The organism is Roseibium suaedae (assembly GCF_900142725.1).
Classification (GTDB): Bacteria; Pseudomonadota; Alphaproteobacteria; order Rhizobiales; family Stappiaceae; genus Roseibium; species Roseibium suaedae.
Map to the genome: position 1 here is coordinate 519,044 of NZ_FRBW01000003.1, position 57,478 is coordinate 576,521.

50 protein-coding genes (1 of these 50 only partly in view) are annotated in these 57,478 nt (G+C 61.5%); 23 read left to right on the forward strand and 27 right to left on the reverse strand.

Annotated features, from left to right (window positions below; all coding sequences use genetic code 11):
* The 4 genes from BUA94_RS15765 to rsmA all read left to right on the forward strand — a co-directional run.
* A protein-coding gene (locus BUA94_RS15765) for an LPS-assembly protein LptD (protein ID WP_208980115.1) crosses the window boundary here: on the forward strand, positions 1-77 show its 3' portion. 2,332 nt of this gene lie to the left of the window's left edge; 77 of the gene's 2,409 nt are visible here — the last part of the coding sequence; the start codon falls outside the window, past its left edge; it ends in the stop codon at positions 75-77.
* Between the two features lie 245 nt (positions 78-322).
* Positions 323-1,255: a SurA N-terminal domain-containing protein gene (locus BUA94_RS15770; RefSeq protein ID WP_084082083.1), complete on the forward strand. Its 933-nt coding sequence runs from the start codon at positions 323-325 to the stop codon at positions 1,253-1,255.
* A gap of 2 nt (positions 1,256-1,257) precedes the next feature.
* Positions 1,258-2,277 carry a 4-hydroxythreonine-4-phosphate dehydrogenase PdxA gene (gene pdxA, locus BUA94_RS15775; protein ID WP_073014264.1) on the forward strand — a complete coding sequence of 340 codons (1,020 nt, stop codon included), beginning with the start codon at positions 1,258-1,260 and terminating at the stop codon, positions 2,275-2,277.
* Positions 2,277-3,131 carry a 16S rRNA (adenine(1518)-N(6)/adenine(1519)-N(6))-dimethyltransferase RsmA gene (rsmA, locus tag BUA94_RS15780; protein ID WP_073014265.1) on the forward strand — a complete coding sequence of 285 codons (855 nt, stop codon included), beginning with the start codon at positions 2,277-2,279 and terminating at the stop codon, positions 3,129-3,131. The genes pdxA and rsmA overlap by 1 nt, the downstream gene beginning before the upstream one ends.
* A 471-nt stretch (positions 3,132-3,602) precedes the next feature.
* Here rsmA and BUA94_RS15785 read toward each other — a convergent pair whose 3' ends face one another.
* The 3 genes from BUA94_RS15785 to BUA94_RS15795 form a co-directional block, all read right to left on the reverse strand.
* Entirely contained in the window at positions 3,603-5,390 is a 1,788-nt protein-coding gene (locus BUA94_RS15785) for an ABC transporter ATP-binding protein (protein ID WP_073014266.1), read from the reverse strand.
* A gap of 114 nt (positions 5,391-5,504) precedes the next feature.
* Complete coding sequence (gene aspS, locus BUA94_RS15790) at positions 5,505-7,286, reverse strand: aspartate--tRNA ligase (protein ID WP_073014267.1); 1,782 nt, start codon at positions 7,284-7,286, stop codon at positions 5,505-5,507.
* A 463-nt stretch (positions 7,287-7,749) separates the two neighbouring features.
* Positions 7,750-8,367 (reverse strand): ParA family protein, encoded by a 618-nt coding sequence (locus BUA94_RS15795; protein WP_073014268.1) that lies wholly within the window; start codon positions 8,365-8,367, stop codon positions 7,750-7,752.
* A 226-nt stretch (positions 8,368-8,593) separates the two neighbouring features.
* On the opposite strand from BUA94_RS15795, the gene rnd reads away from it, so the two are divergent.
* A complete protein-coding gene (rnd, locus tag BUA94_RS15800) occupies positions 8,594-9,769 on the forward strand; it encodes a ribonuclease D (protein ID WP_073014419.1) in 1,176 nt (391 codons plus the stop codon).
* Between the two features lie 810 nt (positions 9,770-10,579).
* Here rnd and BUA94_RS15805 read toward each other — a convergent pair.
* From BUA94_RS15805 to BUA94_RS23845, 4 genes are all read right to left on the reverse strand, one after another.
* Positions 10,580-12,106 (reverse strand): Ppx/GppA phosphatase family protein, encoded by a 1,527-nt coding sequence (locus BUA94_RS15805; RefSeq protein ID WP_073014269.1) that lies wholly within the window; start codon positions 12,104-12,106, stop codon positions 10,580-10,582.
* A complete protein-coding gene (locus BUA94_RS15810) occupies positions 12,106-14,229 on the reverse strand; it encodes an RNA degradosome polyphosphate kinase (RefSeq protein ID WP_139251179.1) in 2,124 nt (707 codons plus the stop codon). The genes BUA94_RS15805 and BUA94_RS15810 overlap by 1 nt, the downstream gene beginning before the upstream one ends.
* Before the next feature lie 206 nt (positions 14,230-14,435).
* The gene (locus BUA94_RS23840) at positions 14,436-15,110 is read right to left on the reverse strand and encodes an HdaA/DnaA family protein (protein ID WP_073014271.1); all 675 of its coding nucleotides are present in this window, start codon (positions 15,108-15,110) and stop codon (positions 14,436-14,438) included.
* 9 nt (positions 15,111-15,119) lie between these two features.
* The gene (locus BUA94_RS23845) at positions 15,120-16,205 is read right to left on the reverse strand and encodes an AI-2E family transporter (protein ID WP_073014420.1); all 1,086 of its coding nucleotides are present in this window, start codon (positions 16,203-16,205) and stop codon (positions 15,120-15,122) included.
* A 295-nt stretch (positions 16,206-16,500) separates the two neighbouring features.
* Between BUA94_RS23845 and purM the strand changes: the two genes are divergently transcribed.
* Positions 16,501-17,583: a phosphoribosylformylglycinamidine cyclo-ligase gene (gene purM, locus BUA94_RS15825; RefSeq protein WP_073014272.1), complete on the forward strand. Its 1,083-nt coding sequence runs from the start codon at positions 16,501-16,503 to the stop codon at positions 17,581-17,583.
* Positions 17,580-18,236 carry a phosphoribosylglycinamide formyltransferase gene (gene purN, locus BUA94_RS15830; RefSeq protein WP_073014273.1) on the forward strand — a complete coding sequence of 219 codons (657 nt, stop codon included), beginning with the start codon at positions 17,580-17,582 and terminating at the stop codon, positions 18,234-18,236. The genes purM and purN overlap by 4 nt, the downstream gene beginning before the upstream one ends.
* 7 nt (positions 18,237-18,243) lie before the next feature.
* On the opposite strand, the gene BUA94_RS15835 is transcribed toward purN, so the two are convergent.
* A complete protein-coding gene (locus BUA94_RS15835) occupies positions 18,244-19,155 on the reverse strand; it encodes a LysR family transcriptional regulator (protein ID WP_073014274.1) in 912 nt (303 codons plus the stop codon).
* Between the two features lie 235 nt (positions 19,156-19,390).
* Here BUA94_RS15835 and BUA94_RS15840 point away from each other — a divergent pair, with 235 nt between their 5' ends.
* From BUA94_RS15840 to BUA94_RS15855, 4 genes are read left to right on the forward strand one after another with little or no spacing between them, the layout of a single operon-like run.
* The gene (locus BUA94_RS15840; protein ID WP_073014275.1) at positions 19,391-20,674 is read left to right on the forward strand and encodes a TRAP transporter large permease; all 1,284 of its coding nucleotides are present in this window, start codon (positions 19,391-19,393) and stop codon (positions 20,672-20,674) included.
* Between the two features lie 20 nt (positions 20,675-20,694).
* Positions 20,695-21,666, forward strand: coding sequence for a TRAP transporter substrate-binding protein (locus BUA94_RS15845; RefSeq protein ID WP_073014276.1), 972 nt, complete (start codon positions 20,695-20,697; stop codon positions 21,664-21,666).
* Positions 21,667-21,689: 23 nt separating this feature from the next.
* The gene (locus BUA94_RS15850; protein WP_073014277.1) at positions 21,690-22,208 is read left to right on the forward strand and encodes a TRAP transporter small permease; all 519 of its coding nucleotides are present in this window, start codon (positions 21,690-21,692) and stop codon (positions 22,206-22,208) included.
* Positions 22,209-22,224: 16 nt separating this feature from the next.
* The gene (locus tag BUA94_RS15855; RefSeq protein ID WP_073014278.1) at positions 22,225-23,427 is read left to right on the forward strand and encodes a M20 aminoacylase family protein; all 1,203 of its coding nucleotides are present in this window, start codon (positions 22,225-22,227) and stop codon (positions 23,425-23,427) included.
* Positions 23,428-23,672: 245 nt separating this feature from the next.
* On the opposite strand, the gene BUA94_RS15860 is transcribed toward BUA94_RS15855, so the two are convergent.
* From BUA94_RS15860 to BUA94_RS15895, 8 genes are all read right to left on the reverse strand, one after another.
* Positions 23,673-25,397: an ABC transporter substrate-binding protein gene (locus BUA94_RS15860; RefSeq protein WP_073014279.1), complete on the reverse strand. Its 1,725-nt coding sequence runs from the start codon at positions 25,395-25,397 to the stop codon at positions 23,673-23,675.
* A 71-nt stretch (positions 25,398-25,468) separates the two neighbouring features.
* Positions 25,469-25,753 carry a DUF2160 domain-containing protein gene (locus BUA94_RS15865; RefSeq protein ID WP_073014280.1) on the reverse strand — a complete coding sequence of 95 codons (285 nt, stop codon included), beginning with the start codon at positions 25,751-25,753 and terminating at the stop codon, positions 25,469-25,471.
* A 1-nt stretch (position 25,754) separates the two neighbouring features.
* Positions 25,755-26,636 carry a carbohydrate ABC transporter permease gene (locus BUA94_RS15870; protein WP_084082064.1) on the reverse strand — a complete coding sequence of 294 codons (882 nt, stop codon included), beginning with the start codon at positions 26,634-26,636 and terminating at the stop codon, positions 25,755-25,757.
* Between the two features lie 10 nt (positions 26,637-26,646).
* On the reverse strand, positions 26,647-27,516 hold the full coding sequence (locus tag BUA94_RS15875; RefSeq protein WP_073014281.1) for a carbohydrate ABC transporter permease: 870 nt from the start codon (positions 27,514-27,516) through the stop codon (positions 26,647-26,649).
* A 3-nt stretch (positions 27,517-27,519) separates the two neighbouring features.
* On the reverse strand, positions 27,520-28,590 hold the full coding sequence (locus tag BUA94_RS15880; RefSeq protein ID WP_073014282.1) for an ABC transporter ATP-binding protein: 1,071 nt from the start codon (positions 28,588-28,590) through the stop codon (positions 27,520-27,522).
* A gap of 11 nt (positions 28,591-28,601) precedes the next feature.
* The gene (locus BUA94_RS15885) at positions 28,602-29,684 is read right to left on the reverse strand and encodes an ABC transporter ATP-binding protein (RefSeq protein ID WP_073014283.1); all 1,083 of its coding nucleotides are present in this window, start codon (positions 29,682-29,684) and stop codon (positions 28,602-28,604) included.
* Positions 29,685-29,783: 99 nt separating this feature from the next.
* Positions 29,784-31,550 carry a thiamine pyrophosphate-binding protein gene (locus BUA94_RS15890; protein ID WP_073014284.1) on the reverse strand — a complete coding sequence of 589 codons (1,767 nt, stop codon included), beginning with the start codon at positions 31,548-31,550 and terminating at the stop codon, positions 29,784-29,786.
* A gap of 63 nt (positions 31,551-31,613) precedes the next feature.
* Entirely contained in the window at positions 31,614-33,116 is a 1,503-nt protein-coding gene (locus BUA94_RS15895; protein WP_073014285.1) for an FGGY-family carbohydrate kinase, read from the reverse strand.
* 240 nt (positions 33,117-33,356) lie between these two features.
* On the opposite strand from BUA94_RS15895, the gene BUA94_RS15900 reads away from it, so the two are divergent.
* The gene (locus BUA94_RS15900; RefSeq protein WP_073014286.1) at positions 33,357-35,075 is read left to right on the forward strand and encodes a glycerol-3-phosphate dehydrogenase/oxidase; all 1,719 of its coding nucleotides are present in this window, start codon (positions 33,357-33,359) and stop codon (positions 35,073-35,075) included.
* A gap of 22 nt (positions 35,076-35,097) precedes the next feature.
* Positions 35,098-35,874: a GntR family transcriptional regulator gene (locus BUA94_RS15905; RefSeq protein WP_175558064.1), complete on the forward strand. Its 777-nt coding sequence runs from the start codon at positions 35,098-35,100 to the stop codon at positions 35,872-35,874.
* Between the two features lie 62 nt (positions 35,875-35,936).
* Here the strand turns inward: BUA94_RS15905 and gmk are convergent, their stop codons facing one another.
* From gmk to fabD, 7 genes are all read right to left on the reverse strand, one after another.
* Positions 35,937-36,644: a guanylate kinase gene (gmk, locus tag BUA94_RS15910; protein WP_073014288.1), complete on the reverse strand. Its 708-nt coding sequence runs from the start codon at positions 36,642-36,644 to the stop codon at positions 35,937-35,939.
* A gap of 5 nt (positions 36,645-36,649) precedes the next feature.
* The gene (locus BUA94_RS15915) at positions 36,650-37,543 is read right to left on the reverse strand and encodes a YicC/YloC family endoribonuclease (protein WP_073014289.1); all 894 of its coding nucleotides are present in this window, start codon (positions 37,541-37,543) and stop codon (positions 36,650-36,652) included.
* Between the two features lie 66 nt (positions 37,544-37,609).
* Positions 37,610-38,779, reverse strand: a complete 1,170-nt coding sequence (gene mltG / locus BUA94_RS15920; protein ID WP_073014290.1) for an endolytic transglycosylase MltG — start codon at positions 38,777-38,779, stop codon at positions 37,610-37,612.
* A gap of 134 nt (positions 38,780-38,913) precedes the next feature.
* Positions 38,914-40,176, reverse strand: coding sequence for a beta-ketoacyl-ACP synthase II (fabF, locus tag BUA94_RS15925; protein WP_073014291.1), 1,263 nt, complete (start codon positions 40,174-40,176; stop codon positions 38,914-38,916).
* A 78-nt stretch (positions 40,177-40,254) separates the two neighbouring features.
* Positions 40,255-40,491 (reverse strand): acyl carrier protein, encoded by a 237-nt coding sequence (locus BUA94_RS15930; RefSeq protein WP_073014292.1) that lies wholly within the window; start codon positions 40,489-40,491, stop codon positions 40,255-40,257.
* 288 nt (positions 40,492-40,779) lie between these two features.
* On the reverse strand, positions 40,780-41,517 hold the full coding sequence (gene fabG, locus BUA94_RS15935; protein WP_073014293.1) for a 3-oxoacyl-[acyl-carrier-protein] reductase: 738 nt from the start codon (positions 41,515-41,517) through the stop codon (positions 40,780-40,782).
* A gap of 58 nt (positions 41,518-41,575) precedes the next feature.
* Positions 41,576-42,520, reverse strand: coding sequence for an ACP S-malonyltransferase (gene fabD / locus BUA94_RS15940; protein ID WP_073014294.1), 945 nt, complete (start codon positions 42,518-42,520; stop codon positions 41,576-41,578).
* A gap of 372 nt (positions 42,521-42,892) precedes the next feature.
* On the opposite strand from fabD, the gene BUA94_RS15945 reads away from it, so the two are divergent.
* The 10 genes from BUA94_RS15945 to BUA94_RS15990 all read left to right on the forward strand — a co-directional run bounded on the left by BUA94_RS15945 (position 42,893) and on the right by BUA94_RS15990 (position 52,356).
* Positions 42,893-43,993: a serine hydrolase domain-containing protein gene (locus BUA94_RS15945; RefSeq protein ID WP_208980116.1), complete on the forward strand. Its 1,101-nt coding sequence runs from the start codon at positions 42,893-42,895 to the stop codon at positions 43,991-43,993.
* A 252-nt stretch (positions 43,994-44,245) separates the two neighbouring features.
* A complete protein-coding gene (rpsF, locus tag BUA94_RS15950) occupies positions 44,246-44,710 on the forward strand; it encodes a 30S ribosomal protein S6 (protein ID WP_073014295.1) in 465 nt (154 codons plus the stop codon).
* Positions 44,711-44,716: 6 nt separating this feature from the next.
* Positions 44,717-44,965, forward strand: coding sequence for a 30S ribosomal protein S18 (rpsR, locus tag BUA94_RS15955; protein WP_073014296.1), 249 nt, complete (start codon positions 44,717-44,719; stop codon positions 44,963-44,965).
* Between the two features lie 135 nt (positions 44,966-45,100).
* Positions 45,101-45,676: a 50S ribosomal protein L9 gene (gene rplI, locus BUA94_RS15960; RefSeq protein ID WP_073014297.1), complete on the forward strand. Its 576-nt coding sequence runs from the start codon at positions 45,101-45,103 to the stop codon at positions 45,674-45,676.
* A 464-nt stretch (positions 45,677-46,140) separates the two neighbouring features.
* Positions 46,141-47,625 carry a replicative DNA helicase gene (locus tag BUA94_RS15965; RefSeq protein ID WP_073014298.1) on the forward strand — a complete coding sequence of 495 codons (1,485 nt, stop codon included), beginning with the start codon at positions 46,141-46,143 and terminating at the stop codon, positions 47,623-47,625.
* 162 nt (positions 47,626-47,787) lie between these two features.
* The gene (locus BUA94_RS15970; RefSeq protein WP_073014299.1) at positions 47,788-47,979 is read left to right on the forward strand and encodes a hypothetical protein; all 192 of its coding nucleotides are present in this window, start codon (positions 47,788-47,790) and stop codon (positions 47,977-47,979) included.
* A 21-nt stretch (positions 47,980-48,000) separates the two neighbouring features.
* Complete coding sequence (gene radA, locus BUA94_RS15975) at positions 48,001-49,410, forward strand: DNA repair protein RadA (RefSeq protein WP_073014300.1); 1,410 nt, start codon at positions 48,001-48,003, stop codon at positions 49,408-49,410.
* Between the two features lie 66 nt (positions 49,411-49,476).
* Positions 49,477-50,091 (forward strand): CvpA family protein, encoded by a 615-nt coding sequence (locus tag BUA94_RS15980; protein ID WP_073014301.1) that lies wholly within the window; start codon positions 49,477-49,479, stop codon positions 50,089-50,091.
* A 51-nt stretch (positions 50,092-50,142) separates the two neighbouring features.
* On the forward strand, positions 50,143-51,615 hold the full coding sequence (gene purF / locus BUA94_RS15985; RefSeq protein WP_073014302.1) for an amidophosphoribosyltransferase: 1,473 nt from the start codon (positions 50,143-50,145) through the stop codon (positions 51,613-51,615).
* A 12-nt stretch (positions 51,616-51,627) separates the two neighbouring features.
* Positions 51,628-52,356, forward strand: a complete 729-nt coding sequence (locus BUA94_RS15990; protein WP_073014303.1) for an SDR family NAD(P)-dependent oxidoreductase — start codon at positions 51,628-51,630, stop codon at positions 52,354-52,356.
* Between the two features lie 225 nt (positions 52,357-52,581).
* On the opposite strand, the gene BUA94_RS15995 is transcribed toward BUA94_RS15990, so the two are convergent.
* The 4 genes from BUA94_RS15995 to BUA94_RS16010 all read right to left on the reverse strand — a co-directional run bounded on the left by BUA94_RS15995 (position 52,582) and on the right by BUA94_RS16010 (position 57,020).
* Positions 52,582-53,364: an inositol monophosphatase family protein gene (locus BUA94_RS15995; protein WP_073014304.1), complete on the reverse strand. Its 783-nt coding sequence runs from the start codon at positions 53,362-53,364 to the stop codon at positions 52,582-52,584.
* Positions 53,365-53,510: 146 nt separating this feature from the next.
* Positions 53,511-54,938, reverse strand: coding sequence for a ribosome biogenesis GTPase Der (der, locus tag BUA94_RS16000; protein WP_073014305.1), 1,428 nt, complete (start codon positions 54,936-54,938; stop codon positions 53,511-53,513).
* Positions 54,939-54,978: 40 nt separating this feature from the next.
* A complete protein-coding gene (locus BUA94_RS16005; RefSeq protein ID WP_208980117.1) occupies positions 54,979-56,331 on the reverse strand; it encodes an outer membrane protein assembly factor BamB family protein in 1,353 nt (450 codons plus the stop codon).
* On the reverse strand, positions 56,328-57,020 hold the full coding sequence (locus BUA94_RS16010; RefSeq protein WP_073014306.1) for a tetratricopeptide repeat protein: 693 nt from the start codon (positions 57,018-57,020) through the stop codon (positions 56,328-56,330). Before BUA94_RS16010 ends, BUA94_RS16005 begins: the two co-directional genes overlap by 4 nt.
* Positions 57,021-57,478 lie beyond the last annotated feature (458 nt).

The window sequence follows — 57,478 nt, forward strand, 5'->3', positions numbered from 1 at the left end:
TCGACCGGATGTTCTACCTGCGCCTTGGCCTGAGAACCATTGGCAGCACGCAGGTCTCGTCCGGCTCTCTGGATTGATGGCACTTTCGAACCGGAGACCGCTGTCGGCCTCCGGTTTTCGCAGGTTGAGGAGACCTGATGCCATCATTCCGCCGCAGCAATGGCCTTTCTGGGCGGCTCGCGGCCGGAAGAATTCGCCCCCGGACGCCCGCACCCTTTGAAATTGCTTGCTGGTTGTGCAAAATCAGGGAAACGAAATTTGAAATGCCGGTACGGCAGTCCCGTCCCCGCATGTATTTCAGGATTGATTGGAAAAGGTCTCGATGCGCATCACCCTTTCGACCCTCAGTCTGGCTCTGGCACTGGCTGTCGCCACTCCCTTGGCTGGTCCCGTCGCCACGGCAAGTGCCGCGACCATTGAGGTCGTCGTCAACGACAAGGCCATCACAACCTACGAGATCCAGCAGCGCGCCCGACTGATCACCCTGACCCAGCGCAAGAGCGGCGCGGTTGCCCAGAAGCTGGCAAAGGAAGAACTGGTCAACGATGTGCTTCAGCTCACTGAAGCAAACCGCGTCGGCGTACGTGTGTCACAGGCCGAAGTGGATGGCGCCTTTGCCAACATCGCCCGAAGCGTCAAGCTCACCCCTTCCCAGCTTGCGCAGGCCCTGGGCCAGAGCGGCGTGAAGGCAGATACCCTGAAGGAGCGCCTGCGCGCACAGCTCGCCTGGGTCCAGACCGTCCGCCGGCGTTTCCAGGCCGATGTTCACATCAACGAAAGCGATGTCATCGCGGCCCTGCGCAAGTCCGACAAGGCAGAAAAAGCCACGAGCATGGAATATGACCTGCGCCAGGTCATCGTGGTCGTACCGTCCAAGTCTTCGGGCAGCTTCAAATCCAAGCGCAAGAACGAGAGCGACCAGATCCGCAAGGCCTTCAATGGCTGCGACACTGCCGGACCTGTCCTGGCGAAATACAGCGAAGTTGTCATGAAGCCTGTCGGCCGCCGTCTGGAGACCGAGTTGCCAGGCAACCTGAAGGACGACATCGAAAAGACCGAACCGGGCCGGCTGACCAAACCGCAACAGACCGGCAAGGGCTATGAAATGATTGCCGTCTGCTCCAAGCGCGAACTTCAGTCGGACATTGCCGCCCGCACGGAAGTCGAGAACGAACTGCGCGCCAAGGAAGGCGAAGCCATGTCCCGCCGCTACCTGATGGAACTGCGCAGCCGGGCCACCATTATCGAACGCTGATCATGGCCCGCGACAAGATCTCCCTCGCCGTGACCTGCGGCGAGCCTGCGGGCATTGGCCCGGACATTACCCTGCTCGCATGGAGCGCCCGCAAGGCCCTTGGTCTGCCGTCCTTCTATCTGAGGGCGGATCCCGGTTTCATCGCCCGCCGCGCCAAACGGCTCGGTCTCGATGTTCCGATCCAGGCCGTTGAGCCTGAGGATGCCGCGTCCGTCTTCGCCAAGAGCCTTCCGATTGTACCAACAGGCTCGGGCCTGGAAGACACGCCGGGCGTCGAGGCGCCCGCCTCGGCCGCCAGCGTGATCACCTCCATCGAAGCCTGTGTCGAGGATTGTGCCAAGGGCAGAGCCAGCGCGGTCGTGACCAACCCGATCAACAAGGCAGCGCTCTATGGTGCAGGCTTCACCTATCCGGGTCACACGGAATTTCTCGGCCATCTTGCCACACGCCACTGGCCGGGAGCGAGTGCTACGCCGGTGATGATGATTGCCGGCCCCAGCCTGATGGTCGTTCCGGTCACCATTCACATCGCAATCGCCGAAGTGCCTGCCGCGCTGACACAGGACCTGATCCTCGAGACGGCACGGATCACCGCAGCCGATCTGAAGACCCGCTTCGGCATCCCCTCGCCGCGTCTGGCCTTTTGCGGGCTGAACCCGCATGCGGGCGAGAATGGCGCCATGGGCCAGGAAGAACTGACGGTCATCACGCCCGCGCTTGAAATCCTGCGCGCCGAAGGCATTGACGCCATTGGTCCGCTGCCCGCCGACACCATGTTCCACCCGCGTGCGCGGGAGAGCTATGATGTGGCGCTCGGCATGTATCATGATCAGGTTCTGGTTCCGGCAAAGACCATCGGCTTTGACGATGCGGTGAATGTCACCCTCGGCCTGCCTTTCGTTCGCACCTCGCCGGACCATGGCACTGCCTATGGCCTTGCCGGCACGGGCAAGGCCCGCCCAGACAGTTTTGCAGCCGCCCTGCGCATGGCCGCAGCCCTAGCCAATCCCGGAGCGCTCTGATGGCTCAGATCGATGACCTGCCGCCTCTCAGAGACGTGATCGCCCAGCATGGATTGGATGCGAAGAAGTCCCTTGGCCAGAACTTCCTGCTCGACCTCAACCTGACGTCCCGCATTGCCCGGGCTGCTGCTCCCCTCGAGGACTGCACGGTTCTGGAGGTCGGTCCCGGTCCCGGCGGGCTCACCCGCGCGCTTCTTGCAGCCGGTGCCAAGCGCGTCGTGGCGATCGAGAAGGACACGCGCTGCCTGCCGGCCCTGGCAGAAGTCTCTGCCCATTATGACGGACGGCTGGAGGTGATCGAAGGCGATGCGCTGAAGATCGATCCGGTGAAGATTGCGGGCGGCGACAGGATCAAGATCGTCGCCAACCTGCCCTATAATGTCGGCACCCAGCTTCTGCTCAACTGGATCACCACGCCGCAGTGGCCGCCCTTCTGGGATTCACTGACGCTGATGTTCCAGAAGGAAGTCGGTGAGCGCATCGTTGCCCGCCCCGGCTCCAAGGCCTATGGGCGGCTTGGCGTTCTGGCAGGCTGGCGCACGGAAGCCAGCATGCTCTTTGACCTCAACCCCAAGGCCTTCACACCGCCTCCGAAGGTCACATCGACGGTCGTGCATCTGTTGCCGCGCAAGGAGCCGGAACCCTGCTCCCAGAAGGCGCTGGAGCGCGTGACCGCAGCCGCCTTCGGCCAGCGCCGCAAGATGCTGCGCGCCAGCCTCAAGTCCCTTGGTGGCCCGACCGAAGCCGTGATCGAGGAGGCAGGCCTCCTGCCGACCGCCCGCGCCGAAGAGATCGACATTTCCGGCTTTGTCAGACTGGCAAACGGTTTTGAAGCTGCGCAAAAGCGCGGGTGAGGCAAGAAACTGGCCGATTGATGTCGGGACTATAGGGACGCCGGAAAAACCCGTCGCGGACCTACAGATACTTCTGCAATTCCGTCCTTGAAGGACTTGATCCTACAAACCGTTCGCTCACCTTTCCTCTTTGAGAGGCGATGCATTTCAGAGGCGGAACGGCATGGATGCCATGGTCCAGCCATGGCAGGACGGCGATGGAGGGAACGTCTCAAGAGACAGGGAATGCCTGTCCAGTTTCCATGTTATCCCCCCTGTTCGTCACCCCGGACGCAGCGCAGCGAAGATCCGGGGCCTACTCATTTGCAGAGCGTTCATGTCAGGGAAGAAACCGGGCTTTGCCTGGATCGATCGGTCAATGTGGCAACGGGTGCTCAATCTCAAATAGAACCCGTTGTATGCCAGACCTCGAGTAGGCCCCGGGTCTCGCTTCACTCGCCCGGGGTGACATGCAGAAGGACACCTTCGCCCTCACACCTTCGCCTGATCCGGTTCCCGGAACTGCAGGTCACACAGACGGCGGTAGATGCCATCAGCGGCGTAGAGTGACGCGTGCGTGCCGCTTTCGGCAAGACGGCCACGGTCCATGACATGGATTTCGCCTGCGTCACGCACGGTGGCCAGTCGGTGGGCGATCACAAGCGTCGTGCGGCCCTGCATCAGCCGGGTCAAGGCTGACTGGACCTTCGCCTCGGATTCCGCATCCAGTGCCGATGTCGCCTCGTCCAGAAGCAGGATCGGAGCATTGCGGAGCATGGCACGGGCAATGGCGATGCGCTGGCGCTGGCCGCCGGAGAGCCGGCCTCCTCCCTCACCCGTCATCGCATCGTAGCCGCCAGGCTGGGCGATGATGAACTCGTGGGCGTTGGCGTCACGGGAAGCTTGAAGGATTTCCTCTTCGCTCGCCTCGGGGCGTCCAAGAGCAATGTTCTCCCGGATAGTCATGTCGAACAGGATCGTATCCTGGGTGACCATGGCGATGTTCCGGCGCAGCGAGGCGACCGTTACCTTGGAAATGTCCTGGCCGTCGATCTCGATGGTACCGGACTGGGGATCGTAGAACCGTTCGACCAGCGAGAAGAGTGTCGACTTGCCCGCTCCCGAGGAGCCGACAAGCGCAGTCATCTTGCCAGCCTGCGCCGTGAGCGTCAGGCCATGAAGGGCGGGCCGCTCACCATAGGCAAAATGCACGTCCGTGTAGCGCACCTCCCCGCGGCTGACGATCAAATCGACCGCACCCGGCGCATCGCGCAAGGCCGGGACATCGTCGATCAGATCATACATGAGCTTCACACCGACGAGACCGTTGTTCAGGTTCACATGCAGACGCGCCAGCCGCTTGGCCGGATCATAGGCAAGCAGAAGTGCCGTGATGAAGGCAAAGAAGGCACCGGGATCCTGTCCCCGGTTCACCACCGAATAGCCGCCATAGAGAATGACCAGCGCGATGGCGAAGCCGCCGAGAGTTTCCATCAGCGGGGAGGTGCGCGCCGTCAGGGCAGCAATCTTGTTGGACTGCTTCTCCACATCGGCGATCGCCGTGTCCATCTCGTGCTGCATGCGCGGCTCGATGCCAAAGGCCTTGACGATCCGCACCCCCAGCGCCGTTTCCTGCACAACAGAGAGAATGCGCGAGGTCGAGACAAACTGGGACTTGGCGTGTTTGCGCACGCGCTTGACCAGCAGCGTCACCCCGAAGACGGCGGGCGGCATGATGGTCAGGGACAGCAAGGACAGGAGCGGATCCTGGACAATCATCACCGACACCAGACCGATGATGGTCAGGATGTCCCGGCCAACGGTCACGACAAGCATGTCAATGACAGAACGGGCAGCGCCCGTGTTGTGCTGGATGCGCGTGCTCAGTTCCCCGAGCGGAGTGCGGTCGAAATAGGACAGGTCCTGTTCCAGAACTCGCGAGAAAAGCCGCCTTTGGCAATCGGCAACAATGGCGTTGCCGATGCGGCTCAGAACCACGGTCTGACCGTAGGTCGCAATGCCCTTGACGGTGAAGATCACCATCACGATGGCAGCGACCGAATAGATCATCCAGGGATCGCGGTTGATGAAGACCTGATTGATCACGTCTTTCATGATCCAGGCGCTGGCAGCGGTGGAGCCGGCCACAAGACCCATGAAGACGAAGGCGATCACATAGCGCCGGAAATAGGCCCTGGCATTCTCGAGGAAGAGACGGCGGATCAACTGGAACGACCCGTCAGGATCGGTAACAAACGCCCATTTGCGAGGGTTGAGCACGTCGGCGCCCTTTCATGCGGAAGGGCCGGTTACCCGGCCCCTCACTGATGACATCACGATTGTCGGCCAAGAAACCGCTCCGAATGTCGGGACACACGGAGCGCTTTGCAAGCCTCAGTTGGCCGGCATGTTCAGGCGCAGGTGCAATTCGCGCAGCTGAGCCTGGGTCGGCGGGGTCGGAGCGCCCATCAGAAGGTCCTGCGCCTGCTGGTTCATCGGGAACAGCGAGATTTCGCGCAGGTTCTTGGCGCCGACCAGCAGCATGATGATGCGGTCCACACCGGCAGCCATGCCGCCATGGGGCGGAGCGCCGTACTGGAACGCACGGTAGAGACCGCCGAAACGCTCTTCCACGTCCTGGGCACTCAGACCGACCTTTTCGAAGGCCTTGACCATCAGGTCCGGAGACTGGTTACGGATCGAGCCGGAGGCGATTTCGAAGCCGTTACAGACCATGTCGTACTGGAAGGCCTTGATCGTCAGCGGATCCTGGTTTTCCAGCGCGTCCATGCCGCCCTGGGGCATGGAGAACGGGTTGTGAGCGAAGTCGAGCTTCTTCTCGTCCTCGTTCCATTCGTAGAACGGGAAGTCCACGATCCAGCACAGCTCGAACCGGTCGCGGTCGACCAGATCCAGGTCTTCACCGGCGCGGGTGCGGGCTTCGCCTGCGAACTTGTAGAACTTGGACGGATCACCGGCGACAAAGAAGGCGGCATCGCCGTCTTCCAGACCCAGCTGCTGACGCAGGGCCTCGGTGCGCTCTTCACCAATGTTCTTGGCGATCGGGCCTGCGCCCTCCAGCTTGTCACCTTCCTTGCGCCAGAAGATGTAGCCGAGACCCGGCTGGCCCTGACCCTGAGCCCAGGAGTTCATGCGGTCGCAGAAGGCGCGGGAGCCGCCGGTCTTGGCCGGAATGGCCCAGACCTGGTTCTTGTCTTCTTCCAGCATGCGGGCAAAGATCTTGAAGCCCGAGCCTTTGAAATGTTCGGAGACTTCCTGCATCACGATCGGGTTGCGCAGGTCCGGCTTGTCGGAGCCATACATGCGGATCGAGTCATCATAAGCGATGCGGCGGAATTCCTGGGTCACCGGCTTGCCTTCGGCAAACTCTTCGAACAGGCCGCGGATCACCGGCTCCATGGTGGTCCAGACGTCTTCCTGGGTGACGAAGCTCATTTCCAGGTCGAGCTGGTAGAATTCGCCCGGCAGACGGTCTGCACGCGGGTCTTCATCGCGGAAGCACGGAGCGATCTGGAAGTAGCGGTCGAAACCGGCCATCATCAGAAGCTGCTTGTACTGCTGCGGGGCCTGCGGCAGGGCATAGAAGGTGCCTGCGTGAATGCGGCTCGGGACCAGGAAGTCGCGCGCGCCTTCCGGAGAAGAGGCGGTCAGGATCGGCGTCGAATATTCGGTGAAGCCGGTCTTGGTCATCTCGCGGCGCATGGCGGCGATCACCTGGGTGCGCTTGACGATGTTCTTGTGCAGCGTTTCGCGGCGCAGGTCCAGGAAGCGGTAGGTCAGGCGGATGTCTTCCGGATATTCCTGCTCACCGAAGACCGGCAGCGGCAATTCCTTGGACGCGCCGAGAATCTCGATGTCACGGATGAACAGCTCGATCTCGCCGGTCGGCAGGTTGCTGTTCACGGTCTCAGCCGTACGGGCCTTCACTTCGCCGTCGATGCGGATGCACCACTCGGAACGGACCGTTTCGGCCAGCTTGAAGGCGGCGCTGTCCGGATCGACCACGCACTGGGTCATGCCGTAATGGTCGCGAAGGTCGATGAACAGCAGGCCACCGTGATCGCGGACGCGATGAACCCAGCCGGACAGGCGAACGGTTTCGCCGACATGGGTGGCGCGCAGATCGCCGCACGTGTGGCTACGGTAGCGGTGCATGGTGTCCTCGATAGTTTTATGCCAACAGAATAGGGTCGCCGCCTGCGCACAGCAGGCCGCGTTGGCTGGAAAAGCCACGTCGGCAGGCCAAAGTCAAGGGATTGGGCCGTGGCAAAGCGCCTTATCGACCGGTAGAGACAGCAGAACGCGACAGAACGGAGCAAAAGAAGGAGGGACAGGGATCTGTACAATTTCCCAATCGGTTCACTGCCTCGCGTCTCGCCTTCCACTCCGGTTCCAACAGAACCTCATTGCGTTGCAAAGCTATTCCCACTCAAACCGTCACCCCGGCCAAGCGCAGCGCGAGCCGGGGCCCACTCGCGGAGCTTCTTGCTGAAGCGGTAACATCAGGGACAACCGCACTCTCTCTGCGAATGAGTGGGCCCCGGCTCTCCGGCTGCGCCTGCGGCCGGGGTGACGTCACAGGTTTAAGTCCAGAGCCCGGTGCCGGAGACCTCCCGGCTCAATCCAGGGCTTGCAGCAGCGGGGTCCACTGGCTGCGAATCTCGCGCACGCTTGCCTCCCGACGGTCAAAGATGCTCGCGCCCTGCTCAGCTTCGCGCGGATAATGGATCCGGTCGGCGATCCGGCACAAAACCGGATAGCCTGCCTCCGACAGGCGCGCCTCCAGGCTGTTCAGCGTACTGGCCGAGCGGTTGACCCGGTTGGCGACCACCAGAATACAGGCCTTGCCCTTGCGGATCCGCTTCAGCTCTTCAAGCTTGGTCAGGAACTTCAGGCTGGCATCCAGGTCGAACACGGAAGGCAGCACCGGCACCACCACATGGTCGGCCTCGCCCACCAGATCCTTCATCCGCTCCCCACGCAGACCGCCGGGCGCGTCGACAATCAGATAGTCCAGTTCCTGCGCGGGAGCTGTTGTTTCCTTGCTCCAGTCGAGACGCTGGATAGCAGGCAGACTGCCGTCCCGCCGCTTGAGCCAGGACAGGGAAGACTTCTGACGGTCCGCATCCGCAAGCCCGGTGTCTTCGCCCCGGCCGGCAAAATAGGCCGCCAGAGACGTGGCAATAGTCGTCTTGCCTGCACCGCCCTTGGAATTCACCACCAGAATCGTTTTCATCCTCACCTCTTCCTTGCAGATCCAGCCAGCCCCAGCAGGGCCACCGCCTTGAGATCGAGCCCGCCATCGGGCGTTCGACCTGCGATCTGTGACCGATTCCTGTGACCGTCAGACCACAATAGATCAGGAAAGGGCCAATCAGGGAGTAATCCGGCTTAATTCCTGTGGCCGAAAGCGAGTATTTCGTGACGACAAAAAGGCCAGACTGCGGTATAGGATGTCCACCATGCATCTAATTACAAATACTCAAGATCTTGCCGAGGCCTGTGAACGCCTCTCCGCCCACGACTATGTTACGGTCGACACCGAGTTTCTTCGGGAAACGACTTTCTGGCCGAAGCTCTGTGTTATCCAGATGGCTGGTCCGGACGATGCCGTGATCGTTGACGCTCTTGCCGACGGGCTGGACCTTTCTCCGTTCTTCGCGCTGATGCGCGACGAAAAGGTGACCAAGGTGTTCCACGCCGCCCGGCAGGACATCGAGATCGTCTTCCATCTCGGCGGCCTGATCCCCTCGCCCCTGTTCGACACCCAGGTGGCGGCAATGGTCTGCGGCTTTGGCGATTCCATCTCCTATGACCAGCTCGTCTACAAGGTCACCGGCGCTCATATCGACAAGTCTTCGCGCTTCACCGACTGGGCCCGCCGTCCGCTGACCCAGAAGCAGCTCGACTATGCGCTGGCGGATGTGACCCATCTGCGCGACGTCTACCGCTTCCTGAAGGCGAACCTGGCCGAGCAGAACCGCAGCCACTGGGTTCAGGACGAGATGCAGGTCCTGACCTCCGAGGGCACCTATCACACGGAACCCCAGAACGCCTGGCAGCGCCTGAAGATGCGTGTGCGCAAGCCGGTGGAACTGGCCGTGCTGATGGAAGTCGCCGCCTGGCGCGAGACCGAGGCCCAGGGCCGCGACGTGCCGCGCAGCCGGGTTCTGAAAGACGACGCCATTTACGAGATTGCTGCCCAGCAGCCGCAGAATGTCGAAGCGCTTGGCCGCCTCAGAACCATTCCGCGCGGCTTCGAGCGATCCAAGCCGGCCGAGGAGATCCTCAAGGCCGTGCGCAAGGCGATGGCCATCCCGAAGGAAAAGCTGCCGAAGCTGCCGAAAGGCCGTCAGGCACCGGACGGATCAGCGGCGGCCGTCGACCTTCTGAAAGTGCTGTTGAAGCTCGTCAGCGAAGCCCATGGCGTTGCCTCCAAGGTCATTGCCACGGTGGAAGATCTGGAACGGATTGCTGCGGACGACCGGGCAGATGTGCCTGCCCTTGAAGGCTGGCGCCGGGAACTCTTCGGCGAAACGGCCCTGCGGCTGAAGCGCGGCGAAGTCGCCCTCGCCTTCCGCAACCGCCAGATCGTCGCCATTGACCAGGATCATCAGGACGCCCAGGCGGCTGAGTGAGACCTTCAGGTCTGCAAGCATGAAGAAGCGCCCCTTGGGCGCTTTTTTTGTTTCTGACACCGTCATACCGGGCTTGACCTGGAAGCCACAGCACTCGCCCGAGGCTCAGCCTGCCCCCTCTCCCTCAGGGAGAGGGCTGGGGTGAGGGAAACACCGGTCAAAGAGCCCTTCGGCATGCGGACGGGTAGCCCCTCACCCGGACCTTCGGTCCGACCTCTCCCAGAGGGAGAGGTGCCTTTGCCGCAAGGCTCAGCTCTTGAAAATTGACTCCCGACTTGAGAGGGCTGACTTGGTCCGCCTTCCCAACAGGCACGGATCATTCCAATTTGCCGGAAACCACAGCGCTCGCCCGAGGCACAGCCTGCCCCCTCTCCCTCTGGGAGAGGGCTGGGGTGAGGGAAACACCGGTCAAAGAGCCCTCTGCAAGAGGAAAGGCTGGCCCTCACCTGGACCTTCGGCCCGACCTCTCCCTGAGGAAAAGATGCCTTTGCCGCAAGGCTCAGCTCTTGCCGCTATGCCATTCCACGACCTGATCCCAAGGTTTTGCGGTACAAGCCGAACAATTGGATAGGCCCTTATTGGCACATCCTCCCAGCGGTCACCCCGGCCGCAGGCGAAGCCGGAGAGCTGGGGCCTACTCATTGGCAGAGCGACGGTTGTGGCGAGGGCGCAGGTCACATCTGGCCAGGCAAGAGGCTTGGGAACCCGGACACATCCAGCGCCCCTCGGCAAATGTCTCTTAGTGCTGGGGAGCTGCGACTAGGCCCCGGATCTCGCTACGCTTGACCGGGGAGACCACCGACAAATCCCTCACGCAGGCAGAACCGCGATCATGCCTTTGGTGCCGAGGAGTTTTGCCAGCTGGGCGAAGCGCTTGCGGACCCGTTCGCCGTCCAGCGGCGCAAGGCTCGCGGGGATGCGCAGGAGCACGACTTCTTCGTCGGCCAGAACCGAGGTCCTGGGCAGGATCCCGGCGATCGAGGCACTGAGGACCGAGGCGACCCGGAGGGCGGCGCCCAGGATCCTTGCCCGTTCGCGCAGGCGCTCCGTCGACAGGCTGCGGATGGCAGGTGACAGACCGCCGTCCCCCAGCCCCTGGTGACGGTAGAAGACCGCCGCGGCCAGATAGGCCCGGCCCGGATGATCGACGCCAACAAAGGTGGCATTGGCGATGATGTTGAGGCTCTGCTCGCCCCGGTAATCGGGATGGGCACGCCAGCCGAGATCCGACAGAAGACAGGCCGCATGGCGCAGGCGCCGCTCGCCTTCCGTCTCGTCGATCTTCAGCTCCTTGAAGATGCCGTCGGTCCAGGCGATCAGCTCTTCGGCATGTTCGGGAGAGCGGGCGCGAAGAACGGCCAGTTCACGGGCCGCTTCCACCACCGGATCCTGATCCTGGATCTCCTGGGGCAAGTTCTCGTGCAGCAGGCCTTCGCGCACACCAGCGGCCGACAGAACCACCTTGTCCGCCTTCATGCCGCGCAGCACGGCTTCCATGACCACTGCCCCGAAGGGGAGCAGCGGACGGCGCTGCTTGGAGACGACATTGGCAAATTCCAGGCTGTCGACCCCGTGCTCCATGAGCAGCTTGCAGAAGTCCGCAGCTTCAGCGGCCGACATCTCGTAATTGTGCATGACATGCATCGGATAGCCCTTCATGGCCATATGCATGCGCGCCAGAGACCGCCAGGTGCCGCCGACCGCGTAGAAATTGCGTTCCCCCGGGTTGAGCTCCGGCCAGACGTATTTCGACAGGCTGTCTTCGGCAATCTTCTGCGCCTTGACAATGTCTCCCTCGGATTCTTCCTGAAGCCTCAAGCCACCAAGCGGGAAGGTCTGGCCGCCATAAGGCGCGGCGCCATCCACCTTCACCAGTTCCAGACTGCCGCCGCCCATGTCACCGACGATGCCGCAGGGCTTCCACACGCCGGCAATCACGCCAAGCGCCGAATAATAGGCCTCTTCCCCGCCATCGAGAATGCGGACCGGCACGCCCAGGATGGACTCCACCTCCTGCACGAACTGCGGACCATTGGAAGCATCACGCGCCGCCGCCGTCGCGATCACATAGAGGCTCTCGATGCCAATATGCTCGCAGAGCGACCGGAACCGCTTCAGGGCTGCAAGAGCCATGGCAACCGAGGCTTCCGCCAGCTTGCCGGTGGACGCGACACCGCGCCCGAGCCCCGCCAGCACCTTCTCGTTGAACAGCGTGGTCGGTGTGCGCGAGCGGCGCTCATAGACCACGAGACGGACAGAGTTGGACCCGATGTCGATAACGGCAATCGGACCGGAACCATTCAGGCGACCACGTGCGGGAGGAAGCTTACCTGCCATCAGGCCGATCCCGGTCGCTGGACGAAGGGCCGCGGACGGCTGCTCTTGAGGGATTTGCCACGACCGGACAGAGAGGGATTTGTCATGAAATACTGATGGGCGTTGAAGGGCTCTTCATTGGCAGCCGGCGTGACGCGCTGATGGCTGCCGTCGGACAGGATCCGCCAGCTCTGCTGGTTGTCCTTGAGGTTCGCGACCATGATCTGGTCCAGCACCTGCTCATGCACGGTCGGCGTCAACAGCGGCACCAGCACCTCGACCCGGCGGTCGATGTTGCGCGGCATCATGTCGGCCGACCCGATGTAGATATGGGCTTCCGGCGAAGGCAGGCCATGGCCATTGCCGAAGCAGAAGATGCGGCTGTGTTCCAGGAACCGGCCAACGATGGACTTCACCCGGATATTCTCCGAAAGGCCCGGAATGCCCGGACGCAGACAGCAGATGCCGCGGATGATCAGGTCCACCTGCACGCCTGCCTGGCTGGCCCGGTAGAGGCTGTCGATGATCTGCTTGTCGACCAGCGAGTTCATCTTCATCCAGATCTGTGCCGGGCGGCCTGCCTTGGCATGGGCGATCTCGGCTTCCGTCAGCTCCAGCATGCGCGAGCGCAGGTTCACCGGAGACACTGCCAGCTGCTTCAATTCACCCGGCTGGGCATAGCCGGTGATGTAGTTGAAGATGCGCGCGGCTTCCTGGGCAATGCCCGGGTCATCGGTGAAGAAGGAGAGATCCTCATAGATCCGGGCAGTGATCGGGTGATAGTTACCCGTGCCGATGTGGCAATAGGTCTTCAGTTCCCCATGCTCGCGGCGCACCACCATGGACAGCTTGGAGTGGGTTTTCAGCTCGATGAAGCCGAAGACGACCTGCACCCCTGCCCGCTCCAGATCGCGGGCCCACATGATGTTGGCCGCCTCATCGAACCGGGCCTTCAGTTCCACCAGCGCGGTCACCGACTTGCCTGCTTCCGCAGCTTCCGCCAGAGCCTTGACGATAGGCGAGTTGTTGGACGTGCGGTATAGCGTCTGCTTGATCGCCACGACGTCCGGATCCTGAGCGGCCTGGCGCAGGTACTGCACCACCACATCGAAGGATTCGTAAGGGTGATGGACGACGATGTCCTTCTGCCGGATCGCCGCAAAGCAATCGCCGCCATGTTCGCGGATACGCTCCGGGAAGCGGGCCGTATAGGGCTCGAACTTCAGGTCGCTGCGTTCCAGATCTACGAGCTGGGACAGGTTGTTGAGCGCCAGCAGGCCATCGGCCAGGAAGATTTCCTTGTCACGCACGTTCAGCGCCTGGACCACGAATTCCAGCAGCGACGCCGGCGTCGTATCCTGGATTTCGAGGCGGATCACAGACCCCCGGCGGCGGCGCTTCAGCGCGCTTTCAAACAGGCGGACGAGATCTTCGGCCTCTTCCTCGATTTCCAGATCGCTGTCGCGGATGACGCGGAAGGCGCCTTTGCCACGGATTTCATAGCCCGGGAACAGTCGGCCAATGAACAGGCTGACCACCCGCTCGATGGCGATGAACCGGGTTGCGCCATCGGCCGTATCCGGCAGCCTGACGAACCGTTCGACCTGACCGGGAATGCGCAGCAAGGCGATCATGCCGCGGCCGCCGGAAACGGGGGCAAGATCGAAGACGATGGAAAAGCCGAGGTTCGGAATGAAGGGGAACGGATGGGCCGGATCGATGGCGAGCGGGGTCAGCACCGGGAAGATGTAGGACAGGAAATGGTCTTCCAGCCAGTCCACGTCTTCCGGCGTCAGCGACTTGGCATCGAGGATGTTGATGCCCTTGTCCGAGATCTCGCCGCGCAGCTCCCGCCAGATCGACTGCTGGGAGGCTTGCAGGCGGCGGACCGCTTCCGAGACCTTTTCCAGCTGCTCGCCCGGCGTCAGACCGTCGTCCGAAAGGGTCGCCACCTCGGCACGCTGCTGACCTCGCAGACCGGCGACGCGCACCATGAAGAATTCATCGAGGTTGTTGGCCGAGATCGACAGAAACCGCAACCGCTCCAGGATCGGATGGTTGTAGTTCATCGCCTCTTCGAGAACCCGGTGATTGAACTGAAGCCAGGAGACTTCCCGGTTGATGAAGCGGGAGGGAGACTCCATCAGCCCCTCCGCGCTGGGAAGGACATCCGGCGCGAGAGCTGCGGATGTCCCGCTGGAGGTCTCAACAGGCTGGGACAGATCGACGTTCTCGTTCACCCCGGTCTCCTCAGTAAAAGGCGGCCCTGATCCGCTCGTACTCTGGCTTTTACATAGCGCGCGATAGCCCCAAGGCCCAGAACCGGCCAGCAACCTGATTGCGCACCCTGTCAGTTATGCACTGTTTCCAATACCCGTCCGGCCAGCGGGCGAGTGATCTTGACCCGTCCCGCAAGAGCCTCCTTGTCGAGACGGTCCACCACATCGCAGGCGACCCCAAGTGATCGCTCCATGCGGACCACGAGATAGTCCACGACGGAGGGCTCGACGGAGAGCTGCCGGTCGGCGAAGAGCTTCACCAGCACCTGGCGCAGAAGGTCATCATCCGGCTCTTCGATTTCCACGGGCGTCGCTGCCCGCAGGCGCGACATCAGGTCCGGAAGGCGGATGTTCCAGGACACCGGCCAGGTCCGGCTGGTGATCAGAACGCGCACATCTGCCTGCCGCGCCGCATTGAGAAGATGGAACAATGCCGTCTCGTTGACACCCTTGTGGGCATCTTCCACGGCCACGGCACCGGCGGCAACCAGACCTTCGACATCGCCTTCGCCCAGATCCCTCGCAGCGATGATCGCAGCGTCCGTTTCCTGCCGCCAGGCTTCAACTAGATGGGTCTTGCCCGAGCCGACAGGCCCGGCCAGCATGATCACAGGCGACGGCCAGTCCGGCCAGCGCTCGAGAAGTTCGAAGGCCGCACGGTTGGAGCTGCCGACGAGATAATCCTCCCGGCCCAGAGCCTGCTCGTGGGGCAGATCCAGAGGCAACTGGCGTGGTGTCTCCGCCATGATACGCGCCTATTCCTCAGAGGCCGCACTGATGCGGCCGGTTCCGGTGTACAATGGGCTCGCTAGGTACTGCCTCAAGGCAAAGCGTGCAAGCACACCAATCATGGCGGCGGCCGGCACGGCGATCAACATCCCCACAAATCCAAAGAGATATCCAAAGGCAAACAGGGCAAACATGAGCACGACCGGATGCAGGCCCGTGCTTTCGCCCACCAGCTTCGGCTGGAAGACATTGCCTTCCAGGAACTGGCCGACCGCAAAGACCAGACCGACAGCCGCAATCATCGTCCAGTCGGGCCAGAACTGCACCAGCGCCACGCCCATGGACACGATAAACCCGAGGCTGGCCCCGACAAAGGGAATAAAGCTGATCAGGCCCGCACCAATGCCGATCAGCAGCCCGAAGTTCAGCCCCGTCAGCGCTAGACCGATGGCATAGAACAGACCGAGCAGGACACAGACCGACACCTGACCGCGCACGAAGCCTGCGACCGCGCCGTCCATTTCGCGGGCAAGTCCCCGGATTTCATCCACATGCGGCCGGGGCAGCCAGCTGTCGATCCGGGCAACCATGTTGTCCCAGTCGAGCAGCAGATAGAAGGCAACAACCGGAGTGATGACAAAGAGAGACAGGACCGAAAGCAGGGCCTGACCGCCGCTCCAGACGGATTTCAGCAGCTCGCCGATCCAGGACGCGCCCTGCTTGATGATGTCCCCCATGGAGGATTGAAGATCATCCACCTTGAAGCCGGTCATGTGGGTCAGCCGCTCGCCAATGTTGCTGGAGACGAGCCCCTGCAGCTTGTTGACCAGTTCCGGCAGCTTCTGCAGGAAACCTGCGAGCTGGTTTCCGAGCACCGGCAGTACCAGAATGAAGAAGAGCACCAGCAGCGCCACGAACACCAGCAGGATCGTCAAGGTGGCCCAGAGCCGGTTCATGCCAAGCTTCTCAAGCCGGTCACAGACGGGATCCAGCAGATAGGCGACCGCCATACCCGCCACGAAGGGCAGCAGCACCTGCGAGAAGACCATCAGAAACGCAATGAATGCAATCAGGGACAGGGCCCAGAATTGCAGCTGGCGGCGAAGGGTCATGGCGGGGATCTCGCTCCGTTTCAAGGTCTCAAGCAGGCATTCGCTCACGTCCCTGCACTTAGGGAGGCCCCGGGGGCAAGGTCAAGCCCGCCAGCGCCACTCCGCTCAAGGTTCCCGCATTTGCCCCCGCTCTCCCCTGTTTCGCATGCTCAGGACCTGTTTTGCGGGAAAGCATGCGATCCTTGCTTCAAACACGTGTCCAAACCGTCCCGGGATCCGCCTCCCCCTTGTTTTCCGAAGCGCCAACCTGTATGCGCGGGCACACAGACAGATGCACGGCAACCGGAGAGCCGCCATGAGCCAATCCACGCCCTCGGGACAAAATGGTCTGACCTACGCAGCGGCAGGTGTCGACATTGACGCCGGCAACGAGCTGGTCCAACGGATCAAGCCGCTGGTCAAGGCAACCCGCCGTCCGGGCGCAGACAGCGACATCGGCGGTTTTGGCGGATTGTTCGACCTCAAGGGCGCAGGTTTCAAGGATCCGATCCTTGTTGCCGCCAATGACGGCGTCGGCACAAAGCTGAAGATCGCCATCGACACACGGCAGCACCGCACCGTCGGTATCGACCTCGTGGCCATGTGCGTCAACGATCTGGTCGTTCAGGGTGCTGAGCCGCTGTTCTTCCTCGATTATTTCGCCTGCGGCGCGCTCGACGTTGACACGGCCACCGACGTGGTTGCCGGTATCGCCGATGGCTGCAAGCTTGCAGGCTGCGCCCTGATCGGCGGCGAAACCGCCGAAATGCCGGGCATGTATGCCAAGGAAGACTATGACCTCGGCGGCTTCTCCGTTGGCGCTGTGGAGCGTGGCGAGCTTCTGCCGCGCCCGGACATCGGCGAAGGCGACGTCCTTCTCGGCCTCTCCTCCTCGGGCGTTCACTCCAACGGCTATTCGCTGGTCCGCAAGATCGTCGAACTGTCCGGCCTGTCCTTCGAGGCAGACGCTCCTTTCGAGCCGGGCAAGAGCCTTGGCGAAGCGCTGATGACGCCGACCCGCATCTATGTGAAGCCGCTTCTCGCAGCCATCAAGGCAACCTCCGGCATCAAGGCGCTGGCACACATCACCGGCGGCGGCCTGCCGGAGAACCTGCCGCGCGTGCTGCCAGACGACTGTTCTGCCAGCATCGACCTCGACACGATCAAGGCTCCGGCCGTGTTCAAGTGGCTGGCTCAGGCCGGCGGCGTTGCCGAAAAGGAAATGCTGCGCACCTTCAACTGCGGCGTCGGCATGGTTGTTGTCGTTGCGGCTGACGAAGCCGACAAGGTCGCAGACATCCTGACCGCTGAAGGCGAAACCGTCTTCCGCATCGGCACGATGACGAAGGCGGGCGATGCCCGCGTGGTCTTCGACGGCTCTCTGGGCCTGACCGCATGAGCCAGCGCAAGAAGGTCGCGGTCCTGATCTCCGGCCGGGGCAGCAACATGCTGTCCCTGATCTCGGCTGCTCTCGACCCGTCCTATCCTGCGGAAATCGCGCTCGTTGTCTCGAACAATCCGGGCGCGGGCGGTCTTGAGCGCGCCGCCGAATTCGGCATTGCGACCGCTGTGCTGGACCACCGGAACTACAAGGGCAACCGGGACGCTTTCGAGCGGGACATGGATGCCCTGTTGCGGTCGCACGGGATCGAGCTGATTGCTCTTGCCGGGTTCATGCGGCTTCTGACGCCGTTCCTGGTCAATGCCTGGCAGAACCGGATGATCAACATCCATCCCGCCCTGCTGCCGTCTTTCAAGGGCCTGCACACCCACGAGCGGGCTCTGGAAACCGGCGTGCGCCTTCATGGCGCGACCGTTCACTTCGTCTCAGCCGAGATGGACGACGGCCCGATCATCATGCAGGGCGCCGTGCCCGTACTGGACAGCGACACGCCTGATGCACTCGGCGCACGGGTTCTGACGGTTGAACATCAGATCTACCCGAAGGCCCTCGCCCTGGTCGCCAGCGGCGTTGCATCGGTCTCCGGCCACAAGGTCGTCCTGAGCAAGGAAGATCCGGAACTGGCCAGCCAGACCCTTCTGGCCCCCTGATCCACTCTCAATAGACAAAAGCCCTGGACGCATTGCGGAAGGCTTCGGCAAGCGCATCGCGGAACAGGATCGCGCTGCGTCTCGCTGGCTTGCGGGCAAGCTCCAGCATGGCCAGGTCCACATGCAGCGGCTTGGACAGGGGAATGATTTTCATGTCATCGCCTGCAAAGAACGATGCAGTCAGCCAATCGACGACGGTGATCAGACGGGTGTGCCGGGCAAGGCCGATGGCAAAGGGAATGGTGAAAGACGAAAGTGGCCGGTGAAGGCTGATCCCGCGCTGTTCGAGATTGTCGGCAATCAAGCTGCCCATGGGCGCATTCGGATTGTGCATGACGCTGCCATGCGCCTCCAGATCCCTGAGATCAAAGACCGTCTTGTGCGACAGAGCGTGACCATTCGGAACAACGGCCACCAGAGGAAGCCGCCCAAGCATGGTCTGCCGCAACTCGGTCGAATTGGGCATAGACCCGCCAACCCCGACATCGGCCGTTCCATCGCGCAGGGCCTCCACCTGCGAGCGCAAACCGCCGCCTTCGACCTGGATATCGAGGTCAGGGATCTCATGATAGAGCCGCCCCACCGCCGCAGGCAGAATGGACATGCACAGCGCGGTCGAGGCGACAATCTTGAGGGATTCGCCCGCCCCCCGCCGGATGGATTCCACACTCGTGCTGACAGAGTGGAGCCGCTCGAACAAACCGTTGCTGTCATCGTAAAGCCTGTGCGCTTCCCAGGTCGGCTCCAGTCGGCCCCGCACATTGTCGAAGAGATCGAGTTCCAGTTCCCGTTCAAAGAGAGCCAGATGGCGACTGACAGTCGGCTGGGAGAGCTTCAGCTTCCGGGCAGCTTCCGTCACGCTGAGTGTTTCAAATACGGTCCGGAAAACCTGCAGCCTGTGAAGATTAACCTTGTCCATTCAAGCCCTTCCCTCGCTGAACACCTTCACACCCCCGGCTCTGCCAGAAAAACGCCGCCTGAAAACGCTCATTTCTGCGCCTGTTTTTTAATCACACATGCCGATTTTCAAGGCCATGTCACAAAATTAGTCTTTGTAGTCAGCTTCACTCATAGCTCAAACGAATGAACCACGTAAATATCTTGCGTTGCACGAAAGGGGCAATTTCTTTTGAGTGGCTCCAAAGGAGTTCGACATGCCCATTTTGCCGTTCATGTTTCTGTTTGCTGCGCTCTTCTCGGGAGCGGCAATCGCATATTTTGTCGGGGGTGCGTCGATTCTCGCGTTCATCACCCTGGACAAGGCGCGGTATCTCGCCGCCCTGCCCCAGCGTGCCATGAGCCAGCTTGACCTGTTTGCCTTCCTGGCAATGCCGCTCTTCATCCTGACCGGCGAACTGATGAACCGGGGCGGCGTCACCGAGGCCCTGATCCGGTTTTCCATGTCGATCATGGGCCGGTTCAAGGGCGGCCTCGGCCATGTGAACATCCTGACCTCCGTGTTCTTCGCCGGCATTTCCGGCTCGGCGACAGCCGATGCCGCAGCGCTTGGCAACACGCTGGTTCCGACCATGGAAAAGCAGGGTTACAGCCGCGAATATGCCACGGCCATCACGGCGGCCTCCTCGATCATCGGGCCGATCATTCCGCCGTCGATCATCCTGATCTTCTACGGCGCATTGCTGAACACGTCCGTCGTAGCGCTCTTCGCCGCTGGCGTTGTGCCGGGTCTGCTGCTGGCTGCCGTGCTGATGGTCGTCAACGGCGTGATTGCCCACCGCGAGAACCATCCCGGCGGCGACAAGGCGGATATCCCGCCGTTCTTCCAGTCCCTCTTCACCGCTCTGCCTGCGCTCTCCCTGCCGGTCATCATCCTGAGCGGCGTGCTGTTCGGCTGGATGACCCCGGCTGAAGCGGCGGGTGTTGCCTGTATCGCCGCCCTTCTTGTCGGCGCGATCTACCGCCGCCTGTCCTTCAAGGACATCCACGAGGCCTGCACCCGCACGGTCGTGCTGTCCGGCGCGGTCTTCATCCTGCTGGTTGCCATCGCCACCTTCGGCTATCTGACGTCTCTCGAGCACCTGCCCCAGAAGCTTGCCAGCCTGATTGCCGGTCTTGGCCTCGGCCCGATCGAATACATGCTGGTGCTGAACCTCATCCTGCTTCTGGCCGGCATGATCATGGACGTGAAGGCAGCCGTTGCCCTGCTCGGCCCGCTTCTGATCCCGCCGGCAATCGCCATGGGCGTCGACCCGGTCCACATGGGCATCCTCGTCGGCTTCAACCTGACGGTTGGCCTTCTGACCCCTCCGCTCGGCGGCGTGCTCCTGATCCTGACGACCGTGGTCGACATCGGCTACTGGCGCCTGGTCCGTGCAACCCTTCCGTTCCTTGTCGTTGAGCTGATCCTGCTCGGAGCGCTCATCTTCATCCCCGAAATCTCGCTGGCTCTGCCGCGTTACCTTGGCCTTCTGGGCTAACCTTCACCGAGGAGATAAGAATGAAAAAGATGCTTATGGCTGCGACTGTCAGCCTGATGGCCCTGACCGGCTCTGCTTACGCAATGGATCCCGTTGTCATCGCCTTTGCTGGCAATGAAGACCTGAAGAACGACGCTGAATTCGTCTTCATCAACGGCTTTGCCGAAAGCCTGGCCAAGCATGGCGTCGAAGTGGAAATCCACCCGGCCGATTCCATGGGCAAGGAATCCGATCGTCTGGACCAGACCTCCCAGGGCCTGATTGCCGTGAACGTCGGCAATGGCGGCAGCCTGTTCAAAGTGTCCGACACCGCCCGTGGCCTGTTTCTGCTGTTCCTGATGTCCGATGAAGCCGACTTCGACAAGAACGTCGACCAGTCCGGCATCATGGCCAAGATCAACGAGGAAGCCGCCAGCCATGGTGTGCGGATCGCTGGCTTCCCGATGCGCGGCGGCACGCTCGGCCTCTTCAACAACGAAAAGCCGGTCACCAAGCTGGAAGACGTCAAGGACATGCGTCTGCGCGCCCAGAACGGCGATCAGCTGAAGTTCTTTGAAGCCTGGGGCGCCCGCCCGACCGTCGTCAGCTGGGCCGAAACGCCGAACGCGCTGCAGACCGGCGTTGCCGTTGGCCACCTGAACCCGCCGTCCACCGTTGTGGCAGCCGGTCAGGTCGACCTGCTGAAATACTTCACCCCGATGGATGCTGGTCCGGTCCCGAAGGTCACGATGTTCTCGGACGACTGGTATCAGTCCCTGAGCGATGAGGAAAAGGGCTGGGTCGACCAGGCAACCGCCGATGGCATCGCTGCCAACCGCGCATGGGCGAAGGAACAGACCGCCTATTTCGAAAAGGTCATCATCGACGGCGGCATCCAGATCACTCCGCTGGAAGAAGGCGAGCGTGAAAAGTTCGTCGAAGCCACCAAGGCTGTCTGGGCGCAGACCGTGCCCCAGGAAACCATCGACCTGATCAAGCCGTCTTCAAACTAAGCGTAGCCCCGTAGGATAAAATCATGAAATCCATCGCAAAAGCCCTGATGGCCGCAAGCGACACCGTCGATAGAATTCTACGGGGAACCGCCATTTTCTTCCTCTGTCTCATGGTCGGAGCCATCGTCCTGCAGGTCCTCGCCCGCTACGGATTTTCGGCTCCGCCCGCCTGGACGGAAGAGGCTGCCCGCTACTGTATGGTCTGGGTCGGTCTTCTGGGCGCCAGCGTCTCCTACAAGATCGGCTTCGATCCGGTTCTGGTGAAGCTGCCCAGAAAGCTGTCCCCGGCCCTGCGTGTGATCACCGCCTTCTTCCGCGGCGCGAGCGTTTTCATCTTCCTCTCGCCGATCCTCTGGTACTCGTTCTTCGGCCCTGGTCAGAACGTCTCCCGTTCCTTCCTGATGCGGAACCTGAACACGATGGCTGAATCCATCGACATGCCGCTGATCTTCATCGCGATCACGGTTCCGATCTTCATTGGCGCGATTTTCCTTCACGGCCTTGCCCACATGGCCAGCGCCTTCCAGGCCGACAAGCATTAAAAGATCAAAGCATCCAATGACCCAGCAAGACCTCGCCTCCCTTCAGCAAGACACCGAGTTCCTTGACCGCCTGACCGAAATCCGCCGGGACATCCACCGGCATCCGGAAACCGCTTTCGAAGAAGTGCGCACCGGCAACATCGTGGCCGAGTTCCTGCAGAACCTCGGCATGGAGATCCACCGCGGCCTCGGCAAGACCGGCGTTGTCGGCACGCTGAAGGGCAAACGTCCCGGACAGCGCGTGATCGGCCTCAGAGCAGACATGGACGCCCTCTTTATCGAGGAAAAGACCGGGCTTGACTATGCCTCCACCGTTCCGGGCAAGATGCATGCCTGTGGTCACGATGGCCATACCACCATGCTGCTCGGTGCGGCTGAGAAGCTCGCCAAGGACCCGGACTTCGCCGGCACCATCCACTTTATCTTCCAGCCGGCCGAAGAAGGCGTCGGCGGTGCAAGGGTGATGATCCAGGACGGTCTGTTCGAGCAGTTCCCCTGTGATGCAGTCTATGGCGTGCACAATGCGCCCAAGGAGCCACTCGGCTTTACCAGCACCCGTCCGGGCTCCTTCATGGCAGCGGGCGACACCTGGGAAGTGCGGTTCAAGGGCACCGGCGGACATGGCGCCATGCCTCATCTGGGCACAGACCCGACCATTGCGGCCGGTCAGTTCATCGCCTCCATCGGTTCGCTGATCTCGCGCAAGGTGCCGTCCAATGACGCGGCCGTCGTCTCCGTCGGCCACATCAGTGGCGGCGATTACAACAGCCCGAACATCATTCCGGCCGAAGTGACCATCCGTGGCACGGCCCGCAGCTACCGCCCGGAGGTCCGGGACACGCTGGAGGCCAAGATCGAGCTTCTGGCCAAGAGCTGTGCTGCCGGTCAGGACGTGGAAGCCACGGTAATCTACACCCGCCGCTACCCGCCGCTGATCAACACGCCGGAAAACACGGAGATTGCCGTCAAGGCCGCCTCCACAGCCTTTGGAGAGACCATGGTCGACCCGAAGGCTCCGCCGCTCGGCGGAAGCGAGGACTTTTCCTTCATGCTGGAAAAGGTTCCGGGCGCCTATGTGATGATCGGCAATGGCGATGGCCCGGGCTCCGCCATGGTCCATACCCCGATGTTCAACTTCAACGACGCGCTCATTCCCTATGGCATCGCCTACTGGCTGAATGTCGTGGACCTGGAACTCGGCGAAGCCGCAGCCGCCTGAGGCTGGCCGGACATTTGCACGAATAAAAACAAGCCCGCCGGATGGCGGGCTTAGACTGATGACAAAGGGTACCTGCTTCCCGTTCGTCATGGTCGGGTCAAGCCCGACCATCTGCAAGCCATTGACTTGTTTAGATCCTCGGCTCAAGGCCGAGGATGACGGTGGAGAGGGTTTACCTTTGTCATCACCCTCACAAGCCCGCCGGATGGCGGGCTTGCTCATTTTGGAAGAGGTCCGAGCCAGTCTTACTTGGCCCAGCTCTTGACCAGCTCGTCATAGTTGACGGTGATCGGCTGTTCCTTCTCGTTCTCGATCTTCAGCTGCGGAGCAAGGTTGCCCTTCTTCACAGCGTCGTCGTGCCAGTACTGAAGATCATGCTCTTCAGCCAGCTTCGGACCGAGATCGCCCTGGACGCCTGCGCGCTCCAGACGCGACAGCACCTTTTCCTGTTCCTCGCAAAGCGAGTTCATCGCCTCCTGAGGGGTCTTGGTGCCTGCAGCCGCGTCCCCGACAGCCTGCCACCAGAGCTGCGCGAGCTTCGGATAGTCAGGAACGTTGGTTCCGGTCGGCGACCACTGGAGACGGGCCGGTGAGCGGTAGAACTCGACGAGACCGCCCAGTTCCGGCGCCCGCTTGGTGAAGCTCTCATCATCCAGCGTGGACTGGCGGATAAAGCTGATCGCCGTATGGCTCTTCTTCAGATCGACCGTCTTGGAGACGACGAACTGGGAATAGAGCCAGGCAGCCTTTGCACGGTCATCCGGCGTGGACTTCAGGATCGTCCAGGATCCCACGTCCTGATAGCCAAGCTTCATGCCGTCCTTCCAGTAGACGCCATGCGGGGACGGTGCCATGCGCCACTTCGGCGACCCATCCTCGTTCACGACCGGCAGACCCGGCTTGACCATGTCCGCAGTGAACACGGTGTACCAGAAGATCTGCTGAGCCACTTCGCCCTGAGCCGGAATTGGGCCGGCTTCGGAGAAGGTCATCGACTGCGCCTGCGGCGGAGCATAGTTCTTCAGCCATTCAAGGTATTTGGCGATGGAATAGACCGCTGCCGGACCATTGGTGTCACCGCCACGGGCAACGCAGGAGCCAACCGGACGGGAGTTCTCGTCCACCTTGAGGCCCCACTCATCGACGGGCAGACCGTTGGGAATGCCCTTGTCGCCGTTGCCTGCCATGGACAGCCAGGCGTCCGTGAAGCGCCAGCCGAGCGACGGGTCCTTCTTGCCATAGTCCATATGGCCATAGACCTTCTTGCCGTCGATTTCCCGGCCGGTGAAGAACTCGGCAATGTCCTCATAGGCAGACCAGTTGACCGGAACGCCCAGGTCATAGCCATATTTTGCCTTGAAGTCGGCCTTGTTCTTCTCGTCGTTGAACCAATCGTACCGGAACCAGTAAAGGTTCGCGAACTGCTGGTCGGGCAGCTGATAGAGATCCCCATCCGGAGCAGTGGTGAAGGATGTTCCGATGAAATCGGCCAGATCGAGGTCCGGATTGGTAACGTCCTTGCCCTCGCCTTCCATCCACTTGGTCAGGTTCCGCGCCTGCTGATAGCGCCAGTGAGTGCCGATGAGATCGGAGTCATTCACATAGGCATCATAGACGTTCTCGCCGGACTGCATCTGTGTCTGCAGCTTTTCGATGACGTCCCCTTCACCGATCAGGTCATGAGTGACCTTGATGCCGGTGATCCGCTCGAACGCGGGGGCGAGCACCTTGGACTCATAGTCGTGCGCCGTGATGGTTTCCGAGACGACCCGGATGGACATGCCCTGGAACGGCTTGGCCGCATCCACGAACCACTGCATTTCCTTTTCCTGGGCGGCACGGTCGATCGTGGACATATCCCCGATCTCGCTATCCAGGAACTGCTTTGCCTCTTCCATTCCGGCGAGCGCCTGGCCCGTTCCGGCAGCCAGGGCAATCAAGCTGGCCGTCATCAAAATGTGCTTCCGCATGTATTCCTCCCATTGCGTTGCACGTCACGAACCCGGCTCAAGGTCTCCTCCCAGCGCCGGGGCACCACCCGCTACACGAAGCGGAATACGCCGAGGGCGTAGACCACCGAGAGAGCGAGAGACCACCACAGGCTTGGTCCTACCAGGCCAAGCCATGCGATATTGATGAATGCGCTGCCGAGCAGCGAGATGAACAGCCTGTCCCCCCGCGTCGTGTTCAAGCGCAAGATGCCGAAGCGGGGATTGCCGCCGGGCGAGAGATATTCCCAGAGCCCCATGCCCGCGAGCAGCAGGGCAATGACGGCAAAGAAGGTGCCTGTCTGCCAGGTCCAGGCCATCCAGCTGAGATCGATCATGTCAGACTCTCCCCAGGGCAAAGCCCTTGGCGATGTGATTGCGGACAAACCAGATGACCAGAGCTCCCGGGATGATCGTCAGGACCCCGGCGGCAGCAAGAACGCCATAGTCGAAGCCGGTTGCGGAAGAGGTACGGGTCATGGCCGCCGCGATCGGCTTGGCATCCGTCGTCGTCAGGGTGCGGGCAATCAGAAGCTCGACCCAGGAGAACATGAAGCAGAAGAAGGCGGTCACCCCGACGCCCGAGGCGATCAGAGGCATGAAGATCTTTCCGAAGAAGCGCGGGAAAGAATAGCCGTCGATATAGGCCGTCTCGTCGATCTCCTTCGGCACGCCCGACATGAAGCCTTCCAGGATCCAGATCGCCAGCGGCACGTTGAAGAGGCAATGAGCGATTGCGACCGCAATATGCGTGTCGATCAGGCCGAACGCAGAATAGAGCTGGAAGAACGGCAGGATGAACACGGCCGGCGGGGCCATGCGGTTGGTCAGGAGCCAGAAGAACAGATGCTTGTCGCCCAGGAACCGGTAACGCGAGAAGGCATAGGCAGCCGGCAGCGCCACCGCGATACAGATGACCGTGTTCATCACCACGTAGATCATGGAGTTGAAATAGGTCTCGTACCAGGACGGGTCGGTGAAGATCACCATGTAGTTCCGCAGGGTCGGCTCTGCCGGCCAGAGGCTCAGACCGCTGAGGATCTCGTTGGTGGTCTTGAAGGACAGGTTCACCAGCCAGTAGATCGGGATGATCAGGAACAGCACATAGAGCGTCGGTACCAGCCAGCGGAAAGACCAGCTGCGGCTCTGCTTGTGCGCGGAATGGGCCCGGACCAGAGCATCGACCGGATAGGCCTGCGTGGATTGCGTGTCAGTGGACATAGAGTTCTCCTCAGTGCCGGTCTTCGTCGGGCTGGGTCGTCACCGTGTAGAAGACCCAGGACGCCAGAAGCACAATCAGGAAGTAGATGATGGACATGGCCGAGGCCGGACCGAGGTCGAACTGCCCGACCGCCATCTTGACCAGATCGATGGACAGAAAGGTCGTGACACTGCCAGGTCCGCCGCCGGTCACCACAAAGGGCTCGGTGTAGATCATGAAACTGTCCATGAACCGCAGCAGGATGGCGATCTGCAGCACCCGGTTCAGCTTGGGAAGCTGAATGAAGCGGAACACGCTCCAGCGCGAGGCGCCGTCGATCTTGGCCGCCTGATAATAGGCGTCCGGAATGGACATCAGACCGGCATAGCAGAGCAGCACCACCAGGCTGGTCCAGTGCCAGACGTCCATCAGGACGATGGTGAACCAGGCATCCAGCGTGTCACGGCCGTAGTTGTAGTCAAACCCGAGAGAGGTCAGCACGACACCGAACAGGCCGACGTCCGTGCGGGCAAAGAGCTGCCAGATCGTACCGACCACATTCCACGGAATGAGCAGCGGCAAGGACATGAGCACGAGGCAGACCGGGACGCCGAGCCCCTTCTTCGGCATGTTCAGGGCGATAATGATGCCCAGCGGGATCTCGATCCCCAGAACGATGGCCGAGAACAGGAGGTTGCGCAGCATCGCTTCCCAGAAGCGGCTCGAGTGGAGAACCTCCTCGAACCATTCGGTGCCAGCCCAGAAGAACTGGTTGTTGCCGAACGTGTCCTGAACCGAATAGTTCACGACGGTCATGAGCGGGATCACGGCCGAAAAGGCGACCAGCACCAACATCGGCAAAACCATGAACCAGGCTTTGTTGTTCCAAGTCTTGTCCATGGATCAGGCTCCAAGTTCCACACGCCAAGAATCGGCGTAGAGGTTCATCCCAGCGGTGTCGAACTGCACATGCGGATCGGCGGGCAGGCTTTCATCTTCCCCGGCGAAGGCTGCGATCTCCTGGCCGTCGAGAACGGCCCGGATGATCTTGTGGCGTCCGACATCCTCCACCTTGCGGATCTGGACAGGCAGTCCGCTGGTGCTGATGCGCGTGAATTCGGGACGGATGCCGAGGTCGGTCTTCCGGCCGGCAAGGTCGGGAGCGGCTCCCGGAAGCTCCACCGAATGGTCCCCGATACGGGCCATGCGGCCGTCTGTGTCCACCGGCAGAAGGTTCATGCCGGGAGAGCCGATGAAGTAGCCGACGAATGTGTGCATCGGCCGCTCGAAAAGTTCAGCTGGCGTTCCGATCTGCACCACCTGGCCCTCGTACATGACGACGACCTGATCAGCGAAGGTCAGGGCCTCGGTCTGGTCATGGGTCACGTAGATCATCGTATGACCGAAACGGCGGTGGAGCTTCTTCAGCTGGGACCGCAGCTCCCACTTCATGTGAGGGTCGATCACCGTCAGCGGCTCATCGAAGAGGATGGCGTTCACGTCCGAGCGGACAAGCCCGCGTCCCAGCGAGATCTTCTGCTTCTTGTCTGCCGTCAGACGCCGCGCCTTGCGGTGCGCACCATCCGACAATCCGATCATCTCCAGGGTTTCCTTGACCTTCGCGTCGATGATCTGCTTCGGGACATTCCTGTTTCGCAAGGGAAAGGCAAGATTCTCGTAGACACTCATCGTGTCGTAGACGACCGGGAACTGGAACACCTGCGCGATGTTCCGCTCCTGGGTGGACAGATTGGTCACATCCTGATCGTCAAACCGCAGATGCCCGTGAGATGGCTGCAGCAGACCGGAAATGATGTTCAGCAACGTGGTCTTGCCACAGCCTGAAGGCCCCAGCAGAGCATAGGCCCCGCCGTCCTCGAAGGAGTGGTTGATCTCGCGCAGGGCGAAATCCTCCGGCTTCTGGGGGTCCGGATAGTAGGAGTGCCGGATACGGTCGAAGGTGATTTGCGCCATGACGTTCTCCCTCAAGCCGCCGTGTGGAATTCATATTCGACCGCCCGGCCTTCGGCATCGAAGACCATCAGGTTCGAAGGTTCGAACAGGACTTCAACCGGATCATCCGGATCCAGTTCCAGCACCCCAGGCGTCAGCATGATCCAGTCCGTATCGGCGAAGGTGAAATGCACGAAGCTCTCGGATCCGGTGATTTCCGTAATGACGGCGCGGGCGTGAATGGAAACGTTGTCCTGAGCGGTCGCCCGGGTCATCAGGTGATGCGGCTGAACGCCGATCGTGTAGGTTCCGTCGGCAAGATGCTGCAAATGCGCCGGCACCGGGAAGGACACCGCGTCGCCGTGACGGATCTGTCCGTCCCGCTTTTCGACACTCAAGGTGTTCAGGGGCGGATCGGCGAATGTCCTTGCACTGGTCAGGCTCACCGGCCGGCGGAATGTCTCCACCGTCGGACCGAACTGCACCATGCGCCCTTCACTCAGGACCGCCGTGTTGCCGCCCAGAAGCAGGGCCTCCTGCGGCTCGGTGGTCGCATAGACGAAGATCGCACCGGACTCGGCAAAGATCTTCGGCAGTTCCTCGCGCAGTTCCTCGCGCAGCTTGTAGTCAAGGTTGGCCAGAGGCTCGTCCAGAAGCACGAGGCTGGCATTCTTCACCATGGCGCGGGCAAGCGCAGTGCGTTGCTGCTGACCGCCAGAGAGATTGAGCGGCGTGCGGTCGAGATAGGGCGTCAGGCGCATCAGGTCTGCGGCCCGGCGGACGTCCCTGTCGATGGTGACAGCGTCGCGCCCGAGAACCCGCAAGGGAGACGCGATGTTCTCATATACGGTCAGAGACGGGTAATTGATGAACTGCTGGTAGACCATCGCGACGTTGCGCCGCTGGACGGGAACACCGGTCACGTCCTTGCCATCAAAATGGATGGTCCCGGAGGTCGGCTCGTCCAGCCCGGCCATCAGTCGCATCAAGGTGGTCTTGCCCGCCAGCGTCGGGCCGAGGAGCACATTCAGCGTGCCCCGTTCCAAGGTCAGTGAAACATTCCGGATATGGTCGGCACCGCCGACCGTCCTGCGGACGTTGCGCAGTTCGAGCATGCCATTCCTCCTCCCAAAGGGGCCGGTTCTTCCGGCTTTGGCATCTTCATTTTTGGGCAGGCTGGCCACTCCCCCTCCAAGGTATGGCCAGCCAGGCGGTCAAAGGTCAGGCGATATTTTCCAATCCCTCAGCTTGTAGATCGTCCCCGGTCTCGGGCGCAGATCTCCCCCCTCTTTCAGGCGGCGCTTGAAGCTGTGAATGGGCGTCGCAAGATCATTGATCCGGAACTCAACCACAGATGGACCGTCATAAGCAAATGCCCTGTCGAGCGCCTCTTCGATTTCATCCGGCGCGGTGACGCTGATCCCGAGGAGCCCGAGACCGGCACTTGCGGCGGCAAAGCTGGGTTTGGCGCTCTGCCCTTCCAGAAGGGCCGACTGGACATTGCCGAAATAGAGCTGCTGCCAGAGCTGGATCCATCCAAGACGCCCATTGTTGAGCACGATGTTCACGACACGCTGGTTCTGCTGCAGCTGAGTTGCCAGTTCGCCGATCGTGTAGGAGAAGGCCCCGTCACCCGATACGGTCACCACGCGGGCATCCGGACGGGTGGCTGCCGCCCCGATCGCACCGGGCACCGAATAGCCCAGTCCGCCCTGTCCACGGGCATAGAGGAACTGACGTCCCGGCTTACGGGCCGGAATATATCCGCCGATCCAGCCGGCCGAGAAACTGGCATCCGAAACCACGATGTCATCTTCCCCAAGCCGCCTTGCGACCGCTTCCATGATCCGGGGGGGAGACAGCGGGATTTCTTCGGACTGGATTTCCGCCTGCTTGGCGGCTTCACCCGTGGCCTTGATTTCGGCAATGCGCTTCAGCCACGCGGTGTTGGTACCGGCCTTCAGCCCTGCATCCAGAAGCTTGATGGTCTCGCGCACATCCCCGAACAGGGACACTGTCGGGCGGAACGTCCGGCCATGCTCAAGCGGATCGGCGTCGATGACGATGGTCGCCTGCTCCGGCAGCGGCAAGGTCCAGTTCATGGCCGTGTTCTGGCTCGCCTTGGACCCGCACCAGATCACAAGATCGGCCTCCTTGATCAGCTCGATGGCCGCCCAGGACCCGAGCGGATTCAGGATACCGGCGGCATAGTCCCGGGTTTCCGGGACAGAGCCCTTGCCTGACAGGGAGGTCACAACGAGGCCGTTGAACTTGTCCGCGAATGCGGTGACTTCTCGGGCCGCATCCGATCCATGGACCCCGCCACCGCACACGAGCGCCGGCCGCTTGGCCTTGGCAATCAGCGCCAGGGCAGCATCGACATCCTGCTTCACCGGCACATTGCGCAGGTACGGAATATGGATCGACCGCTCATCCACCGTCGCCTTCAGCAGATCCTCGTCCCAGTCGGCATCAAAGACATCATGCGGAATGATCAGGGCAACCGGCCCCGGCCGGGGCGCAACAGCCGTCCGGAAGGCGGTGCGGATCAGCTCCGGCAGAGCCGTGACCGATGGCACCAGCCACGCATTCTTGGAAATCGACTGGAAGAACTTGAGCTGATCAAAGCCCTGGCTGGCAATGCCCTTTTCCTTGAGTGGCAGCCAGTCGAGCGGCAGTTCCCCGATGATCCCGACCATGGGGATCGATGCATTCAGGGCTTCAAGGAACCCCGCCGACAACAGGTTCGCACCAGGACCGACGGTCACGTCACAAACACCCGGCTTGCCGGTCAGCCGGGCATAGGCATCTGCGGCATAAGCAGCATTTCGTTCGTCCCGCATCAGCACGTGGCGGATACGATCCGTGCGGCGGGAGATGCCATCGTGCAAGGCGGTGGTCTGGCCACCGGGCATGCCGAACACCAGCTCCACACCGTATTGGGCCAGCATTTCGGATATTAAATCGCCAATATGCGCCATTTTTCGTCCATTCACTTCTGGGCGTTGGATCAAGCTCGACCAAAAGGCCGGTATTTGAGGAGATCAGTGCAAGGCAGACAGGCTCTGCACCACGGTCTTGTATGCGGTCAGCTTGCGGGCGAGCGCCGCGTTCCTTTCCGCCTGAGGGACATAGCGCCGGGCAACGCGAACCATCTTGCGTGCGGCATCCGGCAAGCTTGAGTGGAGGCCGAGCGCCGCCGCGCAGCAGATCGCCCCGGCCTTCGCCCCGAACTCACTGCCATCGGCCACTTCCACGGTCATATCCAGGGCGTCGGCGAACATCTGGCACCACTGGGCGGACTTGGAGGCCCCTCCAGCCATCCGCGCGATGCTCGGCCTTGCGCCACCGCTCTGGATCAGCAGCCGCTCGATATCGGTCTGATGGGCAAAGACAACCCCTTCGAAGGCTGCCCGCAGGACATCCCCGAGCGTATGGCGGGCACACAGGCCCAGCATGCCGCCCGGCACCCGGTCCGGTCCGCCGTAGAGATAGGGCAGGAAGAGAATGTCGTTTTCCCGCTGCAGGGCTTCGTCGACCAGCTTGTTGCCAAGCTCATAGATCGAAGATCCTGCGGCCTTCGCCCGGGCGCCCTCCGCCTCCAGCAACGTGGAAAAGATCCATTCCACGTTGCTGGCGGAGGTGGCCGCTCCTTCCGTCGCAATGAACCGGTCGCCGATGGGGAAAGCAGACTGGATGAACGGCGGAGGGGAGAGAAGCGGCCTGTCCAGAATGACAGAATTGATGCTGAAGGTTCCGGCAACGACGGAAATGAAGTCGGGATCGGTCACACCGGAGGCAATTGCAGAGCCGGTGACATCGACGACACCGCGAATGACCGGCGTGCCTTCATTGAGCCCTGTCTGTCTGGCTGCCTCGGCTGTCAGATAGCCGGCAACATCGATGGACGGGCCCACCTCGGGCAGCTTGTCCATCCAGTGGCGGACACCGCCGACAGAAAAAGCTTCCTCGCAATAGCGGCCAGCCGCCAGATCAAAGACCCCTGCAATGCCACCATCCGTCGGATCAGTGGAGACCTTGCCGGTCAGTCTTGCACGGATGAAATCCTTGCAGAAAACCAGCTTGTCTGTCCGGCCGAGAAGATCCGGCTCATGGGCATCAAACCAGCGTAGCAGCGGAATAAGGTGGGTGGCGAACATGCGCGCACCGACCAGCCGGTCGATCTCGGCCACCATTCCGGTGCTGCGCATCTCCTCGATCATGTCGAGGGTGCGGGTGTCGGTGGACACGAGACCGGGACGGACCGAATTCAGATCCTTGTCGATGAAATAGGCACCGGCTCCATAGCCGGAGGGCGCCACACCGGCCACATCCTCAGGTCTGGTCCCCGTCACCTCGAGCAAATTGCGGATGGCCTCGCAAGCCGCGCGCCACATCACATCGGGGTCGCGCTCGGTCCAGCCGGGCATCGGGAAGTGCATCTTGTTCGGACTACTCTGGCAGGCAATCTCATTACCTTCCAGATCAAATAAAGCGGCCTTTGTCATAGTACCGCCAGCGTCAATGCCAATCAGGCGCTCACGCATAGCAATATCCTCCCTACGACCGAAGCGATTCCTCTTTCGCTTCAGCGTTCCTCCTCTTGGCGGATATTATTTCCGCCTTTTCCCTTGCTTGCTGCAAAGTTGTTATAATAAGTTGAGGCTAGGTGACTTCGGGAAGGCTGTCAATACGGTTTGACGTAACAAGATCAAAAGCTGCCAAAGAGGACTGTCCTCGAAGTCACGCACCGGCACAAGGACAAGGCCGGACCGGGAGGAAAAAACATGAGAACGCGAAACGAGGCACTGGCGGCGCTGGTGTCCGGAACTACGGGCGATATTCTGATCGTTGGAGGCGGCATCAATGGCGTCGGCCTTTACCGGGATCTCGCCGCGCAAGGGGTGGCTACCACCCTCGTGGAAATGGGAGATTTCTGCAGTGGCACCTCCTCTGCCCCCTCGCGCCTGATCCATGGCGGCCTGCGCTATCTGGAGCAGGGCGAGTTCAAGCTGGTGAAGGAATCCGTCGAGGAGCGCGACCGGTTGCTCGTCAATGCCCCGCATCAGGTCCGGCCAATCCGGGTCTGGGTGCCTGCTCTGTCCTGGACGGCGGGCACATTCCAGGCAGCGCTCCGGTTCTTCGGTCTCGTGAAGAACCCTGGCCCAAAAGGTGCCCTGATCCTGAAACTCGGGCTGACCTTCTTTGACGGTTTCAGCCGCCGCTATGGGTCGATGCCCCACCACCGGCTTGTCAGCCGCCACAAGGCGCTTGAAACCGTTTCCGGCCTCGCTGCCAGCACCAAAATCGTCGCGGAATATTACGACGCCCGGATCGAAAGTCCTGAACGGCTGACCATGGAACTCGTCGCCGACACGGAGGCTGCCTGCGAGGGCTGCGTTGCCCTGCCCTACATGAAGCTCACTGGCATCGAGGGCAACCGGGCAAGCCTGAAGGACCTGCTCACGGGGGAAGAACACAGCCGGGAGTTCCGGCTGATCATCAACTGCGCAGGTGTGTGGATCGACAAGGTCGACCACAGTCTCAAGGTCGAGGAAGAGCTGGTCGGCGGCACACGCGGGTCGCACCTTCTCCTGAAAAGACCGGATCTGGTCCGGGAGCTCGGAGATGTGATGCTCTATTTCGAAACCCCGGATCACCGGGCCTGCCTAATCTATGCCCGGGACAAGGACCACATCCTGCTCGGGACAACGGATCTTCGCACCGAAAACATCGACGACAAGGAAACCACCGAGGAAGAGATTGACTATCTCTTCGATGTCATGCGCACGGTTCTTCCCGGATCGAACCCGGCCCGCACAGACATTTCCTTCGCCTATTCCGGCGTCCGCCCCCTGCCCCGCCAGACAGGAGGCGCTGCAGGCTCAATCAGCCGCGATCACACGTTCCGCATGTTCGAGCCTTCAGGCAGTAGAAAGGTTCCGGTTCTCACCCTGATCGGCGGCAAATGGACCACTTACCGCGCCTGCGCCGAACAATTGGCAGACCTGGCCCTCAAGCGGATCGGGATCGCTCGCAAGACGGACACGGCCCATCTGGCGATCGGCGGCGGGAAGGCCTTTCCCGTCTCCGAGGACGCCCGCACGGACTTCCTGAACAGGCTGACCCGATCGGCTCCAGTCTCCCTCTCCCGGGCGGAAGTGCTGCTGCGCCGGTATGGATCGCGTGCCGCTGACTTTGCCAACACCCTCCTGGAAGCCGGAGACCAGGAAACACCACTTCTGGCTGCGCCTTGCTATTCACGTGAAGAAATTCTATGGATCGCTCGAAATGAGCGAGTTTCCCGGCTTGAGGACGTCATTTTGAGACGGACCCTCATGGGATTTGAAGGCTGGGCAAATGCCCAATCGGTTCGCGAGGTTGCAGAGACGATTGCACCGGTTCTGGACTGGAGCGCGGAGACCGCAGAGGCGGAAATCCGGTCCGTCCTCGGTCTCCTGTCCGTCCGCCACAGGGTCCCACCTGACGGCTCAACGGCCTCATGAACCAAAGGCAGGGAGAAAAGGCGTGCCGGACGAAGGGTTAGCAGGTTTGGCTGCCGTGGAGCCAGACGTCAGGATCCCGCTATGGGCACAGGTCAAGGCCGCAATCACGACCATGATTGCGGAACGCGGCCTGCAGCCCGATGACAAGCTTCCCAGCGAGACCGAGTTTTGCGACCTATATGGCGTGTCGCGCATCGTCGTGCGGCAGGCCATGAGCCGGCTCGTGAACGAGGGGCTGATCTACCGCCAGCAGGGCCGCGGTGCCTTCGTTGCAGCCCCCAGCGAGGACACGGACTTCGTTGGCCGCATCATCGGCTTTTCGGGAGACCTTGGGGTCAAGAACCACAAGGTGACCCGAAAGGTTCTCGAGGTTGGCTACCGGACGCCCTCCACCCGTATCCGGCGGCTTCTCGACATGGAAGACCACGAGGAAGTTGCCTATCTGAACCGGGTGATGAGCGTGGACGGGGTCCCGAGAATTCTCGTCGAAAGCTGCCTTGTTGCCCGGAAGGTGCCCGGCTTCCTGGACCTCTGCCTTGAAGACAGGTCTCTCTACGCCATGTTGCGGGAGAATTACGGCATCGAGTTCACCGGTGCCGAGCGCTGGGTCGAGGCGGCAAATGCTTCTGAAGAGGAAGCCCGGCTGCTGGACGTGACGCCCGGAACGGCCCTTCTGCGGATCGAATCCCGCTCAAGCGTCAAGGACGGCTCTCACGTCGAGTACTTCTCCGCGCTCTACCGGGCCGATCAGGCCCGGCTGCATTTCGCGATCAAGACCGACACGGGCAGCTTCCGCTAGCTAGACAAAAAAGCCGCCCAAAAGGACGGCTTTCCATGTCGCAAGACCTGTCTTGAAAGACCTCAGTCGAGATCCTTCAGGGCCTCTTCCAGGTCTCCGACCATCCCGTCGATCAAGGGACCGATCGCAGGCGAGCGGGACTGTTTCAGGCGCTCTGCCTTGAGGATCGCGCGGACGTTTTCATAGGCGCGCCCGAGATCGTCATTCACCACCACATAGTCATATTCTGACCAGTGGCGCATCTCGCCGACAGCAGTCTTCAGGCGGCGCAGGATCACTTCCTCGCTGTCTTCCGCGCGGCGGCGCAGACGCGACTTCATCTCGGCAATGGATGGCGGCAGGATGAAGATCGAGACCACATCTTCGCGCATCTTTTCATAGAGCTGGAACGTGCCCTGGATATCGATGTCGAACAGAATGTCCTTGCCGTTCTCGATGGCGTTTTCCACCGGGCCACGCGGCGTGGCGTAATAGTTGCCGTGAACTTCCGCCCACTCCAGCAATTCGCCATCTTCCTTCATGTGCTCGAAGCGCTTTTGATCCAGGAAGTGATAGTGAACGCCATCCACTTCGCTCGACCGGCGCGGGCGGGTCGTGACGGAAATGGACAGGGCCAGATTGTCTTCCTTTTCCAGCAGCAGCCGGGCAATGGTCGACTTGCCTGCACCTGACGGCGACGAGAGCACGAGCATCAGGCCACGGCGGGATTCTTCCGCCGCATCGGCACTCACCGTGACGCCTTGCCGGCCATTGGACGTCGCATCGGACATTCGGATCACTCCAGGTTTTGGATCTGCTCGCGCATCTGATCGATCACGGCCTTCAGGTCAAGCCCGATCGTGGTCAGCTCGACATCATTCGACTTGGAGCAGAGCGTATTTGTTTCGCGGTTAAATTCCTGTGCCAGGAAATCAAGCCTGCGGCCGATGGCGCCACCGGCGGCCATAAGCTCGCGCACGGCGCTCACATGGGCGTGCAGCCGGTCCAGCTCTTCCCGGATATCGGCCTTGGTGGCCAGGATCGCGGCTTCCTGGTGAAGCCGCTGGCTGTCGAGTGCCCCTGCGGACGCATCCATCAGCTCGGCCACAAGAGCCGCAAGCCGGGCCCGGATGGCTTCGGGCTGGCGGGCTGGCAGGCTCTCGGCACGGGCAGTCAGCTCCGCAACCCGGCCAATCTGACCCAGAATGATGTCGCGGATCGCCGAACCTTCAGACCGGCGCATGTCGACGAGAGCGTCCAGCGCCTCGTCCAGCGTCGACAGCAGTGTTGCCAGTAGAACTTCGCGGACCGCAGGGTCTTCCTCGGGCTCCTTCAGCTCCACGACGCCCTTTTGCGCCAGAATGCCGTCAAGGGTCGGAGGGGCCACATCCGGCAGACGCTGGCGCAACAGGTCCACGGCTGCCAGAACCGCATCCAGAGCGGTCTGGTTGATGGTCAGGACAGCCTCGCCCTGATCACGCTGCATGGAGAGGCCAATCGAGACGTTGCCGCGCTGGAGTACCTTGGCGCAACGTTCGCGGATGCGCGGCTCCAGTTCTTCAAGACCGGCAGGAAGGCGCAGGCGCACATCCAGGTTTTTGCCGTTCACGGAGCGCAGTTCCCAGGTCCAGCGGACCACACCTGCCTCTCCCTGAACCCGGGCAAATCCGGTCATGCTGGCAAGGGTCATCTGGATCTCCGTGTCTCAACCGCCCGCTGAAGGGCAAATGATTTGCGGCCCGAAGGCCGCAAACTCTCAGTTCTGTTTTGCGCCGTCACCCTGGGCGGGAGCAGCCTCATCCGCCGCAGGGGCGGTATCCTTGGCAGTCTCCGCGTTGGTGCGGATTTCACGCTCGACCTTGCGCCACTTGCGCACATTGGCCTGGTGCTGCTCATAGGTCTCCGAGAACACATGCCCGCCGGTTCCATCGGCGACGAAGTAGAGATCCTTCGTGCGCGAGGGATTGGCAACCGCTTCCATGGAAGCCCGGCCCGGATTGCCGATCGGTCCCGGCGGCAAGCCATTGATCTGGTACGTGTTGTACGGGTTTTCCTTCTTGAGCTCGGACTGCTTGATCGCAGACCGGTCCTCAAGCCACGCCTCACCGCCATGCAGGCCGTACAGGATCGTCGGATCCGACTGCAGGCGCATGTTCTTGTTGAGACGATTGACGAAGACACCGGCAACACGCGGACGCTCATCGGCCTTGGCTGTTTCCTTCTCCACGATGGAGGCAAGGATCACCAGCTCTTCCGGTGACTTGACCGGCAGGCCATCGCTGCGGCGCTGCCAGATTTCCGCCAGAAGCTTGGACTGGGCGGCCTTCATCTGGTCGATGATCTGCTGACGCGTCGTGCCACGGGTAAAGGTGTAGGTCTCCGGCAGCAGTGCGCCTTCAGCCGGAACAGTCTCGATGTCCCCGACCAGCGCATCATTATCGCGCACCCGCTTCAGGATCTGGGCGGTCGACCAGCCTTCCGGAACCGTGACTGCATGGGTGACCGCATTGCCTTCCACGAGATCCTGCATGATCTCGCGCATGGAAACGCCCGGGGCGAACGCATATTCGCCAGCCTTCAGGCGGGTCTGGTTCTTGTAGAAACGGATACCGGCGTTGAACACCAGCTCATCAATCAGGCTGTCGCCAATGACGTTCTCGGCTGAAAGACGGTCCGTGATTCCCGACAGACCGGAGCCGGCTGCGATGATCACCGTGCTGTCCTTGGTGGAAGGACCCGGCTCATCGAAGATCTGCTTGCCGAAATAGAGCGCAGCCCCTGCGCCGATCACAACGAAGACGGCCAGCGAGATGATCAGATTAATGAGGATGACGACAGGATTTCGCACATGGCGGGAGCGCGGCGGCGGTCCGGGCGGCTGTTCCGGCTGGATCGCCTCTCTCGGACTTTTCGGCTTGATGCGCATATAATCGCCCTTTTTCCTTCAGACCTTCGCCAGGATCCAGGCGATGCCCTTGATGCAACTCATAGCGCGGCTGGGAAAGAACCGCCGCCGCGGGACAATCCCTTCGGCGGCGGGCAATTTTATGACCTCAGCCTTCAGTCTGCCACTTTGCGGAAGACGAGCGAGGCATTCGTGCCGCCAAATCCAAAGGAATTGGAGAGCGCCACGTCAATATTCATCTTCTTGGCCTTATGGGCAGCCAGATCGATCTTGGTCTCGACCGAAGGCGTGTCCAGGTTAATCGTCGGCGGCACCATGCCGTCGCGAATCGCCAGAACGGAGAAGATGGCTTCCACGGCACCCGCAGCACCCAGAAGGTGACCGGTGCAGGACTTGGTGGAGGACATGACAACCTTGTCGGCCGCATCGCCGACCAGACGCTCGACGGCGCCCAGTTCGATGGTGTCGGCCATGGTCGAGGTGCCATGCGCGTTGATGTAGTCCACGTCCGCAGCGGAGATGCCGGCACGGGCAAGCGCCGCGCTCATGCAACGGAACGCGCCATCGCCGTCCGGAGACGGAGCGGTGATGTGGAACGCATCGCCGGACAGACCATAGCCGATGACTTCAGCATAGATCTTCGCGCCGCGTGCCTTGGCGTGCTCGTATTCTTCCAGAACGACAACACCGGCGCCCTCACCCATGACGAAGCCGTCACGGTTGGTGTCGTAAGGCCGCGAAGCCTTTTCCGGGGTATCGTTGTAGCTGGTGGACAGCGCCTTGCAGGCGGCAAATCCTGCAAGGGACAGACGGCAGACCGGAGATTCGGTTCCGCCGGCAACCATGACATCCGCATCGCCGAAGGCAATCAGACGGGAGGCATCGCCAATGGCGTGCGCACCGGTCGAGCAAGCCGTAACCACTGCGTGGTTCGGACCCTTCAGGCCGTGACGGATGGAGACATACCCGCCAGCCAGATTGATCAGGCGGCCGGGAATGAAGAACGGAGAAATTCTGCGCGGACCTTTGTCGGCCAGCGTGTGCGCGGCTTCCTCGATCCCCTGAAGACCACCGATGCCGGATCCGATGAGGACACCGGCGCGGATCTGCTCTTCATGGGTTTCGGCCTTGAAGCCACTGTCTGCGAGCGCCTGATCGGCAGCTGCGACAGCATAGACGATGAAATCGTCGACCTTGCGCTGCTCTTTCGGCTCCATCCAGTCGTCCGGGTTGTAATACCCTTCGACGGACGGATCGCGCGGGATCTGACAAGCGATCTGGCATGCCAGATCATCTACCTGGAAATTGCTGACCTTGGAGGCCCCGCTTTTCCCGTCGAGAATGTTTTTCCAAGAGGTATCAACGTTTCCGCCAAGCGGAGACACCATACCCAGACCTGTGATGACAACTCGCCTCATGCAACCCGCACTTGATTTCGGGCAGCCCGGTTCATTCGAAACCGGACTGCCCGCTGATCCAAACGTCTTGCCAGCGAATTAGCCGGCGTTCTTTTCCAGGAACTTCACGGCATCGCCAACCGTCAGGATGGTTTCTGCTGCATCGTCCGGGATTTCTACGCCGAATTCTTCTTCGAACGCCATGACCAGTTCAACGGTGTCAAGGCTGTCTGCGCCCAGATCGTCGATGAAGGAGGCGTTGTCGGTTACCTTTTCAGCGTCCACACCGAGGTGTTCGATGACGATTTTCTTAACCCGATCAGCGATATCGCTCATTTTCATACTTCCTTGAGTTTACTGTCTCTGCCGAGCTTCCGGTTCAAGCCGGAGGCGGCCGAAACCCGAATTTCAGTCTGCCAAACCTCAGGGGGACCACATTTCGGCACTGCCGGGACCCCGTGATCCTGAAGACGTTCTGGACGGGTCAGATCTGAAAACCAGTCTGTCACCCTACCCCAGCGAACAATCGGCGGGTTGGTAACACACTTTACACACCTTGACCAGCCAGTCCGGAACGCGCTTGCGCGGTCCGGAATTTTTTGCGCTGCAAATGAAAACAGCGTTTTAAATCATTGCCATACCGCCATTGACGTGAATGGTCTGCCCGGTGATGTAGGCAGCCTCGTCGCTGGCAAGGTAGACAGAGGCGGATGCAATTTCCGCTGCGGTGCCCAAACGGCCTGCCGGAACGCTTACCAGAATCGATTCTTTCTGCTTTTCGTTCAGGGCATCCGTCATCGCGGTTTCGATGAAACCGGGAGCAATCGTGTTCACGGTGATATTGCGGCTTGCGACTTCGCGTGCAAGCGACTTGTACATGCCGATCATGCCTGCCTTGGCCGCCGCATAGTTCACCTGGCCCGGATTTCCGGTCACGCCAACCACGGAGGTGATGCCGATGATGCGGCCTGCACGGCGCTTCATCATGCCCTTGATCGCGGCACGGCAGATGCGGAAGTTGGAGGTCAGGTTGACTTCGAGAACCTGCTCCCACTCTTCATCCTTCATGCGCATGAAGATGTTGTCGCGGGTGATGCCGGCGTTGTTGACCAGGATGTCCAGCTTGCCCATGGCCGCTTCCGCAGCCGGAACCAGCGCATCCACAGCTTCACGGTCGGACAGGTTGGCCGGGGTCACGAAAACGCGTTCGCCCAGATCGTTGGCCAGCGCTTCCAGCTTTTCCGCACGGGTGCCGGACAGGGCAACGGTCGCGCCCTGCGCATGCAACGCACGGGCGATGGCTTCGCCGATACCACCGGTCGCACCGGTTACAAGAGCGGCTTTGCCCTCAAGGTTGAACATGTCGGTTTCCTTCCTGTGAAAATTCACTCAGTGCCGCATGGCGCACCGAACAGGCGTCTCAGCCGTTCAGCTTCGCAATCAGGGCGTCGATATCGTCCGGCGTGTTGATGGCCTGGCCCGCAGCGCCATCAGCGATGCGCTTGACCATGCCGCTCAGAACCTTGCCAGCCCCAACCTCAACGAAGGTGGAAACACCCTCGCCTGCCAGCCAGGAAATGGATTCGCGCCAGCGCACCGTGCCGGTGACCTGCTCGACCAGGCGGCGGCGGATCTCGTCCGGATCGGTGATCGGAGCGGCCAGAACATTGGCAACCAGCGGAACCTTCGGCGCGCGAATCTCGGCCCCGGCCAAAGCTTCGGCCATGGCGTCGGCAGCAGGCTGCATCAGGGAACAATGGAACGGTGCGCTGACCGGCAGCATCACTGCGCGGCGGGCGCCCTTGCCCTTGGCGATCTCGATGGCACGCTCGACTGCCGCCAGATGACCAGAGACGACGACCTGGCCCGGTGCGTTATCATTGGCAGCCTGGCAGACTTCGCCTTGAGCGGCTTCTTCGGCAATGGCCTTGGCCGCATCGAAGTCGAGACCGAGGAGAGCGGCCATGGCGCCCTGCCCGACCGGCACGGCGTTCTGCATCGCATCACCGCGCACGCGCAGCAGGCGGGCAGCCGTTCCGATATCCAGGGAACCGGCAGCAGCCAGGGCGGAATATTCACCGAGAGAGTGACCGGCGACGAAAGACACGCTCTTCGCCAGATCCAGACCCTTGGCTTCCAGAACGCGCATCGTCGCGAGGCTGACAGCCATCAGCGCCGGCTGTGCGTTCGCCGTCAGGGTCAGGTCGGTATCCGGTCCATTCCACATGACATCGGACAGTTTCTGGCCGAGTGCGTCATCGATTTCCTCGAACACGGCGCGGGCTTCCGCATAGGTGTCTGCGAGAATCTTGCCCATGCCCACAGCCTGGCTGCCCTGACCGGGGAATGTGAATGCGATGCTCATGCGGGACGTCCCTCCGTCACCTGTTGATCTTGTCGTTCAAATTGTCTTGGCCATTTTCCGGATGCCTCCGGTTCAGGCAATTTGCCGGACTTAATACGTCCCGCACCGCATTTCAAAGCTTTCCTCCCCGAAAACGCAACTCCAAGCGCCAAAACCTCTGAATAAAACCCGTAACCGCCTGCAAAACTGCCAGAAACCCGGCCACGCCTGCAGGGCCAGGTTCAAAGCGCCCGCCCTGCTATCAATCGAAGTGTCCGCAGCTTTTACGAGCAGGATCCTTTTGGCACCGGGTCAAAAACGCTATGGTCACTCCTCACCTTGAAGCGCCGAAGCTCACGACCGGCTTTTAGAATTATGCGGGAATGCCACCTTATGACTCGAGTTCTCAAAGTGCTTCTGGCCCCTTCCCTTGGCGGCATTCTGGCTGCGGCCCTCGCCCTCAACGCAGCGGCAAATGCGGGAGAGAATATGCGTCCATTGGAAACATCTCTTCAAGCGGCATTCGACAGGGGTGAGTTGAAAGGCCTCCACGAAGTGCTCGTGATTCACAAAGGTGAAGTTCTGGCCGAAAGCTTTTTTGATGGCGAGGACCAGAACTGGGGCCAGCCGCTCGGCAAACGCAGTTTCGACGCCGAAAGCCTTCACGACATCCGGTCCGTGACGAAGTCCATCGTTTCACTTCTTTATGGGATTGCGCTTTCAGAGGGCAAAGTCCCGGACTTGGAAACGCCGCTTGTCTCCCTTTTCCCCCAATATGCGGATCTGGCGAAGGACGAGGAACGGCAGCGCATAAAGGTCCACCATGCACTGTCCATGCAAATGGGCATGGAATGGGATGAAAACCTGCCCTATTCCGATCCCCGCAACAGCGAGATCCAGATGGAAAACGCTCCGGACCGGTACAGATTCATTCTGGACAGGCCGATCGTCACACCTCCCGGACAAGGCTGGACCTATAGCGGCGGCGCTGTCGCGTTGATCGGCAAACTGATTGCCGATGGGACGGGCAAATCTCTTGACGACTATGCAGCGGAGAAGCTGTTCGGACCGCTTGGCATCAGCCGCTTTGAATGGGCGCGGGGACCGGACGGCACCCTGTCTGCGGCATCGGGCTTGCGGATGACCGCGCGCGATCTGGCCAGGATCGGACAGATGATTGCAAATGGCGGAAGTTTCGAGAACCGGCAGATCGTGCCCGAGGACTGGCTGAAGGCCTCTATCACCCCCCATGCGGATATTGATGGAGGCCAGATCCGGTACGGCTATCTCTGGTGGCTCTCCGGAAAAGGCTCACCGGCGATACTGCCGGCGGCGTGGGCAGCCGGCTTTGGAAATGGCGGACAGCGTCTGACGGTTTATCCCGGCGAAGACCTTGTCGTTATCGTGCTGGCAGGAAACTACAATCTGCAGGACGCCTGGCGGGTGCCTGTTAGCGTCATCGTTGACCATGTGGCCCCGGCTGTCTTCAAGTAGGCCCCGGCAGTCAGGGCGTCAAAAAGCGGGAAATACCGCCATTACGGCTTGCAATCAGCCAGATATCGTCTATACAGCCGCTCTCATCCGGCAACTTGGCCGGGGGCTGAACGGAAGGGTGCTTCGGTGCCAGGGCGGTAAAAAACCCGACTTCCCGTGTCTCCGCTCTCGTTGAGAATTCTCGTACCTTTCCGGGGTCACGAGGAGGCTTTGCGCCAGTTGCCGTTGTGAAACCAAGGAAAGGCTATATCCATGCCTCTTTATGAGCATGTGTTCCTGGCGCGCCAGGACATCTCGACCCAGCAGGTCGAAGCTCTTGTCGAACAGTACAAGGGTCTCATCGAAGCTGAAGGCGGTTCGGTCGGCAAGATCGAAAACTGGGGCCTGCGCTCCCTCGCCTACCGCGTGAAGAAGAACCGCAAGGCTCACTACATCCTGATGAACATCACCGCTCCGCATCCGGCAGTTGCCGAAATGGAACGTCAGATGGGCCTCAGCGAAGACATCCTGCGCTTCATGACCTTCAAGGTCGAAGAGCACGAAGAAGAGCCGTCTGCAATGATGCAGAAGCGTGACCGTGACGACCGTCGCGGTGGCGAACGCGGTGGTGATCGCGGCGGCCGTTTCGGCGGTGGCGATCGTGGTGACCGCGCTCCGCGTGGTGACCGTGGTGGAGACCGGGGCGACCGCGCTCCGCGTCGTGCAGAAGCGGAGTAAGAGACCATGGTTGATATCGCACAGATCCCGAGCCGTCGTCCGTTCTTCCGTCGCCGGAAGACCTGCCCGTTCTCCGGCGCTAACGCACCGCGGATCGACTACAAGGACATCCGTCTCCTGCAGCGCTACATTTCCGAGCGCGGCAAGATCGTTCCGAGCCGCATCACCGCGGTTTCCGCGAAGAAGCAGCGTGAACTGGCCCGTGCTATCAAGCGCGCCCGCCTGCTCGGCCTGCTGCCGTTCGTCATCAGCTAAGCCGTAACCGGTTTAGTTTCAGCCCGGGGCACGCCCCGGGCTCCCGGATTGGGGCCGGCCGGATCCAAGTGATCGGCCTCTAACCGCCGAAACCCGGCTCACCGGACGGCGGGACAGACCGCAGGAGTTATTCCCATGCAAGTTATCCTTCTCGAGCGTATCGCTAAGCTCGGCCAGATGGGCGACACCGTCCGCGTTCGCGACGGCTTTGCCCGTAACTTCCTTCTGCCGCAGGGCAAGGCGCTGCGCGCCAACAAGGCAAACCTGGCCAAGTTCGAAGCAGAGCGCGCTCAGCTCGAAGCCCGTAACCTGGAACGCCGTCAGGACGCTGAAGCCGTTGCCGCCAAGATGGAAGGTCAGAGCCTGACCATGATCCGTTCTGCTGGTGAAACCGGTCAGCTTTACGGCTCCGTCGCGACCCGTGACATTGCTGACGGCCTGACCGCCGCTGGCTTCTCCGTCGTCCGCAGCCAGGTTGAACTGCGCTCCCCGATCAAGACCATTGGTCTGCATTCGGTTGCCATCTCCCTGCACCCGGAAGTCGAAGTGACCGTGACCGTCAACGTCGCACGCTCCGAAGACGAAGCTGTCCGTCAGGCAGCTGGTGAAGACCTCACCGCACCGGAACAGGATATCTTTGAATTCGAAGCCGACGAAGAAGAAGGCGACGAAGGCGAAGAAACCGAAGCTCAGGAAGAAACCGAAGAGTAATCCTCTTCCGGGTCCTTCCCGCTTTTTGAAAACGGCGTCCCTCGGGGCGCCGTTTTTGTTTGCACGCCTGACTTTCAGGCAAGCCGGCACCTGAAGATGGTGCCCTGCCCTGCTTGACCGCTCTTGCCCGGGGCAGGCCGTCTCCTCATTTTCCCGAAATACAAGTCTTGACCGGCGTTTTTCCGGCTTAGTTGTTTCGGGGCCCCGGCCACTGTGGTTTTGGCGCCATTTCAAGGCTTGCCTTGCTCTTGCCCCGAAATGAATGCATTAATTTTCATTAACTTTTTCAAGCGCTAAGCCGATAAGGGTTGTGAGTCCGTTTCTGCCTTCCCCGTCAAGCGCTTGCTGTTTTTTTTCCCTATGAATCCCTTCTGCTGGGGGAATCGATGATAGCTTTATTCAAGCCTTGAAGACGGGACCGGGATGAGAGAAGACCATCAGGCAAGCGGACAACGGGGGTCTCCATGAAAGGCAAACTGCAGTCAGTCGAAACAGAAGAAGCAGCACTTCGTCTGGCACCACATAATGCAGAAGCCGAGCGTCAGCTCCTCGGTGCGATTCTGGTCAACAATGAAACCTATTACCGGGTCTCGGATTTTCTGGAGCCGCATCATTTCTTCGTGCCCCAGCATCAGGAGATCTATGAGAAGGTCGGCCAGCTGATCCGGGCCGGCAAGACCGCCTCGCCGATCACGCTGAAGACCTTCTACCCGGCCGACGCCAAGATCGCGGATCTGAGCGCGACGCAGTTCCTGCTGCGCCTTGCCGCCGATGCCGCATCGATCATCAACGCCGAAGACTACGGCCGGACCATCTATGACCTTGCCATCCGCCGGAATCTGATCCGCATCGGCGAAGACATGGTCAACATCGCCTATGACGCGCCGATCGACGTGCCGCCTGCCCAGCAGATCGACGATGCGGAACGGCGCCTGTTCGAACTGGCCGAAACCGGCCGTCAGGAAGGCGGGTTCGTCAGCTTCGGCGACGCTCTGACCCAGACCATCGAAATGGCCCATGCGGCCTGGAACCGTGAAGGGGCGCTCTCGGGCATTTCCTCAGGGCTGCGCGACCTCGACAAGCTGATGGGTGGCCTGCAGCATTCGGACTTGATCGTGCTCGCCGGACGTCCCGCCATGGGCAAGACCTCTCTGGTGACCAACATCGCCTATAACGTGGCCGAGGCCTATATGGCCGAGGAGCAGCCGGATGGGAGCCTGAAGACCAGGAACGGCGGTGTCGTCGGCTTCTTCTCGCTGGAAATGTCCGCCGAACAGCTGGCCACCCGTATCATTTCCGAGCAGGCGGAAATCTCCTCGTCCAAGATCCGCCGCGGCGACATCACGGAGCAGGAATTCGAGCGCCTTGCCGCAGCTGCCCAGCACATGCAGACCGTGCCGCTGCACGTCGACCAGACCGGTGGCATTTCCATCGCGTCTCTCGTTGCCCGTGCCCGCCGTCTGAAGCGCCAGCGCGGCCTCGACCTGATCATCGTCGACTATATTCAGCTTCTGTCCGGCTCTTCCAAGAACAGCGGCAACCGCGTGCAGGAAATCACGGAAATCACCACCGGCCTGAAGGCTTTGGCAAAGGAACTCAACGTTCCGATCATCGCCCTGTCACAGCTCTCCCGTCAGGTGGAATCACGCGATGACAAGCGCCCGCAGCTCTCCGACCTTCGTGAATCGGGCTCGATCGAGCAGGACGCGGACGTGGTGATGTTCGTCTATCGTGACGAATATTATCTCGGGAAGACCGAGCCGGAAGAAGGCACGCCGGAACATGAAGTCTGGCGCGACAAGCTGGAGCGCGTGAAAGGCAAGGCGGAAGTCATCATCGCCAAGCAGCGCCACGGCCCGACAGGCACCGTGAACCTGCACTTCGAAGGCCAGTACACCCGCTTCTCGGATCTGGCCCAGGACGAATATATGCCCGAGCGGCACGAGTAAGCCGCTCACAAGGGCGAGCAGCCCCTTTTCCAAAAAGTGCCGGCGCTTCCTGCAAGGCGGTTTTCCCGATAACCGCGCCGGTGGCTTTGCCCCGGTCTTCGGATATCGCCTGCCACGTATCGGCCGGATTTCCCTGGAGATGCTCGCCCCGACATCACAAACATGCCAGACGGGCTGATCGAGCGCGGCTCGTTTGTGGAAATGCTTGGACCCAATGTTGCGGCCTGCGACCTGGCAGCCTATGCCGAGACCATCGATTACGAGTATCTGACGGGGCTTGGCGGGCGCTATCACCGCCGCTATCAGCCCTTGCCGGATGCACACCCGGCGGCACTTGCCGCCTCCCCGACCTGACCCGACAGGAGCCCCGCCGACATGGCACGCAGATCCACCAGTTTCGTCTGCCAGTCCTGCGGGGCGGTTTACGCCAAGTGGGCAGGACGCTGCGAATCCTGCGGCGAGTGGAATTCCATCGTCGAGGAACAGACCGGCGGCGGTGTCGGCGGCGGACCAGGCAAGGCCAAGACCAACCGGGGCCGGGTCATTCAGCTTGTCGGCCTTGAAGGCGATGCCAAGGAACCTCAGCGCATCAAGAGCGGCGTTGCGGAACTGGACCGGGTAACCGGTGGCGGTTTCGTGCGCGGATCCGCACTGCTCGTCGGCGGGGACCCGGGCATCGGCAAGTCAACATTGCTCATTCAGGCCGCCGCAGCTCTCGCAAGGCTAGGCCATTCCGCCGTCTATATCTCAGGCGAAGAAGCCATTGGCCAGGTTCGCCTGCGGGCCGAACGGCTTGGCCTCTCCCAGGCACCGGTGGCGCTTGCAGCCGAAACCAGCGTCGAGGACATCCTCGCGACGCTGGAAGCGGGCCAGCCCCCGGCCCTGCTCATTCTCGATTCGATCCAGACGCTCTGGACCGATCAGGTGGAAAGTCCTCCCGGCACGGTGACACAGGTTCGCGCCTCGGCGCAGGCCATGGTCCGCTATGCCAAGAAACATGGCACCACGCTCGTGCTCGTCGGTCACGTCACCAAGGATGGCCAGATCGCCGGCCCCCGCGTGGTCGAGCATATGGTCGATGCGGTGCTTTATTTTGAAGGCGATGGCGCTCACCAGTACCGGATCCTGCGCTCGGTCAAGAACCGCTTCGGCGCAACCGACGAGATCGGCGTCTTCGAAATGACCGGCCTTGGACTTGCCGAGGTGGCAAATCCTTCGGCCCTTTTCCTGGGCGAGCGGGCGGCCAACTCGCCGGGCGCTGCCGTCTTTGCCGGGCTTGAAGGCTCGCGCCCCCTCCTGATCGAGATCCAGGCGCTGGTGGCCCCCTCAACGCTCGGCACGCCGCGCCGTGCCGTCATCGGCTGGGACTCAGCCCGCCTCTCCATGATCTTGGCGGTGCTGGAAGCGCGCTGCGGCGTGCGCTTTTCCCAGCACGACGTCTATCTGAATGTCGCAGGTGGCCTGAAGATCAACGAGCCGGGCGCCGATCTTGCCGTCGCGGCTGCCCTCGTCTCATCACTCAGCGGGCTTGCCCTTCCGGCCAATTGCGTCTATTTCGGCGAGGTCAGCCTGTCAGGGGCTGTCCGGCCGGTTGCTCAGGCGCAATCACGGCTGAAAGAGGCGCAGAAACTGGGCTTCGACAAGGCATTCTGTCCCCAGGGCAACCTGAAGGATGGAAGCAAAACGGAATTCGCGGCGACGGGCCTGTCCGAGCTGGGAGAGCTGATCGCCAAAATTACTGCCGGAACCGCCACCCGGGACAGGGCCAGAGGCGGACCGGACTGATGACAGGACACAGCCCGGCCATTGACCGCACGGGCACCCTGCCAGGACGAAGGACCAAAGGTTAAGATGCCGATCACGCTGCTCGACGGAATTCTGCTCGTCATCATGCTCATTTCGGCGGGTCTTGCCATGATCCGCGGCTTTGTCCGCGAAGTGCTGTCCATCGCCTCCTGGATCGCGGCAGCCGCTGCCGCCTTCTTCCTTTATGGCAAGGTTCTGCCCTACGCGAAGATGTATATCGACCATCCGCTGGTCGCCCTTGGCGCATCTGTTGCCGGTGTCTTCCTGATCACCCTGCTGATCGTCAGCTACATCACCATGCGCTTTTCGGATTTCATCCTGGACAGCCGCATCGGCGCGCTCGACCGGACCCTCGGCTTCGTCTTTGGCGCGGCCCGTGGCATGCTGCTGGTCGTCGTTGCGATGATGTTCTTCAACTGGTTCGTGACGCCGGAGCAGCAGCCGAACTGGGTGCTGCAAGCAAAATCGCGTGATCTGCTGATCTCCGTGGGCGAAAAGATCGTATCTGTCCTTCCCGAGGATCCGGAAAAGGAAATCCTCGACCGGCTGCGCGCCAAGAAAGCCGGAACCGGCAACCCAGCCGGGGAATCCGACGACACCGGCTACAGCGCCTCCGAGCGCAGCGGTATCGATCAGCTTACGAACTCAGGCGGCAACTGAGATATTTAGCCCGCCACACTGGCGGGTCTCTCAAAACTAAGGAGCTTCGCCATGACCGGCGGAACCGACATGTTCGAGCCATTTGATCCCTATGCGGACCGGCTCCGTGAAGAATGCGGCGTCTTCGGCGTCCTTGGCCACGAGGATGCAAGCGCGCTGACGGCTCTCGGCCTTCATGCCCTGCAGCACCGCGGACAGGAAGCAGCCGGTATCGTGACGCTGGACAAGGATCAGTTCCGGGCGGAACGCCACCTTGGCCTCGTCGGCGATCACTTCTCAAATGCCGACACGATCTCCCGCCTTCCGGGCATGGCCGCTGTCGGCCACGTGCGCTACTCCACCACCGGCGAGCCGGCGCTGCGCAACGTGCAGCCGCTCTTTGCCGAACTCTCCGGCGGCGGCTTTGCGATCTGCCACAACGGCAACTTCACCAACGCGCTGACCCTGCGCAAGCAGCTGATCGAAGACGGCGCGATCTGCCAGTCCACATCGGATTCCGAAGTGGTCCTGCAGCTGGTTGCCCGCTCGCGTGAAAAGAAGATCGTCGACCGTTTCATCGACGCCATCCGCCAGATGGAAGGCGCCTATGCCTTGGTCGCGCTGACCAACAAGAAGCTGATCGGCGCCCGTGACCCGCTGGGCATCCGGCCGCTGGTCCTGGGTGACCTCAACGGCGCTCCGATCCTCGCGTCCGAAACCTGTGCGCTGGACATCATCGGCGCGACCTTCATCCGCGAGATCGAGAACGGCGAAGTCATCGTCTGCACCCCGAGCGGAATTGAATCCTTCTTCCCGTTCGGCCGCAAGCCGGCCCGTCCGTGCATCTTCGAATATATCTATTTTGCCCGTCCGGACTCTATCGTCGGCGGCCGCAGCGTCTATGACGTGCGCCGCGAGATGGGCCGTCAGCTGGCGCGCGAGTCCCATGTGGACAGCGACGTGATCGTTCCGGTTCCCGACAGCGGCGTACCGGCCGCCATCGGCTACAGCCAGGAAAGCGGCGTTCCCTTCGAGCTGGGCATCATCCGCAACCACTATGTGGGCCGGACCTTCATCGAGCCGACCCAGCAGATCCGGACCCTCGGCGTCAAACTCAAGCATTCGGCCAACAAGGCAATCATCCAGGGCAAGCGCGTCACCCTGATCGATGACAGCCTCGTGCGCGGCACCACCTCGGTGAAGATCGTGCAGATGATCCGCGATGCAGGGGCAACGGAAGTCCACTTCCGCCTCGCCTCCCCGCCGATCCGCTTCTCCGACTATTACGGCATCGACACGCCGGTGCGCGAGAAGCTGCTGGCCGCAAAGTACAGCCTCGAGGAAATGCGCACCTACATCGGTGCGGACAGCCTCGCCTTCGTTTCCGTCGATGGCATCTACAAGGCCATGGGCTATGAAGGCCGTGACAACGCCAATCCGCAGTTCACCGATCACTGCTTCACCGGCGACTATCCGACGCCGCTGACGGACCTTTCCGAAGATCAGGAACTGGCCCGGACCCCGCGTCTGGTGGAAGTACGGTAAGGGCCAAGCAGCATGAGCAAGGAACTGGAAGGGCGGGTCGCCCTGGTTACTGGTGCGCCCCGCGGCATCGGCTATCAGCTGGCCAAGGAACTGGCGGCCCGCGGCGCCCATGTGATCGCCGTCGGCCGGACGGTCGGCGCTCTGGAAGAGCTGGACGACGAAATCCAGGCCGCTGGAGGCCAGGCAACGCTGGTGCCTCTGGATATCACCGACTATGACGCCCTGGACCGTCTTGGCGCTGCAATCTTCGAGCGCTGGAAGAAGCTTGACATCCTGGTCGGCAATGCCGCCCAGTTCGGCACCCTGTCCCCGCTTGGCCATATCGGCATCAAGGACTTCGACAAGGTCATGGCGACCGCGATCACCGCCAACTGGCGCCTGATCCGGTCTCTGGATCCCTTGCTGCGTCAGTCGGACGCCCCGCGCGTGGTGTTCATGACCACCTCGCATGTGCGCGACTGCACCCCGTTCTGGGGGCTCCAGTCGGTCTCCAAGGCTGGTCTCGAGGCTCTGGCACGCACCTATGCCCATGAGATGCAGAACAGCCCCCTGAGGGTGAACCTGTTCGATCCGGGTCCGGTCCGCACCGGCTTCCGCGCCAAGGCCATGCCGGGCGAAGACGCCTCCAAGCTGCCGCATCCCTCTGAAGTGGTGCCGGATATCCTGAAGCTGCTCTCTGCCGACCTGACAGAGACCGGCATGCTCTACGACCGCCTGGAAGGCACCTTCAAGGCGGTCTGAGCCAGAACGGCCAGCAAGACACCAAAAAGGCGCCCGCTGCCATCAGCGGGCGCCTTTTTCGTTTTGACGTCCCACGACGCCGCTAACTTTCTCCGCGCCGTCCTAGCCTCGAGCCGGAACCTGCCATTTTCAACAGCATGAACGGCGGGGAGATCCCGGATCTGCGCTACGCTCCGTCTGGGAAGGTGCGGTGGATGGGATCCCGCGACCGGAGTCTTACGGCCCTTACGAGAAGGACGAATCCGCGATGGTCTTTGCTGCGTCATAGATGCCCGGGCCGCCGCAGACGATGCGGGTGCCGACATCGAGAGACTTGTCGACGTCGAAAGGCTCGACCTTGCCGCCAGCTTCCTCGATCATCAGCAGGCCCGCCAGACAGTCCCAGGCGTTCATGTGCGGCTCGATATAGCCGATCAGGCGTCCGGCTGCCGTATAGGCCAGCATGAGCCCGCCAGAGGCATTGCGGAAGAAGACACCACCGGCTGCCAGAAGCTGGGAAACGCATTCGACGACATCCGCCGGCTTGGTACGGCCGTTGAAGCCGACGCCCAGCGACCCGCGGGAGAGGCTGTCGCTGTCCGAAACGCTGATCGGACGGTCTCCCAGGAACGCGCCCTTGCCGCGCAGGGCATGGAAGGTTTCCCCGGCGACCGGATCATGAATGACGCCGATGACCGTCTCGCCCTGATAGACACAGGCGATGATCACACACCACTGCGGGATGCCAGCAACGAAATTGGCGGTGCCGTCGATCGGATCGATCACCCAGGTGTAGCCGCTCGTTCCGGCAATGCGGCCGTGCTCTTCCCCGAGGATGCCATCATCCGGAAACACTTTCGCCAGCTCGTCGCGCACCAGGGTTTCCACGTCGCGGTCGGCCTCGGATACCATGTCCTGGTGCCCCTTGGAGGTCACCGTCAGGGTTTCAAGACGGCGGAAATAGCTCACGCCAAGTTCACCGGCCTTCTTGGCAAGGGCAACGGCGAACTCGTACCGGTCTGCGGACATTTTCAATCTCCCATGTGAACAGCAAAGTGCTTCAGAACAGCTGGAACCCGGCGGGGGACCTCGCAAGCCTGCGAGGGATGCCGGTCCTTACAAAGTTGAGGAGCTGGCCGGGGACCGGCAGCTCCTCATAAAACGTCTCGGCAATCCTACTGGATCTTCCGCTTCTTCTTCACCGCATAAGGGTTGTCACCCTTGCGGTAGGAGAAACGGATCGGCGTGCCGTGAATATTGAAGGTCTGGCGCAGGGAATTGACCAGATAGCGGGTATAGCTTTCCGGCAATTCCTCAGGACGCGAGGCAAAGGCCACGAAATGCGGCGGACGGGTCTTGGCCTGGGTCATGTAGCGCAGGCGCACGCGGCGTCCTCCGACGGCCGGCGGCGCGTGATTGACCGTGACCTTGTCCAACCAGCGGTTCAGCTTGGCGGTGGAAACGCGGCTGTTCCAGGCTTCATAGGCCGTGAACACGCTTTCCAGCATGCGGTCGACGCCCTGGCCCTGAATGCCCGACAGCGTCGCGATCTGCACGCCGCGGATCTGGTTCAGATAGCGGTCATTGGCATCCTTGATCAGCTTCCAGGCAGCTTCCCGGTCCTCGATCAGGTCCCACTTGTTGATGGCGATCACAAGAGCACGGCCTTCGCGGGCCACCAGATCGATGATCTGCAGATCCTGCTTTTCGAAGGCATTGGTCGCATCCAGCGTGACGACCACGACTTCTGCAAACTTGATCGCCCGCAGGGCATCTGCAACAGACAGCTTTTCCAGCTTCTCCTGCACGCGCGCCTTGCGGCGGATACCGGCGGTGTCAAACAGCTTGATATGATGGTCACGCCAGACCCAGTCGACCGAGATGGAATCGCGCGTGATGCCCGCTTCAGGACCGGTCAGCATCCGGTCCTCACCCAGAAGGGTGTTGATCAGGGTCGACTTGCCCGCATTCGGACGTCCGACGATGGCAACGCGCAGCGGACGGTCTTCCGTACCGACCGGCTCGTCTTCGTCCAGAAGCTCGCCATCCTCGTCAACGGCCAGATCCGTGCGCGCCTCTTCCGTGGCGGCCAGCTCTTCCTCTTCCACCCGCTCCACATGGGGCAGCAGGGCGTCATAGAGATCGGCAAGGCCTTCGCCATGCTCGGCGGAGATGGCGATCGGCTCGCCCAGTCCCAGGGAAAAGGCTTCATACAGACCGGACATGCCCGCCTTGCCTTCGGCCTTGTTGGCCAGAAGGATCACCGGCGTGGTGGTCTTGCGGGCAACGGCGGCAAAGTGGGAATCGAGCGGCGTGACGCCAGCGCGGGCATCGATCACGAACAGAACCGCATCGGCCTCGTTGATCGCTTCCTCGGTCTGCTTGCGCATGCGGCCTTCAAGGGAAGAGGCATCCGCGTCTTCAAGACCTGCCGTGTCGACGATGGTGAAGCGCAGGTCGCCAAGACGCGCTTCTCCCGGCCGGCGGTCGCGGGTGACGCCGGGCGTGTCGTCGACGAGCGCAAGGCGCTTGCCGACGAGACGATTGAAAAGGGTGGACTTGCCGACGTTCGGCCGTCCGATAATGGCGACGGTTGCGCCCACGGTGTGTACTCCTGACAGGCCGCGCTGACCGGCTGTCCGGTCAGTTGAAGGCGGCGACTGCGTCCGATCCGTCCAATACAATCATACGGCCGCCGGCGATAATCGGCGTCACGTAAACATCGGTCTTCACGTCGCTGGTGCTCATGATCTGGCCGGAGGTTGCATCAACCTTCGCAAGCCGTCCGTCGCTGGATACAGCGATAAGCACCCCGTTCGCAAGGACCGGACCGGCCCAATTGCGCCGCTGCTTCTTTTTTTCCGGCTTCGGAAGCTGTGCAGACCACAAAGTATCGCCAGTTTTACGGTCCAGAGCGACCATCCGGTCTTCCAGATCCACCAGGAACAGGGCCGAACCGGAGACGACCGGCGTATGCACTGCGCCAATATCCTTGTCCCAGACGCGCTGTCCGGTCTTCAGGGAGGTGGCGATGGTGCGGCCTGCAACGCCCGTTGCGTAGACGGTTCCGTCGGCGACAACCGGGCTTGCGGACACATCGGACAGACCGGAGACTGCGAAGGTACGGAAGCCACGGGCAACCGCATCGATCCAGACCGGCTCACCCTTCTTGACGTCGAGGGCCATGACTTCGCCGGCAGAGGTCGGCACGATCACGCGGCCACCGGACACGGCTGGGCTTGCTGCACTCAGCACGCCAGCGCTTTCGCTGATCCCGGCGTAGTTCCAGGCCTCGGTGCCATCGGATTCATTGAGGGCATAGACCTCGTTGGAATCGGTGACGGTGAAGACAAGACCGTTGCTGGCGACAGGTGCACCGCGCGCAGGCGTGCCAAGCGCTCCCGTCCAGATGACCTGACCGGACGAGGCATCAAGCGCCACCACCTGGCTGTAGCCGGTGGACACATAGACACGGTTTCCGGAAACGGTCACACCACCGCCAGGCGCAACGTCCTTCTCGCCTTCCGGACGAAGGGACCGGGTCCAGACGCGGGCACCGCCCGTGCTGAGCGCGATCACGTCGCCATTCGGCTTGTAGACATAAATGCGGCTGCCATCGCTGACCGGACGGGCAGACGTGCGTAGAGCGTCGGATGTGAAGCTGCCACCGGAAGCGCCGATGTTCGCCCGCCAAATGCGGCCGCCGGAAATATTGGCGGCAACATTGCCCGGATCATTGGTCACGCTGCCGCCCGCAGTCGGCCAGGACTGACCGCCGGAAGCGCCGCCGATCTTGGCGGTGCGGGCCTGGGCAACGGCTGCCGGATCGGCGCCATCAAACACAGGCTGGCGGTCGCCCTGAAGGACCTTTTCCTTGGAGAAGGGATTGATGCTGTCGGAGAACTCCGAAACGCTGCTGCAGGCGCTCATCATCAGAGACAGGGCAAGCACCCCGCAGACGGGCTGCCAGCGGCGATCTTTGCGGATGTGGCTCACTGCTTTGTTCCTTCAGAAGAGTCTGCTGTTTCACCGGCATTGCCGCTGTCTGCGGAAATGACGTCGCTCAGGATCGCGACCCGGCGGGAAATATCGGAGGGCGTGCCCGTGTCTTCTTCGATCATGGAGATCCACTTGCGGGCAGCTTCCATGTCACCGGCTTTCCAGGCGGACAGAGCGAGGATTTCGCGGGCCCCTGCCCGGAAAGGTTCGCCGATGCCGCTCATCGGCTCAAGACGGGTTGCAACAGCGGCATAGTCGCCCGTATCGGCAGCCAAGAAGCCAGCGCGCAGCTTTGCAATGTCCTGAAGCGCGTTTTCGACCGAACCGTCCTTGGCGATGGCGTCGAAGGCGGCGATGGCCTCTTCCTTCTGGCCATTGAGAGCCAGTTCGCTGGCCTCGCGCATGCGGGCAAGAACCGGATAGCCACCTGTGGTGCCGTTGAGCTCCTGCAATTTTGCCTGAGCCGCAGCTGTATCGCCTGCCTCGGACAGTCGAACGGCTTCATAGAAGACATCACCGGCAGCTTCGGACTTGCCCTTCTGCCAGTAGATCCAGCCGCGGTAGCCGCCGGTGCCGACAACGATCAGAACGGCGATTGCGATAACCCAGGGGCCAAGACGATCCCAAAGCCGACGGTACTTCTCCTGGCGGATGTCTTCATCGACTTCACGAAAAATATCGGACATGCGTGTCTTGTTCCTGCTTTTGCGCTTTCGATCCGCGCTTCTGGTTCGTTGCGTCCACTACGCGGCGCCCTTTTTGGCGGGCGCCACAATACCGTCTCACCCGGCGGGTGGCAAACGCCCAGCCAAGCCTCTCTTCAATGGCTTAATGGCACAAGTGAGGCAAGAACGCGGTTTCCCGCAGCCTTCAGGCCAGCCGCCCGTTGCTTACGGCAAGGCCGGGGGGAAGACAAGCACCTCCCACAGGTCCCGGCACTGCTTTTTCCTGACCGGTGCGGCAAGAATCACACAGGCAAAATGCTCAGGCTTTCCGACTCGATTCTGACCGCTAGCTCCAGCGCAACGTTCTTCGACCAAAGGTGGCTTCGCACCTGTTCACCACCATCAGCAATTCCCCGTACCAACGGTCATTCTGCCTTGGAACTGACGTCAATTGTGCTTATTTATTCCGGAGCGCTTTC

What these genes read in the sequence shown, in the direction of transcription:
- BUA94_RS15770 (WP_084082083.1), top strand. Translation starts at nt 323, where the DNA reads ATGCGCATCACCCTTTCGACCCTCAGTCTGGCTCTGGCACTGGCTGTC.
- pdxA (WP_073014264.1), top strand. Translation starts at nt 1,258, where the DNA reads ATGGCCCGCGACAAGATCTCCCTCGCCGTGACCTGCGGCGAGCCTGCG.
- rsmA (WP_073014265.1), top strand. Translation starts at nt 2,277, where the DNA reads ATGGCTCAGATCGATGACCTGCCGCCTCTCAGAGACGTGATCGCCCAG.
- aspS (WP_073014267.1), bottom strand. Translation starts at nt 7,286, where the DNA reads ATGCACCGCTACCGTAGCCACACGTGCGGCGATCTGCGCGCCACCCAT.
- BUA94_RS15795 (WP_073014268.1), bottom strand. Translation starts at nt 8,367, where the DNA reads ATGAAAACGATTCTGGTGGTGAATTCCAAGGGCGGTGCAGGCAAGACG.
- rnd (WP_073014419.1), top strand. Translation starts at nt 8,594, where the DNA reads ATGCATCTAATTACAAATACTCAAGATCTTGCCGAGGCCTGTGAACGC.
- BUA94_RS15805 (WP_073014269.1), bottom strand. Translation starts at nt 12,106, where the DNA reads ATGGCAGGTAAGCTTCCTCCCGCACGTGGTCGCCTGAATGGTTCCGGT.
- BUA94_RS15810 (WP_139251179.1), bottom strand. Translation starts at nt 14,229, where the DNA reads ATGGAGTCTCCCTCCCGCTTCATCAACCGGGAAGTCTCCTGGCTTCAG.
- BUA94_RS23840 (WP_073014271.1), bottom strand. Translation starts at nt 15,110, where the DNA reads ATGGCGGAGACACCACGCCAGTTGCCTCTGGATCTGCCCCACGAGCAG.
- BUA94_RS23845 (WP_073014420.1), bottom strand. Translation starts at nt 16,205, where the DNA reads ATGACCCTTCGCCGCCAGCTGCAATTCTGGGCCCTGTCCCTGATTGCA.
- purM (WP_073014272.1), top strand. Translation starts at nt 16,501, where the DNA reads ATGAGCCAATCCACGCCCTCGGGACAAAATGGTCTGACCTACGCAGCG.
- purN (WP_073014273.1), top strand. Translation starts at nt 17,580, where the DNA reads ATGAGCCAGCGCAAGAAGGTCGCGGTCCTGATCTCCGGCCGGGGCAGC.
- BUA94_RS15835 (WP_073014274.1), bottom strand. Translation starts at nt 19,155, where the DNA reads ATGGACAAGGTTAATCTTCACAGGCTGCAGGTTTTCCGGACCGTATTT.
- BUA94_RS15840 (WP_073014275.1), top strand. Translation starts at nt 19,391, where the DNA reads ATGCCCATTTTGCCGTTCATGTTTCTGTTTGCTGCGCTCTTCTCGGGA.
- BUA94_RS15845 (WP_073014276.1), top strand. Translation starts at nt 20,695, where the DNA reads ATGAAAAAGATGCTTATGGCTGCGACTGTCAGCCTGATGGCCCTGACC.
- BUA94_RS15850 (WP_073014277.1), top strand. Translation starts at nt 21,690, where the DNA reads ATGAAATCCATCGCAAAAGCCCTGATGGCCGCAAGCGACACCGTCGAT.
- BUA94_RS15855 (WP_073014278.1), top strand. Translation starts at nt 22,225, where the DNA reads ATGACCCAGCAAGACCTCGCCTCCCTTCAGCAAGACACCGAGTTCCTT.
- BUA94_RS15860 (WP_073014279.1), bottom strand. Translation starts at nt 25,397, where the DNA reads ATGCGGAAGCACATTTTGATGACGGCCAGCTTGATTGCCCTGGCTGCC.
- BUA94_RS15865 (WP_073014280.1), bottom strand. Translation starts at nt 25,753, where the DNA reads ATGATCGATCTCAGCTGGATGGCCTGGACCTGGCAGACAGGCACCTTC.
- BUA94_RS15870 (WP_084082064.1), bottom strand. Translation starts at nt 26,636, where the DNA reads ATGTCCACTGACACGCAATCCACGCAGGCCTATCCGGTCGATGCTCTG.
- BUA94_RS15875 (WP_073014281.1), bottom strand. Translation starts at nt 27,516, where the DNA reads ATGGACAAGACTTGGAACAACAAAGCCTGGTTCATGGTTTTGCCGATG.
- BUA94_RS15880 (WP_073014282.1), bottom strand. Translation starts at nt 28,590, where the DNA reads ATGGCGCAAATCACCTTCGACCGTATCCGGCACTCCTACTATCCGGAC.
- BUA94_RS15885 (WP_073014283.1), bottom strand. Translation starts at nt 29,684, where the DNA reads ATGCTCGAACTGCGCAACGTCCGCAGGACGGTCGGCGGTGCCGACCAT.
- BUA94_RS15890 (WP_073014284.1), bottom strand. Translation starts at nt 31,550, where the DNA reads ATGGCGCATATTGGCGATTTAATATCCGAAATGCTGGCCCAATACGGT.
- BUA94_RS15895 (WP_073014285.1), bottom strand. Translation starts at nt 33,116, where the DNA reads ATGCGTGAGCGCCTGATTGGCATTGACGCTGGCGGTACTATGACAAAG.
- BUA94_RS15900 (WP_073014286.1), top strand. Translation starts at nt 33,357, where the DNA reads ATGAGAACGCGAAACGAGGCACTGGCGGCGCTGGTGTCCGGAACTACG.
- gmk (WP_073014288.1), bottom strand. Translation starts at nt 36,644, where the DNA reads ATGTCCGATGCGACGTCCAATGGCCGGCAAGGCGTCACGGTGAGTGCC.
- BUA94_RS15915 (WP_073014289.1), bottom strand. Translation starts at nt 37,543, where the DNA reads ATGACCCTTGCCAGCATGACCGGATTTGCCCGGGTTCAGGGAGAGGCA.
- mltG (WP_073014290.1), bottom strand. Translation starts at nt 38,779, where the DNA reads ATGCGCATCAAGCCGAAAAGTCCGAGAGAGGCGATCCAGCCGGAACAG.
- fabF (WP_073014291.1), bottom strand. Translation starts at nt 40,176, where the DNA reads ATGAGGCGAGTTGTCATCACAGGTCTGGGTATGGTGTCTCCGCTTGGC.
- BUA94_RS15930 (WP_073014292.1), bottom strand. Translation starts at nt 40,491, where the DNA reads ATGAGCGATATCGCTGATCGGGTTAAGAAAATCGTCATCGAACACCTC.
- fabG (WP_073014293.1), bottom strand. Translation starts at nt 41,517, where the DNA reads ATGTTCAACCTTGAGGGCAAAGCCGCTCTTGTAACCGGTGCGACCGGT.
- fabD (WP_073014294.1), bottom strand. Translation starts at nt 42,520, where the DNA reads ATGAGCATCGCATTCACATTCCCCGGTCAGGGCAGCCAGGCTGTGGGC.
- BUA94_RS15945 (WP_208980116.1), top strand. Translation starts at nt 42,893, where the DNA reads ATGACTCGAGTTCTCAAAGTGCTTCTGGCCCCTTCCCTTGGCGGCATT.
- rpsF (WP_073014295.1), top strand. Translation starts at nt 44,246, where the DNA reads ATGCCTCTTTATGAGCATGTGTTCCTGGCGCGCCAGGACATCTCGACC.
- rpsR (WP_073014296.1), top strand. Translation starts at nt 44,717, where the DNA reads ATGGTTGATATCGCACAGATCCCGAGCCGTCGTCCGTTCTTCCGTCGC.
- rplI (WP_073014297.1), top strand. Translation starts at nt 45,101, where the DNA reads ATGCAAGTTATCCTTCTCGAGCGTATCGCTAAGCTCGGCCAGATGGGC.
- BUA94_RS15965 (WP_073014298.1), top strand. Translation starts at nt 46,141, where the DNA reads ATGAAAGGCAAACTGCAGTCAGTCGAAACAGAAGAAGCAGCACTTCGT.
- BUA94_RS15970 (WP_073014299.1), top strand. Translation starts at nt 47,788, where the DNA reads ATGCCAGACGGGCTGATCGAGCGCGGCTCGTTTGTGGAAATGCTTGGA.
- radA (WP_073014300.1), top strand. Translation starts at nt 48,001, where the DNA reads ATGGCACGCAGATCCACCAGTTTCGTCTGCCAGTCCTGCGGGGCGGTT.
- BUA94_RS15980 (WP_073014301.1), top strand. Translation starts at nt 49,477, where the DNA reads ATGCCGATCACGCTGCTCGACGGAATTCTGCTCGTCATCATGCTCATT.
- purF (WP_073014302.1), top strand. Translation starts at nt 50,143, where the DNA reads ATGACCGGCGGAACCGACATGTTCGAGCCATTTGATCCCTATGCGGAC.
- BUA94_RS15990 (WP_073014303.1), top strand. Translation starts at nt 51,628, where the DNA reads ATGAGCAAGGAACTGGAAGGGCGGGTCGCCCTGGTTACTGGTGCGCCC.
- BUA94_RS15995 (WP_073014304.1), bottom strand. Translation starts at nt 53,364, where the DNA reads ATGTCCGCAGACCGGTACGAGTTCGCCGTTGCCCTTGCCAAGAAGGCC.
- BUA94_RS16010 (WP_073014306.1), bottom strand. Translation starts at nt 57,020, where the DNA reads ATGTCCGATATTTTTCGTGAAGTCGATGAAGACATCCGCCAGGAGAAG.